Here is a 54,526-nt window from a genome sequence, read left to right as displayed (position 1 = left end):
TCGGTTGCCGGAAGGTCGGTGAAGTAGACGGCGAATTCGAACCCTATCGGTCCCGCCACCAGTGGTCCGCTTGGTATGGGCTCCGCGCTTCTAGCGTGGCAGGTGAGGGTGAGGAGCACGCACACAATCCATGTGCGCAATGTCTGCAGGCGGTGAGTCTTCGACATGATGTCTCTGGAGCGGGCGGAGCGCGCCATTTTGACCGAGCCAGCGCTCAGGCCCGTGCGCGATCGCATCAGATCGCTCACTGACTCGCAGTGATCCCCCCATCCAGGTACAGCACCTGCCCCGTCACGAACGCCGCGGCCGGTGAGCAGAAGAACATCGTCGGGCCGACCACGTCGGGCGGGTCGCCGACGCGGCCGAGCGGGATGCGCTCGGTCACCTGCTTGTAGGTCTCGGGGTTGTCCAGCCAATGGCGGGCCATCTCGCTGCGCACCACGGTCGGCGCGACGCCGTTGACGGTGATGCCGTGCTCCGACAACTCCATCGCGTGCTGCCTGACCAGCATCACGAGCGCCCCCTTGGTCGCGCAGTAGGCCGAGTAGCCGCGGCGGCGCAGGCCCAGCTGCGAGCGCACCGAGAGCATGTGCACCTGGCTGCCGGGCCGGCGGCCTGCGGTGATCGCGGCGATCTGGTGCCGTGCAGCGGCTTGCGCGAGGAACATCGCGGCCTTCAGGTTGACCTGCACCACCTCGTCGAAGGCTTCTTCGGTCACGTCGTCGAGCTTCTCTTCGCGCTGGATGCCGACGCAGTTGACCAGCAGGTCGAGCGCGCCGAAGCGCTGTGCCACAGCGTCCACCGAGCCGCGGATGTCGGCCACCGAGTGCGCGTCCATCGCGAGGCCGAAGGCGTCGAGGCCGGCATCGCGCATCAGCGCGGCGAGTGCCTCGGCCTTGTCGGCGCTGCGGCCCGAGACGGCCACGCGTGCGCCGGCCAGCGCCAGGCCCCAGGCCACCGCCTCGCCGATGCCGCCGTAGCCGCCTGGCACGTAGGCCACGCGGCCGCGCAGGTCGAACAATCCGGTGAGCGTGTGGGGAAAGGCGGCCGCGTCGTGGAGGTTCGTCATGAGGTCAGTCCATCAGCAAGCCGCCGTTGATGTCGAGGATCTCGCCGGTGATGAAGCCCGACATCGGCGACGCGAGAAAGCGCACCGTGTGGGCAAACTCCTCCGGCTCGCAGAAGCGGCCGACCGGGATCTGCTTGAGCAGCTCCTGGCGCTGCGCTTCGGTGAGCTGCTCGGTGATCATGGGCGTCTTCACGTAGGCGGGCGCGATGCCGTTGGCGGTGACGCCGAAAGGCGCCAGCTCGCGTGCGAGCGAGAAGGTCAGCGCGCTCATCGCGCCCTTCGACACGGCATAGGCGGTGCCTGCCGTCAGCCCGCCGGTCTTGGCCGCGAGCGAGCTGGTGTTGATGATGCGGCCCCAGCGCCGCGCCTTCATGCCCGGCACCACGGCCTGGGCCCAGAACATCGCGCCGTCGAGGTTGGCGCCCAGCACGCGCCGCCATTCGGCCTGGCTGGTGGCTTCGATCTTGTTGTTGGACAAGATGCCGGCGTTGTTGACCAGCACGTCGATCGGCCCGAGCTGCAGCTCGACCCGCGCTTGCGCGGCCAGCACGGCTTGCTGGTCGCTGATGTCGCAGGCGACGGCGACGACGGCGTCGCCGTACATCGCCTCCAGCGGCGCCATCGACTGCGCGTTCACGTCGATCAGGCCGACGCGGCAGCCGTCTTCGATCAGTGCCGCCACCACCGCACGGCCCATGGTGCCGCCCGCGCCGGTGACCAGCGCGATCTTGTCTTTCAGCGGAGGTGTATGAGAAGTGGAAGGAGTCATGTGTCGAGAACGCTTTTCTTGCCGAAGAGGCCACGGGAGCGGAAGGTGACCACCGCGATGAACAACAGGTACATGGACATCAGCGACCACTCCGACGCATACGCGCCGGTCAGGCCCACCACCAGGCCGACCAGCAGGCCGGCGATCACCGCGCCCCAGAGCGAGCCCACGCCGCCCAGCACGATGATCAAGAAGGCCGGCACCACCGCGTCGACACCCACGTGCGGGCGAATGCCCCAGATGGGCGCCATCACCACGCCGGCGATGGCCGCGAGCGCCACGCCAAGCGCGAACACCGCTGAGCGCAAGCGCCCGAGGTGGATGCCGAGCGCGCGCACCATCTCGCTGTCGTGTGCGCCGGCCTTGATGATGGCGCCGTACGGCGTCTTCTCGAGAAAGAGCCACAGCGCGACGATGGCCAGGATGGCGAAGCCGCTCGCGAACACGCGGTAGCGCGAGTACATCAGGTCACCCATCATGAAGGCGCCCGAGATCGTGGGCGGCAGCGCCATCTGCTGCTCGTTCGAGCCCCAGGTGACGCGGATCAGCTCTTCGATCACCAGCGCCGCGCCGAAGGTCAGCAGCAGGCCATAGAGCGGGTCCTTGCCGTAGGTGCGGCGCAGGCACAGCTCGAGCAGCAGACCGAACAGGCCTACCAGGATCGGCGCGAAGAAGAGCGCGATGGCGTAGCGCGTGCCGACCGGCAGGCTCATGTAGCCCGCCTGCAGCTCGGGAAACCAGCCAAGCTTGGGCGCCAGCAAGAAGAGCGCAGCGTACATGCCCAGCGCGAACAGCGAGCCGTGCGCAAGGTTGATGGTTTCCATCACGCCGACGATGAGCATGAAGCCGAGCGCGATCAGCGCGAACAGCAGGCCGAGCGAGATGCCGTTGACGAGGTGGGGCAAGAGGGCGAGCAGCCAGTCCATGGGGTTTGCGGTGTCAGGGTTCGTAGGAGGGCGTGGCGGCGTAGGACTCGAGCGAGCACTGTTGGGTGCTGGCGCGGTCTTCCACCTCCTGGGGTTGCAGCCGCCCGAGGATGCGGAACAGGTCGTCGCTGCGGCGCGGGCGGTCGTTGTACGCGGCCATGTAGATGGTCTGCTGCAGCTGGTGCGTCTGCGGGTTCATGTAGGCGTCGTGGTGCTGCATGCGGTCGAGCGCCGGGATGCGCAGTGTCTCCAGCTCCTTGATGAGCTTGAGGTTGTTGGTGCTGGCGGTGCGTTCGATGGCACGCAGCAGCTCGCGCGTGGCCATGTAGCCGTTGTAGAACACGTTGCCCGGCACCTTGATGCGGTAGTCGCCCTGCGTGCGCTGGTAGCGCGCCACGAACTCCGGCACGCCGGCCAGCCCGAGGCCCCAGTACCAGGTGGTGCCGAAGATGCCGAACAGCGCCTCGCGGCCGAGGCCGTACACGTCGGGCCAGTCCTGCTGGTTGTTGATCCAGCCGAAGCCGCGGTCCATGCTGTTCTCGCGCACCTGGCGGCGCAGCAGCGTGAGGTCGTCGCCGCCCACGGCGGTGGCGATCACACCCGGCTTGATGGCGCGCACCTTGTTCAGCACCGCGCTGAAGTCTTGCGTGTTCTGCGGCACCACGAGTTCTTCGACGATGCGCCCGCCGTTGCCTTCGACGATGCCGCGGATGCCGCGCGCGGTGTTGCGGCCCCAGGTGTAGTCGCTCGTGATCAGCACCCAGTCGCGGCCGAAGCCGGTCATCGCGCCCTTCACCACCGAGGTCGAGAAGTTGGTGCCGTTACCGTCCCAGACGAACTTGGTGCGATGGCAGTCCTTGCCCGCTTCGGTCGGCGAACTGGAGTTGGTATTGAAGTAGATGCAGCCGTGGGCTTGCGCCACCTTCGACATGGCGCTTGCCACGCCCGAGTGCACGCCGCCCATCAGGAAGGCCACCTCCTGCTGGCGGATCAGGCGCTCGGCCACGGGTGCCGCCACTGCCGGGTCGCCCGCGGTGTCGGCGTGCACGACCTCGAGGCGGCGCCCGAGCACGCCGCCACGCTCGTTCGCCTCGGCGATGGCCATGCGCATGCCGCGCTGCTCGTCCTGGCCGCTGGCGGCGTACTGGCCTGTGTCATCGGTGGCCAGGCCGATCAGCAAGGGCTTCTTCGCCCTGGCCTGGGCCCACGCGTGGTGAAGGCCCCAGGGGCCGGCGAACCCGGCCGCGAGCGCCGCCGTGCCACGGATCAGGCAGCGGCGCGGGAGCGATGCGCGTGGCGGGGTCATGTCATCCGGGCCTTGCATGAAGAAGGATCGAGCGGCACCGAAGGAACCGGCTTCGCTGGTCCCTGCTGCGGTCATTGCTGGTAGCTCGGCGTGGCGTCGTACGACTCCAGCTTGCAGGTCTTGGCGGCGTCCTGGTCGGCCACGTCTTTCGGGTCGGCCCAGGTGAGGATCTTGAAGATGTCGTCCTTCTCGGCCGGCTGCTCGTTGTAGCTCGCCATGTAGATGGTCTGCTGGCACTGGTGGGTGACGGGGTCGATCCAGGCGTCGTAGTGCTGCAGGCGGTCGCGTGCACTCATCTTGCGGCCTTCGAGCTTCTTGATCACCGCGATGTTTTGCGTGGTGCCCGCCTCTTCCACGCAGCGCAGCAGCTCGCGCGTGGCCATGTAGCTGTTGTGATAGACGTTGCCCGGCACCTTGATCGCCATGCCTGGGTACTGCTTCTGGTACGCGGCCACGAACTCCTTCACGCCGGGCAGATCGAGCCGGTAGTACCAGCTGGTGCCGAACACGCCGAAGATGTTCTCGGGGCCGAGGCCGTACACGTCGGGCCAGTCCTGCTGGTTGTTGATCCAGGCCATGCTCTTCTGCATGTTGAGCTGCACCACCTGCTGGCGCAGCGACTTAATGTCGTCGCCGCCGATGGCCGTGGCCACCGCATTCGGCTTCAGCTGCTGCAGCTTGAGAAGGTAAGACGAGAAATCGCGCGTGTTCTGCGGCACCAGCAATTCTTCGACGATCTTGCCGCCGTTGGCTTCGACGATGGCGCGCGTGGCGTTCGAGGTGTTGCGGCCCCATACGTAGTCGTTCGTCAGCAGCACCCAGTTCTTGCCGTTGACCTTGATCGCGTTCTTCACGATGGCGTGCGCGAAGTTCGTGCCGTTGCCGTCCCACACGAACTTGACGCGGTGGCAGTCCTTGCCGGCCTCGGTGGGCGAGCTGGAGTTGGTGTTGAGGAAGATGCAGCCGTATTTCTGCGCCACCTGCGAGATCGCGTTCGCCACGCCCGAGTGCAGCGCGCCGATCATGAAGGCCACCTCGTTGCGCGTGATCATGCGTTCGGCGATGCGCGAGCCGCTGGCCGGCGTGGTCTCGGTGTCCATGTGCAGCGCCTCGATGTGCCGCCCCATCACGCCGCCCTTGTCGTTGAACTCCTTGATGGCCATCATCGCGCCCAGGCGCTCTTCGCCACCGCTCGCGCCGTACTGGCCCGAGGCGTCCATCGTGAGGCCGACCACCAGCGGCTTGGCCGTTGCGGCCTGGGCCCACACGCGGTTGTGCGCCCAGGGGCCGAAGAAGGTGCTGGTGCCTGCCAGTGCGGCCGATGCCTTGAGCAGGCGCCGGCGCGCGGGCATGGCGATGGGGGATGCGGTTTTGTTGTCGTCGGTCATGGTTTGTCTCCTGTTGCAGGAAGGCGGCGAAGTGGTCTTCGCTCGCCGGGGGTTGTGAGGGTCAGCGGGGAATGAACTTGACGTTGTTGAGCTGCTCCTGAGCCTCCAGCAGCGAAGGGATGAAGCGCTCGCCCAGGCCCAGGTTGCTGGCTTGCACGAAGCTCTGGTGTGCGGCCTCGGCGAGGAAGGTGGCGCTGGGCAGCATCTCGGCCATGTGGGTGAAGTAGCGCAGGTCTTTCTGTGCGCTGCCGATGGCGAACTTCATGCCTTGCAGGTCACCCTTCAGCATCGGGCCGACCATCATCTGGAAGATGCCCGAGTTCACGCCGCCGACGGAGATCACCTCGAACAGCTTCTGCAGCGACAGGCCTGCCTTGGCGGCGGTGGCCACGCCCTCGGCGATCGAGGCGGCCATGGTCATCGCGAGCATGTTGCTGATGAGCTTGAGCACGTGGCCGTGCCCAGGCGGGCCCACGTGGAAGATGTTTTCGCAGAAGGCGGCGAGCACCGGGCGCACACGCTCGAAGTCGGCCGGCTCCGCGCCCACCATGGTGTTCAGGCGCCCTTCTTCGGCCTCCTTGGGCGTGCGCGACAGCGGCGCGTCGATGTAGAGCACGCCCTGGGCCTGCAGGTCTGCGCGCACCTTCGCGGCCAAGGCCGGCTCGGCCGTCGAGGTGTCGATGACGATAAGGCCCTTGCGTGCCGCGGCCAGCAGGCCGTCGGGCCCGTAGACGATCTCGTCGACCTGCGGCGAGCCGGTCACGCACAGGATGACGATGTCGGCCTGTGCCACCTCGGCGCGGGTGTCGACCTCCTTGGCGCCGGCGTCGAGCAGGTCTTGCAGGTTGCCGCGGTTGCGGTGCGCCTTGAAGCGCAGCGCGTGGCCCTTGGCCAACAGGTTCTTGGCAATGCCGTGGCCCATCATGCCGAGGCCGAGGAAGCCGATGCTGGGTTTGCTCATGGTCTCTGTCTCCATCAGTTGTTGGATGCGGTGGTGGCGATGTCGGCGACGGGCTGTGGGCTCGTCTCGCCGGCCGTGTCGCCTGCTGTCACCCACAGGTGAATGAGGCGCTGGTAGCGGGTGGCCACCTGGTCGATCACGCCGGCGTCGTCCAGCGTGCCGGCGAACCAGCCGGTGGCGGCGTCGGCAAAGATCGAGCGGCCGACCGCGAAGCCCTTGCACAGCGGCTGGCCGGCTGCCACACGAAAGCCGGCCGAGAGGTCGGCCTCGCTGGCTTCGAGCCCGAGCAGCAGCACGCCGCGGCAATGCGGGTCGTGCTGCGCGATCACCGCGGCGATGTGCTTCCACGCGGTGGCGTTGGCGGGTGCCTGCAGCTTCCACCAATCGGGCCACACGCCGGCTTCGTAGATCTGCTGCATGGCGCGCGACATCGTGTCGTCTCGCGCCGGCATCTCGCGCGGCGGAATCACTTCCACCAGCAGCTCGTGCCCGGTCGCGTTGCAGGCCTCGGCCAGCGTGACCATCGTGCGCAACTGCTCGGCCATCAGCGCGGCACCGTCGTCCGGGTGATGGGCCAGCAGGCACTTCACCACGTGCTCGGCTGGCCAGGTGCGCAATGCGAGTGCGATGTTGGTGGTGTTCTTCTCGAAGGCGAGGGGCCGCGACCCTGGCCGCTCCACCGGCCGGCCCACCCACCAGCCGGCGCCGGTGAGTTGCGGCAGCACGTCTTCACCATGGCGGCCATCGATGATCACGCCCGGCGTGGGGAAACCCGTGGCCTGGCTGGCAGCGCGAGCGGCGTCATAGCCCTTGCGCGCCGCCCGTGCCACGAGCTGCTTGAACTCGGCGATGCGCGACACCGCCGCGCCATGGCGCTGGGCCAGCTCTTCGAGCTGTGCGCGGTGGTCGAAGGCCAGCACCGCGAGCGAGCTCCATTGCCGTGTGCGTGTGGAGGCGCGGTGCAGCTGCTCCAGGCGCGCGTCTTCACGCAGGCGCTGCGTGGGCGAGCCGTGCTTCAAAAAGTGGCTGAGTTCGTCCCAGCTCGGCATGGCCGGTGCGCAGCCGTGGCGCGACACCACGATCGCGCCGCAGGCATTGGCGTAGCTCAGCGTGCGCTCGATCGGCTCGTTGCGCACCCAGCCGCGCAGCAGGCCGGCCATGAACGCATCGCCCGCGCCGAGCACGTTGAACACCTCGACCGGAAAACCCGGGCCGGCGACACCGTCTTCGATGCGCGCCGGAATGGCGCTCGGGTACGCCACGCAGCCCATCGGGCCACGCTTCATCACGATCAGCGCTGTGGGCGACACCGCGCGGATGCGCTGCAGCGCCGCCAAGCTGTCGCTCGCGCCGCCGGCGATGTGGATCTCTTCTTCGGTGCCGACGATCAGGTCGCACAAGGGCAGCACCTGCTGCAGATTCGCGCTGACCTGGGCGGAAGGGACGTAGCGCTGCTCGCCGAGCCCTGGCGACGTCAGCCCCCACAGCACCGGGCGGTAGTCGATGTCGAGCGCGACGCGGTTGCCGGCAGCACGTGCGGCCTGCATCGCACTGAGGCAGGCGTCGTAGGTCTGCGGGCTCGACAGGTGCGTGCCCGAGATCAGCAGCGTCTTGGCCGTGCCAACGAAGGCCGGGTCCACGTCAGCCGCAGAGAGGCCCATGTCGGCGCACTGCTCGCGGTAGAACACCAGCGGAAAGGTGTCGCGGTCGCGGATGCCGAGGAAGACGAGCGCTGTAAGGCGCTTCGGGTCGGTGCGCACCTGCGACACGTCCACCCCTTCGGCGGCGAGCGTCTCGCGCACGAAGCGGCCGTTGTGCTCGTCGCCGACGCGCGTGAGCATCGCCGCCTTGAGCCCCAGACGCGATGCGCCCACGGCCGTGTTGGCCGGCGAGCCGCCCAGGTACTTGGCGAACGACTGCATGTCTTCCAGGCGGCCGCCGATCTGCTCACCGTACAGGTCGACGGCAGCACGCCCCATGCAGAGCAGCTCGAGTTCCCTCATCAGTGGACTCCTTTGGCTTTGGCCGCGCCGGCCGTCTTCTTGGGGGTCGCGCGGCCGTTGGCCTTCTTCGCCGGCGCTGCTTTCGCCGCCTGCTCGGTGAGCTGGTGGCCGGTGCTCACGACCAGCGCCTGCGCCAGGCACAGCGGCGCCACCAGCGAGCGGAAGGCCTGCTTGGAGCCGACGCTCAACTCGAAGCACACGCGCGACGGCGGCTTCAGCGGCGACAGTGAGCTGTCGGTGATGGCGATCACCGGCACGCCGCGGGCATGCACGGCCAGCGTGGCGTCAATCACCTCTTGCGCATAGCTGTGGAAGCTCGCGACGATGAGCAGGTCGTCGGGGTCGATGGCGCGCAGCGAATCGGACAGCATGCCGCCCATGCCGTCGAGCCGGTAGGTCTTGAGTTCGAGCTGGCCCAGCGCGTAGGCCAGATACGCTGCCAGCGGATACGCGCGGCGCTGCCCCAGCACGTGCACGCACTTGGCGGCGCAGATGAGCTGTGCCGCAGCCGTGATGTCGGCCTCGGTGACGTTCTCTTCCAGGTGGCCCAGCTCCGACACCGCATCACCGACGAACTGGTGCAGCACACCCGACTCCGCACCGGCAGGCTTGCTGCGGCGGCGCAGCTGGTCGATGCGCTCGCGGTAGCTGGCCGAGCGCTCCACCAGGTGGTCGCGAAAGACCTGCTGCATCTCTGAGAAGCCGCCGAATTCGAGCGCGTTGGAGAAGCGGATCAGTGATGAGGGCTGCACGCCTGCTGCATCGGCCACCGAGGCCACGGTACCGAGTGCGAGTTCGTTGGGCTTGTCGAGCGCAAAACGCGCGATCAGTTGCAGCTGTTTGGGGAGCGTGGGGTAGACGCGCGAGATGGCGTCTTTCAGGTCGTCGTAGTTCAGGGCTGCCGGCATGGGGAATTCACTGATGGGGAACTTGGAAAAAGTAGAACAAACGTTCTTGTATGAACGCAGAATAGAACATACATTCCATTGTGTCCAGCGTTTGTTCGCCACCTCATGTCCACAGAAACCCGACCTGCTTCGCTTGTCACTGCCCCCATGGTGTTCACCGTCGCGCTGCTCGCCAGCACGCCGCTGTGGCTGAGCCAGGTCGGCCTCTACCAATACCTCGCGCTTGAAATCATGATCTGGATGATGTTTGCGCTGGGGCACAACCTGCTGCTCGGCTACGGCGGCCTGCCGTCGTTCGGCCACGGCGCGTACTTCGGTGTGGGCGCCTATGCGTTCGGCCTGTTGCAGCAGCGTGCGGATGCGGGTCTCGGGCTCGGCCTCATCGGGGCGGTGCTGATCTCGGCGCTGTTCGGCATGCTGGTGGGCGCCTTCATCTCGCACAAGCGCGGCATCTACTACGCGCTGCTCACCATCGCGTTCGGGCAGGTTTTCTGGTTCGCCGCGGTCAAGTTGCACGACATCACGGGGGGTGAAGATGGCCTGCTCAACATCAAGCGGCCCGACTTGTCGCTGGGCTTGGCCGACATCTCGCTGAAGAGCAACGAAGCCTTCTTCTACTTCGCGCTGGTGCTGTTCGCGCTGGTGCTGGTGGCCTTGTGGCGGCTGATCCATTCGCCCTTCGGCCGCGTGCTGCGCGCCATCAAGCAGAACGAGATGCGCGCTGCCTTCGTGGGTCACAACGTGTGGCTCTACAAGTGGCTCGCGTTCACCTTGTCGGCCAGCGTGGCGGGCCTGGCGGGTGCCCTGTTCGCGATGGCGCAGCAGTCGGCCTACCCCAACGTGATGAGCCTGCACAACTCGGGCTTCGTCGTGATGATGGTGTTGATCGGCGGCGGCCTCGTGAGCTTCTGGGGGCCGGTGATCGGCGCGCTGTTCTTCATCCTCGCGCGGGACCTCCTGGGCGCCTACACAGAGACCTGGCTGCTCTGGTACGGCCTGGTGTTCATGGCGATGGTGCTGTTCCAGCCCGACGGCGTGGCCGGCGCGTGGCAGAAGGCGCGGGCGCGCTGGGCGCGGCGAAGCTCGAGCCCGCCGGCTCCTGCGACACCGATGAACCCCGTGGCCAAGGAGGCATGAGCATGGCCCTCTTCGAAGCCACCCAACTGCACAAGCGATTCGGCGACAACGTGGTGCTCGAAAGCATCTCGCTCTCGTTCGAGGAAGGCCAGCTCGCCGGCATCATGGGGCCCAACGGCGCCGGCAAGACGACCTGCTTCAACGTGCTCACCGGCCGCTACAAGCCCGACCGCGGCACGGTGAAGTTTGCGGGTGAAGACATCACCGGCTTGTCGCCGCGGCAGATCGCCTGCAAGGGCGTGTCGCGTTCGTTCCAGATCATGAATCTGTTCGATGACGACACCGCGCTCGACAACATCCTGATCGCCCTGCCCTCGGTGCGTGCGCAGGGCTTCTCGATGGTTCGCGACCTGGGCCGTAACACGGCGGCGCACGATGAGGCCGCGGCCATCCTGGCGCGGGTCGGCCTGGCCGGCAAGGAGCGCGTGGTGGCCGAAAGCCTGTCGTACGGCGAGCGGCGTGCGCTGGAGATCGGCGTGGCGCTGGCGGCACGGCCGCGGCTGCTGTTTCTCGACGAACCCACGGCGGGGCTGGGCAGCGAAGGCACGGCGCGCCTGGCCGAGCTGATCGCCGAACTGAAACGCCAGCTCACCATCGTCATCATCGAACACGACATGCACTTTCTGTTCAGCCTGGCCGACCGCATCTCGGTCATTCACTGGGGGCAGGTCATCGCCCAGGGCAAGCCCGACGCCTTGCGCGAGAACCCGTGGGTGCAGCGCTCCAACCTGGGCCTGTTGTCATGAGCGCGGTGTTGAAGCCGAGTGCGAGCGAGAGCATGCTCGCCATCGACGGCATCGAGACCTTTTACGGTGAGACGCAGGCGCTGTTCGGCGTGTCGCTCACCGTGGCGCCGGGAGAGGTGGTCGCGCTGCTCGGCCCCAATGGCGCCGGCAAGACGACGACGCTGCGTTCCATCCTCGGCCTCACGCCGCCGCGCAGCGGGCGCATCGCGTTCGACGGCGCGGACGTGACACGCCGCCCCACGCACGAGATCGCCGGCATGGGCATTGGCTGGGTGCCGGACGATCGGCGCATCTTCCCGACGCTCACCGTGGCGCGCAACCTCGCCATCGCGCGCAAGAAAACGCGCTTTCGCGCGTGGACCGAGAAAGAGTGCTTCGAAATCTTCTCGGCGCTCGAGTACCTGATGGCGCGCGAGTGCGAGAACCTCTCCGGCGGCGAGATGCAGATGGTCGCGATCTCGCGCGCGCTGCTCGGCGCGCCTGGGCTGGTGCTGTTCGACGAACCCAGCCAGGGCCTCGCGCCCAAGGTCGTGCAAGACGTGATGTCGACCGTGCTGCGCCTCAAGCGCGAAGGCGTCTCGGTGCTGCTGGTGGAACAGAACGTGGAGAGCGCGCTGGCCGTGGCCGACCGCGTCTACGTGATGCGGCAGGGCCGCGTCGTCCACGAAGGGCCGGCCGAGGCCATGCGCCGCGACGCCGGCCTGCAACGCCGTCTGCTGGGGATCTGAGATGAGTTCAATCGCAACCGCAACCACCACCGCGACCGGCAAAGCGCCGCTACTGCGCGTCGAAGGCCTCAGCAAGCGTTACCAGCGTGGCTGGCCGCAACGCCAGACCACCTTTTCGCTGGAGGCCGACTTCGAGATCGACGGCCCGGGCATCGTCGGCGTGATGGGTGCCAACGGCGCCGGCAAGACCACGCTGTTCGAGCTGATCACCGGCAGCAACCTGCCCACCGCCGGCCGCGTGATGGTGGCCGGGCAAGACATCCACCGTGTGCGCTACCGCGAGCGCGATCGGCTGGCCTTGCACTACCACCAGAGCTACCAGGTGCGCTCGTTCACACGCACGCACCCGGCCTTCATGCTCGACCACGCGGAGAGTGCCCGGGCGCAGGTGCACCTGTTCGACGAGCCGCAGTTCAACACGCAAGACGGCTACATCGGCTTCATGCTCGACTTCTTCAAGCGCCTGCGCGATGACGGCAAGCTCGTGTTCCTGTGCCTGCACCCGAACGAGCCGGTGCACATGGACATCCTGGCCGAGGTCTGCGGGCGCTTCATCTTCGTCCACAAGGACGAGAGCCGCGTGAGTCGGCTGATGCAGGCCGATTCGCTGAAGGAACTGGCGCGCGACCCGCGCGTGCGCCACTACCTGGGGAAGCTGGCGCCGGAGCTTTGAGCCCTCACGGGCGGGCTGTCGAACTCAGCCCGGGTTTGCAATTGCAAGCTCAGTCGAGCGCCAGGTTGGCGCGCTTGAGCAGGCTGGCGCGCACCGAGGCGGGCATGTCGTCGAGGAACTCGGCGGCCACGTTGGCGTAGTAGAGACGGGCGCCAAAGATGGCAACGAGGGCGAGGAAAGCGAAAAAGTCGGTCACAACGGTTCTCCAAGGGTATACCCGTAATTTTAGGGTAAACCCTAGTCTTCGCTTTGCGACGGAATCGCTCAGTTCATGAACTTGTCGGCAGATGCGGTGCTTGCAGCCGCTGGCGAGGGCTGCTCAGCCGATGCCGCGCTCAGGCCGGGCGGGTCAGCAGAATGGCGATGAGAAGCGCGGCAGCCAGCCACAGTGTCTCGACGAGCAGCAGCGCGAAAGGCCGCCAGCCGGTGTCGAACAACATCTGGAACGAGGTCTTCACGCCGAGAGCCGCAATCGCCACGATCAGGCAGCCGCGCGACACGTCACCGATCAGCGGCTGGGCGATCTCCGGGATGCCGTGCAGCGAATGCAGCATCACCAGCGCGAGGAACACCCACAGGAACCAGGGCACGAGCGCGGCTCGGCGTGCGGGGCCTGCAATGGCGGTGTCGGTGGGTCGCGCACCGCGGTAGGCCGCAGACACCACGATCACCACCAGCGCCAGCATCGAGACCCGAAACAGCTTGACGATGGTGGCCGCATCGCCGGTCTCCTGGCCCATCAGGTAGCCCGCGCCGACCACCTGCGCCACGTCGTGGATCGATCCGCCGAGGAACAGGCCGGCCAGCGCCGGCGGCAGATGCAGCGCGTGCACGAGCAGCGGGTACAAGAGCATCGCAAGCGTCGACAGCGAGGTGACGGACACGACCACCAGCAAGGTGAAGCGCTCCTGCTCGCGGCTGCGCGGCAGCACCGCCGAGATCGCGAGCGCCGCCGAGGCGCCGCAGATGGCCGTGGCCCCGCCCGACAGCAGCCCCTGTGTGGTACTAAGCCCGAGGCGCCGGGCCAGCCAGATGCCGCCGAAGATGGTGCTGAGCACGCAGCCGACCACGATCAGTGCGGTGCTCCACCCCAGCGCCGCAATCTGCGAGACCGTGATGCGGGCCCCGAGCAGTGCCACGCCCAGGCGCAACACGAGGCCGGTGCAGAACTCGATGCCGGGGCGGATCTTCGTGTCCTCCAGCAGGAAGTGGAACGACACACCGAAGAGCAGCGCATACAGCAGCTGCGGCCCGCCATGCAACCGAGACACGAAGCTGGCCGCCATGGCGATCACCGCGCAGAGCAGAGCGCCGGGCCAACGCGCCTGCAATGCGACGGCCAGCGGGTGGCGCGGTGTGCCGCCACCGTTCGCGGGGCGCCGCCACCCGTGCGGCGCGGGGTCGTCCGCGGAACTCTCGGTGGCCATGGGCACGTGCTACTTCTCGACGAACGCGCGCTCGATCACGTAGTCGCCCTGCTCGCCTTGGCGCGGGCTGACGTGGAAGCCGCGCGCATCGAGCAGCTTGCAGCTGTCGGCGAGCATCGCGGCGCTGCCGCAGATCATGGCGCGGTCGACCGCGGCATCGAGCGGCGGCAGGCCGAGGTCGCTGAACAGCTTGCCCGACTCGATGACCTCGGTGAGCCGGCCCTGGTTGCGGAACGGCTCGCGCGTGACCGTCGGGTAGTACAGCAGCTTGTCGCGAACCAGCTCGCCGAGGTAGTCGTGGCTCGGCAGTTCTTCGATGAACGTGGCGTACGCGAGCTCGCTGACCTGCCGTACGCCGTGGATCAGCACCACCTTCTCGAAGCGCTCGTAGGTGTCGGGGTCCTGGATGATGCTGATGAACGGAGCGAGGCCCGTGCCGGTGGACAGCAGGTACAGGTGCCGGCCGGGCCGCAGGTCGTCGAGCACGAGGCTGCCGACGGGCTTGCGTCCGACGATCACCTCGTCGCCCGGCTGCAGGTGTTGCAGGCGCGAGGTCAGCGGGCCATCCGGCACCTTGATGCTGAAGAACTCGAGGTGCTCTTCATGGTTGGCGCTTGCGACGCTGTAGGCGCGCATCAGCGGCTTGCCCTCGACCGGCAGCCCGAGCATCACGAAGTGGCCGTTGCGAAAGCGCAGGCCCGGGTCGCGCGTGGTTCGAAAGGAGAACAGCGTGTCGTTCCAGTGGTGGACCTGCAGGACACGTTCGGTGGCGAGTTTTGACATGGTCTGTGGAGGTGTTCAGGAAGAAATTGACTGGCCGAGCTCGTGCAGGTAGGCCCACGGAAAGATGCCGCGCCCGTGTCCGTCGGAGAACACCAGGTTCAGCCCCTTGTCGGCGATCGGGTGGATGGCATCGAGGCGGATCGCTTCAACAGGCTCCGGCCGCGTGCCCTGTGTGCGAAAGGCGTGCTCGCAGCCCGCGCACCGGCAACGCGAGCGCAGCAGCCCGTGCGGCAGGCGGCTCTCGCTGCCGTCCTGCCAGCGCAGCTCGAGCACGCCGCTGCCCTGGTGGTTGACGATGGCCTGCGGAAACAGCTGCGCGTCGAGCGCGTTGGCTTCGGCGCTCATATCAGCGCGTTCATGCCGTCGTGGCTGAACTGGTGGTCGATGCCCTGCAGCCCGCCGCTGTGCAGCTCGCCGCCCATCGCGGCCAGGCTCTCTTCGCGGATCAGCGCCTTGAGCTGGCGCACCAGCGCCTGGAAGGTCGGCGATGCCGTCATCTCCGGTGTGCGCGGCCGCGGCAGCGGGATCGGAATCTCAGCCTTGATGCGGCCCGGGCGCGCGGTCATCACGTAGACCTTCTCCGACAGGAAGATCGCTTCTTCGATGTCGTGGGTGATGAACAGCACCGACAGCTGCAGCTGCTGCCACATGTTGGTGAGGATCTCCTGCATCACGGTGCGCGTCTGCGAATCGAGCGCGCCGAAGGGCTCGTCCATCAGCATCACCTGCGGACTGGTGGCGAGCGCACGCACGATGCCGACGCGCTGCTTCATGCCGCCTGACAGTTGATCGGGGTAGTGGTTCTCGAATGCCAGCAAGCCGGCCATGCCGAGCAGCGAACGCGCGGCAGTCTCGCGCTGGCTCTGCCCAATGCCTTTCATCTTCAGGCCGAACTCGACGTTCTTGCGCACCGTCATCCACGGGAACAGCGAGTACTGCTGGAACACCACGCCGCGGTCGGCACCCGGGCCACCGATGGGCTGACCATCGAGCAGCGCCTCGCCCTCGCTGGGCTTGATGAAGCCGGCAACGATGTTGAGCAGCGTCGACTTGCCGCAACCCGACGGGCCGATGATGCTGACGAACTCGCCGGGCTTCACCTCCAGCGACACGCGGCTGGCCGCCTCGGTCATGCGCCCCTTGCTGCCGAAGCGCACCGAGACGTCCTTGATCTGCACATGGCCCTTGCGCGCCCCAGTGCCCTCGTTGGCGACGGCGCTCATCGCACGCTCCCGGCGCGCGAACCGTAGGCCAGCCACGGCATCACCGCCTTGCCGACGAAGCGGATCAGCCCGCTGCACATCAGGCCGAGGATGCCGATCGTGATCATGCCAAGCACGATCTCGGGGTACGAGATCAGCGAGTAGGCCTCCCAGGTGAAGTAGCCGATGCCGAACTGCCCCGAGATCATCTCGGCCGCGATCAGCGAGACCCAGGCCACGCCCATGCCGACGGCCAGGCCGGTGAAGATCTGCGGCGCCGCGCCGGGCAGCACCACGTACCACATGATCTGGCGCTCGCGTGCGCCGAGGCATTGGCTGGCGCGCAGCAACACGTCGTCGACGGCCTGCACGCCGCTGATGGTGTTCAGCAGGATGGGAAAGAACGCACCGATGAAGGTGATGAAGACGATGCTGACCTCGTTGTCGGGCCACAGCATGATCGAGATCGGCACCCACGCGATCGCCGGGATCGGGCGGAAGACCTCCATCGCCGGGAACAGCAGGTTGCGCGTCAGCCGGTAGCGGCCGATCAACATGCCGAGCGCGACGCCGAGCACGGTGGCGATCGCAAAGCCGATGAAGATGCGCCGCAAACTCATGCCGACGTTCTTGATGAACTTCGGCGACGCGTTCACCTCGACGATCTTCGACAGCACCTCGGCCGGCGTCGGGATGTTGGTGAAGCGGATGTAGAAGTCGAGCTTGTACGTCGTCGCGAGATGCCAGAACAACACGATGCCGAGCAGCGACGCGAGTGCCATCAGCTGCGCGGGTGCCCGCTCGCGCAGCCCCTGCCACACCCGCTCGGCGAAGCGCGGCGCCATCGGTGTGCCGGTAGGAGCCGGCAGTGGCGGGCGCAGCGTGTCTTCGGGCCGCGCTAATCCGCGCGCGGGCGCGGCGTCGGTGCGCGCGCCTGGCGGCGGCAGGTCGTGGAACAGGCGTTGCGTGACAGGCGGCATGGTGTGTTCCTCGGTGTCAGAGGCGATATCAGAGGCGGCGTTAGAGGCCGGCAGCGGCGGCGAGCGCTTCGGGGTAGGTCGCGAGGCGGCCGCCGGTGGCCATGGCCTCGGCTTGCGCGTCCTTCCTCAGCAGAAAGGGTGCGATCTGCGGCTTCTTCGGGTCGCTGCTGTTCACCGCATAGAAGGCCTTGTCGGCGAAGAGCTTGATGCCCAGCGTCTTGTCGGTGAGGTAGGCCACCTTGACCTTCTTGCCTTCGCTCTGCGCCTTGTTGATCGCCGCGAGCGTGCAGACCGGCGAGGCGTAGGCAGCGATCGGCGCGCCGTCGAGCCACACTTCGCCGGCGTCCTTCGGCCGCGTGATCGGTGTCTTGCACAACGGGTCGGTGCCGCTGATGTCGTAGTTCGCGAGGGTGTGCTTCTGCGCGTCGTAGTCGAGCTTGAGTTCCTTGAAGGCCTGGCGCACATAGGTCTCGTTGACCCAGGCGTTGATGTCCAGCGGCTTCACGCGGTTCAGGCGTGTGAGCACCTCGTGGCCGGTCTTGATGGTGTCGAGCCAGCGCGGCTTGATGGTCGGGTCGAGCGTGTGGATGCCGCCCGGGCCGAGGTAGAGGTAGGCCACCTCCTTCTCGATCTTGGTCCACTCCTCGATCTTGGCTGCCGCCGCGGTCGGGTTGCTGCGCACCCAGGCATCGGCCTCCATCAGCGCCTTGATGTAGGCGACGACGACCTCGGGGTACTCGGTCGCGAAGTCCTTGCGGACGACGACGCCGTGGAAGGTCGGCACCTTGGTCTCGGCACCATCGAAGATCTTGCGCGCGAAGCCGCGGTACGGCAGCAGGTCGGCAAAGGGCACGAAGTCGGCGTGCGCGTCGATCTTCTTTTCCTGCAGGTTGGTCGTGCCGACTTCGGGGCTCTGGCTGACGAGGTCCCAGTAGTCGTCCTTCCAGCCGCGGCTCTGCATCGCCTGCAGCAGCATGCCGTGCGCGGCCGAGCCGAAGGGCACCGAGATCAGCTTGCCTTTGAGGTCGGCGAGCTCGTAGTACGGCGAGTCCTTGTGCACCACCACGCCGTTGCCCGAACCGAAGGCGCTGTAGGCAATGATGGCCACGAGCAGCGTCTCGTTGCCCGGCTGCGCCTGGCCGGTGGCGCCGTTCACCAGCAGCGGGTAGTCACCCATCATGCCGATGTGCAGCTTCTTGGCCATCATGCCGTTCGTGATCGGCGGGCCGGAGGTGAAGTTCTGCCAGTCCAGCTTGAAGTCGATGTCCTTGTACTTGCCGGTCTTGGGCAGGTACTTCTCGATCAGCTTCATCTCCTTGAGCACCACGCCGCCGGTGACGGTGTTGGTGGTGGTGTTCTGGGTGCCGATGCCGATGACCACGTCCTGCCGCGCGAGGGCCGGCAGCTCGAGGCAGAGAGACAGCGCCAGGGCCGCGCAGACTCGCAAGACGATGTGCTTCATGAACAGGTTCTCCAAGGAGTGGATGGACGGTTCGTCTCCTCCGATTGCAAGACAGGTGCCACTGCGGGTGGTCGCTGGTGCGCTCGGGGCGCGGCTGTCTTGTCGGGCATGGCGGTTCATTCCGATGCGCGTGCTGGGGGTGGCTAGGCGTGCTCGACCAGCTGCACGCGCTTGTCGACCACCGAGGCCCACGCCTCGGCATCGGGCAGCGGTTCGCGGGTCTGGCTGATGACTGGCCATTGCGCGGCGAGGCGGGCGTTCAGCTCGATGTAGCTGCGCTGCTCCGCCGGCACGTCGGTGTCGGCGACGATGGCGCCCACCGGGCATTCGGGCACGCAGACCGCGCAGTCGATGCACACCTCGGGGTTGATCGCGAGGAAGTTCGGTCCCTCGTGAAAGCAGTCGACCGGGCAGACCGCGACACAGTCGGTGTACTTGCAGCGGATGCAGGCTTCGGTGACGACGAAGGTCATGCCGTGCCCCCTTCGACACGCGCCTTCTGCGCCAGCCCGATCGAAGTGAGCGCGAGCCGCGCGAGCTTGCGCACATCGGGGTCGGGGTCGGCGAGTGCCGCCTCGAGCGGCGCGATCGCGCGCGTGTCGCCGATCTCGCCGAGCGCGATCACGGCTTCCTTGCGCAGGTTGCTGATGGTGTGGGTCAGCGAAGCCACGAGCGAGGGCAGCCCGGCCTCGGCCTTCAGCAGCCCGAGGCTGCGTGCGGCCTTCACGCGCACCTGCCAGTAGTCGTCCTGCATGGCATGCACGAGGTCGGGGATGGCCAGCGACAGCCGCAGCTTGCCGATGGTCTGTGCGGCCTCGTCGCGCACCATCCAGCCGCTATCTGCGAGTGCGCGGGTCAGCGCCGGCAGCACGCTCACGCTGCTCGAATAGCCCAGCGCACCGATCGCGATGCGGCGCACTTCGACGTCCGGGTCGTTCGCTGCCACCTCAGCCAGCTCGCCGATCGCAGCCGGGTCTTTCAGGTAACCGAGCACGCCGACCGCTTCGCGGCGCACCGCCGCATCGGGGTCGCGCAGCGATTGCATCGCCGGCGCAAAGGCCTGCGGCGAACGCAACGCCCGCACCGCGTGGAACGCGAGCGCGCGCACCTCGGCCGGGCCGCCTTGCAGCATCGGCAGCAGCGGTGCGGCCGATGCTGCTTCCTTCAATTCGGACAGCACCTCGCCGGCCGACTTGCGCACGTCGGCGTTCGGGTCGAGCAGCATGGCCGCCAGCGCTTGCACCACCTCGGGCTCTTCGAAGCCTTCGAGGGCGCGGATGGCTTCGGTGCGGACTTGCGCGTCGGTGTCGGCCAGGCGCGGCAACAAGAGCGGCACGATGTCGTCTTCGTCGCTGTACGGCAGGTCGATCACTGCCAGGCGGCGCACGGTGGCGTCGGCGTCGGCCAAGCGCTCGGCGAGGGTCGGGATTCCGGTGTCCATCGCGGCTCCTCAGCGCAGCAGGTAGGGGATGTCGACCGTGACGGCGCCGGTCGGGCAGTCCTGCTCGCAGGGGAGGCAGTACCAGCACTCGTCGAATTTCATGTAGGCCTTCTTGGTCAGCATGTCGATGGCCAGCACGTCGAGCGGGCAGACGTCGACACAGACGGTGCAGCCCTTCTCGGCGATGCACTTCGACTCGTCCACGCGGACGGGCACTTGGGTGATGGTGGCGGCGAGGGTCATGGCGGGCTCCTTGGAGAAAACGTCAGGCGGCTTCGGCGCTGGAGGCGACGCGCAGGCGTTGGTAGGCGGTTCGTTCTTCGTCGTCGATCGGCACGATGTAGGGCTCGATCGCTTTCTTGCGCATGGCCATCTGGCCTTGCGCGTCGCGGCTCAGCAGCGAATGGCAGAACCAGTTCGCGTCGTCGCGCTCGGGGTGGTCGACGTAGTGGTGGTACAGGCCCCAGCGGCTCTCGGTGCGAAACATCGAGGCACGCGCCGCCATCTCGGCGCAGTCGAGGATCGAGTGCGCTTCCATCGCGCGCATCAGCTCGTGCGCGTTGCCGGCCGACATCGAGGCGGTGTCTTCACGGATCTCGGCAAAGCGGCGCAAGCCGATCTCGTACTTGCTCGTGATCTTGGGTGGCTGCAGGTAGTCGTTGACGAGGCGGCGCGTCTTGTATTCGATCTGGTACGGGGTGAGGCCGCCCTCGCGCTGTAGCGGCGCGAGGATGCGCGCACTCTCGGCCGCTTGCGCATCGGCATCGACCGCCGTGTGGCCCACTTCGGCGCAATACGCCGCGGCGTTCTCGCCGCACAGCTTGCCGTAGACGAAGGCGCCGAGCATGTAGTTGTGCGGCACGCTGGCGCAATCACCGGCGGCATAGAGGCCTTTCACCGAGGTCTCGCCGCGCGCGTTGATGTGGATGCCCGAGGCGCTGTGGCCGCTGCAGAAGCCGATCTCCGAGATGTGCATCTCGACCATCTGTTTACGGTAGTCGTTGCCGCGCTTGTCGTGGAAGCGGCCACGGCTCGGCCGTTCGTTGCTGTGCAGGATGGTCTCGATCTCCTGGATCGTTTCTTCGGCCAGGTGGTCGAGCTTGAGGAACACCGGGCCGTTGCCGCTGAGCAGTTCGTTGTAGAACTCCTGCATCATCTGGCCGCTCCAGTAGTCGCATTCGATGAAGCGCTCGCCCTTGCTGTTGGCGGTGTAGCCGCCGAGCGGGCCGGTCACGTACGCGCAGGCCGGGCCGTTGTAGTCCTTGATCAGCGGGTTGATCTGGAAGCACTCGAGGTTCGCGAGATCAGCCCCGGCGTGGTACGCCATCGAGTGGCCGTCGCCGCAGTTGGTCGGGTTCTCGTAGGTGCCCATCAGGTAGCCCGACGCGGGCAGGCCGAGGCGGCCTGCGGCGCCGGTGCAGATCACCGCGGCCTTGGTGCGGATCACGTACAGCTCAGCGGTGCGGCAGTCGAAGCCCATCACTGCGGTGACGGCGCCGTCGGGCCCCGTCAGCACGCGTGTGACGACGACGCGGTTGGTGATCTCCACGCGAGCCCGCTTCAGCTGCCGGTACAGGATGCGCTTCATGTGGTGCCCCTCGGGCATCGGCAGCACGTAGGCGCCGAGGTGATGCACCTTGCGCACCGAGTAGTCGCCGGTCTCGTCCTTCTCGAACTTCACGCCCCAGCGGTCGAGCTCCTGGATCATGTCGAAGCTGCCGGCGGCGTAGGCCATCACCGCTTCCTGATCGACGATGCCGTCGTTCGCGACGGTGATCTCCTTGACGTACTGCTCCGGTGTCGCGTGGCCGGGGATGACGGCGTTGTTCAGGCCGTCCATGCCCATCGAGATCGCGCCGCTGCGCTTCACGTTGGCCTTGTCGATCAGCAGCACACGCAGCTTGGGGTTGCGCTCCTTGGCCTTGACCGCGGCCATCGGGCCGCCAGTGCCGCCGCCGATCACGACGAGGTCGAATTCGAGTTCGATGGTGTTCATGTGGTGTGCTCCGTGACTGTTGGGTTTCGGGCAGGGGTGTTGGTTTGCCAGCAGGTGCGCTGTTGATGGATCAGCAGCGGTCGATGCGCAGGCGGTACTGGAAGGCATCGCCGCGGTAGTACAGAAATTCGAAATCGATGGGCTTGTCGTCGGCATAGGTGAGCCGCTCGATGCGCAGCAACGGCGAGGCCTCGGCGATGCGCAGCTGGCGCGCGAGGAATTCGTCGGCCGAGATCGCTTCGATCTGCACGTCGGCATGCGTGAGGTGGAGGCCGAAGTCGTTCTCGAGGATCACGAAGATGTCGCGCGTCGGCAGGTCTTCTTGCGCCAGGCGCTCGCCGAGCGCGAGCGGGAAGTAGCTCTGGTCAACCGAGATCGGTTCGCGGTTCAGGTAGCGCAGGCGCTGGATCTCATAGACCGCGTCGCCGAGGCCGAGCTGCAGGCGGCGCGCCACCACGTCGCTGGCCGGCACCTGCCGCATGCTCAGCACCTGCGAGAAGGTCTCGTAGCCCGACGGGCCCATCGCCTCGCCGAAGCCCTGCAGGCGCGACAGGTTCTGGAAGGCCTTGGGCTTGGCGACGAAGCTGCCCTTGCCCGGCACCTTGAAGATCAAGCCTTCCTTCTGCAGATCGCCGAGTGCCTGGCGGATCGTGATGCGGCTGACCGAGAACGACTCCATCATCTGGCTCTCCGAGGGCATCTGCGAGTGCGGCGCATAAGTGCCGTCGAGTACGCGCCGGCGCACGATCTCGCGGATCTGCGTGTGCATCGGCACCGACGACATCGGCACCACCTGCACCTCGGCGCTCTCGGGTTGGGTGGGCTTGCGGGCTGAATTCATCGCGGCGGACCTGACCTGTTATGACAGGTCATGCTTAGCAGGTCGCGTGCCAACGCGTGAAGCTCCAAATGCTGCTGTTGAACGGGCCGCACGGGGCGTGGAACCCCAAAGTCGCCCGTTCTTCGTGCAAACAGAGCGCACCGCCAAGAGGCCCCGCACTGATTTGCATCGTTACGAAAAATCCGCTTGACGCCATACCGATCGGTCGGTATTGTTCACGTACCGACTAATCGGTATGGAGTGTGGAAATGATCGAACTCACCGAAGGCCCGAAGAGAAAGCTGCTTGACGCTGCGCTGCGCGTGATCCGCGTGCAAGGGTATGCGGGCAGTTCGGTCGACGACATCTGCCGCGAGGCCGGCGTCACCAAGGGCAGCTTCTTCCACCACTTCAAGGGCAAGGACGAACTGGCCATCGCCGCCACCGAGCACTGGACCGGCGTCACCGGCAACATGTTCGAGAGCGCGCCGTTCCACAGCCTGGCCGACCCGCGTGAACGCGTGCTGGCCTACATCGATCTCCGCGCTTCGCTGATCCAGGGCGAGCTGGCCGACTTCAGCTGCTTGCTGGGCACCATGGTGCAAGAGACCTACAGCACGCACCCCGACATCCGCGATGCCTGCAACCGGGCCATCCTCTTCCACGCCCGCACCGTCGAGGCCGACCTGATCGAGGCCAAGCGCTTGTATGCCCCGAAGGCCACGTGGGAGCCGCTCGATGTTGCGCTCTTTGCGCAGGCCGCCATCCAGGGTGCTTTCATTCTTGCCAAGGCCCAGCACGATGCCGCTGCGGCCACGCGAACCATCGCGCACCTGCGCGAGTACGTGGCGTCGCTGCTTCCAGCGCCGGTTGCCAAAGCCACCCCCCGTTCCCGCCCCTCCGCCGCGGCCGCGCGGCGGTCTCCCACCTGAACGTCACCACCCCAGGAGATCACCATGCAAAAGCTCACCCCCTGCCTCTGGTTCAACTTCAACGCCGACGAGGCCGTCGAACACTATCTCGGCATCTTCAAGAACGGCAAGGTGCTCGAAGTCACGCACTACGGCGACGCCGTGCCCTCGCTCAAGGGCAAGGTGCTGACCATGCGCTTCGTCATCGAAGGGCAGGAGTTCCTGGCCCTCAATGGCGGCCCGCAATTTCCGTTCACCGAAGCGATCTCGATCGCGGTCGACTGTGCCGACCAGGCCGAGGTCGACCGCCTGTGGGCCCGCCTGAGCGAAGGCGGCTCCACCGGCCAATGCGGTTGGCTGAAGGACAAGTTCGGCCTGTCGTGGCAGATCGTGCCGCGCGCCATGATGGACATGCTCAAGAGCCCCGACACCGCCAAGGCCCAGCGCGCGATGGGCGCGATGATGCAGATGACCAAGCTCGACATCGCGGCGCTGCAAGCCGCATTCGACGGCAAGTGAGGCAGCCATGAACCTCCGGACGACCTTCGTATTGATCGTGATGGCCCTGGCCGTGCTCTCGGCGTGGTTCACGGCCCCGCCCGACGAGACGGTGCTCATGGCCTCCACGCAAGACGAATCGTCCGGTGCGGCCACGGCACGCACCGGCTGGCGCTGAGCGGTCGCGCGTGACGTGACATGAACACCGCCACCCTTTACCGCCAGTACATCGCCTGCCTGAACGCCCGAGACCTGGACCGGCTTGGTGACTTCGTCGACGAAGAGGTGGACTACAACGGCCGCCGCATCGGCTTGTCTGGCTACCGGGCGATGTTGGAAGGCAACTACCGCGATATCCCGGACCTGCGTTTCTTCATTCAGCTGATGGTGACCGACGCGACTTCCGTCGCGGCGCGCCTCAATTTCGATTGCACACCGACAGGCCGCTTTCTCGATCTGGACATCGGTGGCCGGCGTGTCTCGTTCAGCGAGAACGTCTTCTATCAGTACGTGGACGGAAGAATCCGATCCGTGTGGTCAGTCATCGACAAGGCCGCGATCGAAGCCCAGCTTTAACGCGTCGGCGGTGGCCGGAGATTCACGGGCGCCGTCAATCACTCCTCGTCACGCAGTTTGTACTGGTTCGCAAGCGCCGCCTGCTGGTTCGGTGGCACTGGGTCGTAGTGGCTCAGCTGCAGCGTGTAGCGGCCTTCGCCGCCGGTCAGGCCGTTGAGCTGGGTCTGGTAGGTCACCAGTTCGGCCAGCGGCGCTTCGCCGTTCACGATGATGCTGCCGTCGATCAGCGCCTGCGTGCCGCTGATCTGGCCACGCCTTGATGCGAGGTCGCCGGTGATGTCGCCCAGGCTCGGCTCCTGCGCCGTGATCTCTACCTTGACGATCGGCTCCAGCACGATGGGCCGTGCCTTCAGCACTGCATCGATGCAGGCCTTGCGCCCGGCGACGATGAAGGCGATCTCCTTGGAGTCGACGCTGTGGTGCTTGCCGTCGTGCACCGTGACGCGCAGGTCGTGCACAGGGTAGCCTGCGAGCACGCCGGCCTCCAGCGCCTGCCGCACGCCCTTCTCGACCGCGGGGATGAACTGCCCGGGGATGGTGCCGCCCTTCACCGCGTCGACGAACTGGAAGCCCTGGCCGCGCTCCAACGGCTCGACACGCAGGAACACCTCGCCGAACTGCCCCGCCCCACCCGATTGCTTCTTGTGCCGGTGGTGGCCTTCCGCCGGCGCGGTGACCGTCTCGCGGTAGGCGATGCGCGGCGGGCGGGTGACGACGTCGCAGTGGTGCACGTCCTTCATCCGCTCGACCAGCGTGCGCAGGTGCAGCTCGCCCAGGCCGTAGACGATGGTCTCGTTGGTGGTGACCACATGCTCCAGGCGCAGGCAGGGGTCTTCGTCGACCAGCTTCTGCAGGATCTCCCACACCCGCTGCTCGTCGCCGCGCCGCTTGGGCTCGATCGCCAGGCCGTGCACCGGCACTGGAAACGGCAGCGGCTTGAGGTGCAGGTGGTCGTCTTCGGCGGCGTCGTGCAGCACCGCGTCGAAGTGCATCTCGTCGACCTTAGCCACCGCGCACAGGTCGCCCGGCACGCCGCGCTGCACCTCCACATGCTCCTTGCCCTGCAGCATGAAGAGGTGGCCCACCTTGAACGGCTTGCGCCCGTCGCCGATGTAGAGCTGGCTGTCGCGCGTGACCGTGCCCTGGTGGATGCGGAACACGCCCATCTTGCCGACGTAGGGGTCGTTGGTGACCTTGAACACATGCGCGATCACATGCTGCGCCGGGTCGGGCACGGCCTGCATCGGCTGTGCCGCGTCACCTTCGCCTTTGAAGAACTGCGGCGGGTTGCCTTCCATCGGGTTGGGCAGCAGCCGCTCGATCACGTCGAGCAGCTCGCCGACACCCGCGCCCGTGCGCGTCGACACGAAGCAGATCGGCACCAGGTGCCCTTCACGCAGCGCCTGCTCCAGTGGTGCATGCAGCTCGCGCGGGTCGACGTCACCATCGTTCAGGTAGCGGTCGACGAATTCGGCGTCCACCTCGACCACCTGCTCCACCAGCGCGCGGTGCGCCTGCTCCACCGACGAGAACTGCGTCGGCCGCGAGGGGTGGTCGCTGGTATTGAAGAAGCAGTCGATGACCGACGTACCGTTGGGCGTCGGCAGATTGATCGGCAGGCACACCTTGCCGAAAGCCGCCTGCAGCTGCTGCACCAGCGCACCGCAATCGACGTCTTGCGCATCGATCTTGTTGACGACGATCAGGCGGCACAGCCCGCGCTGCGTGGCCCAGTCCATCATGCGCAGCACCATCTGCTCGATGCCCGCCTGCGCGTTGACGACGATCGCCGCCGTGTCCACCGCCTCGAGCGCCGACAGCGCGTGGCCGGCAAAGTCGGCGTAGCCCGGTGTGTCGATCAGGTGGATGAACGCCTCGCCGTGGCTGAAGTGCGTGAGCGAGGCCTGCAGCGAATGCAGCAATCGCCGTTCCATCGGGTCGTAGTCGGAGACGGTGGTACCGCGCTCGACCGACCCTGGCGCACAGATGGTGCCCGAGCGCACGAGCAGGGCCTCGACCAGGCTGGTCTTGCCTGCCGTCGTCTGGCCGACAAAGGCCAGCGTGCGGATGCGGGCCATGCCCGGATGGTTGGAACTCGACATGCCGACACCCCCGTGCGCGATGCGCCACAGAACAGGAAGGATCCGGATCGAGTCCTCGCGCGGCGCGCGCGCCACGGCGGGGGCTACTGGCGCCTAGCGTACGAGATCAGCGGCTGTGAGGCAATGCAAGGGCTTGCAGGGCGGTGTGCTTCAGGGCAGCGCTGAGGGCTCTGCCGGCCCTTCAGCACCGCGAGGCCTCAAGCGGCCTGCAACTTGAATCTCGACACCGCTTCGACCAGTTTGCGGGCCTGTTGATCCAGGCTTTCCGCCGCAGCGGCCGACTCTTCCACCAGCGCCGCGTTCTGCTGGGTCGCGGTGTCGAGTTCGGTCACGGCCTCGTTGATCTGGCCGATGCCTTCGGACTGTTCGTGCGATGCATTGCCGATGTGGCTGACGAGGTCGGTCACCTGCTTGACCCGGGCGACGATGTCACCCATGGTGCGGCCGGCCTGCTCCACCAGCTCGGCGCCGTTCTGTACCGTCTCGGTGCTGGCGCCGATCAAGGTCTTGATCTCGCGAGCGGCTTGGGCCGAGCGCTGGGCCAGTGCACGCACTTCTGCGGCCACCACGGCAAAGCCGCGGCCTTGCTCGCCGGCACGGGCCGCTTCCACAGCAGCGTTCAGCGCGAGGATGTTGGTCTGGAACGCGATGCCATCGATCACGCCGATGATGTCGGCAATGCGGCCTGACTTGGCGTTGATCTCGGTCATCGTCTGCACGACCTGGCTGACGACCGCGCCGCCCTGGCTGGCAGCGGTCGAGGCCTCGTGAGCCAAGCGGGTGGCTTCCTGCGCGGTGTGGGCGTTGCTCTTCACCGTGCTGGACAGCTGGTGCATCGACGCGGCGGTCTGCTGCAGGTTGGACGCCTGCTCTTCGGTGCGCTGCGACAGGTCGGCGTTGCCGGTGGCAATCTGGCCCGAGCCGGTGGCAATGCTCTCGGAGGTCTGGCGCACCGTTCCCACGAGTGCGGCCAGGCTTTCGGTCATGATCTTCATGGCACCCAGCAATTCGGCGGCTTCGTCGCGGCCCTGGGGGTGGATCGGGGTCGTCAGGTCACCTTGTGACACAGCGCGCGCCACTTCCACGGCATTGCTCAGCGGCCGAGTGATGGACGCAGTCAGCAAGCCGGCCAGCACCAGCCCGCACAGCGTGGACAACGCGGCGATGCCCAGCATCAGCGAGCTGGCCCGGCTGGTCGTCTCATTGATCGTGGTCGCGGTCTTCTGCATCAGCGCCAGCTGCGTGTCCTTGAAGGCGTCGAGCGTCTTGAAATAGGCGTCCTGGATCGGGCGGGTTTCCTGCAGGTTGATGCGTGCAGCTTCTTCCTGCTGGCCCGCAGCGGCGGCGGTGAGCACCTTGTCCATCGACTTGGTATAAGCCCCGCGCTGCGTTGCCATCTGCTGGAGCGCATCCTTTTCAGCGTCGGTGACGGCGCCTTTTTGCAGGGCCTCCAGCAGCTTGGGGTTGCGGGCGCGCATTTCTTCACGCCGCTTCTTCTCGCGGTCGACCACGGCGGTGTCCTTGCCCGCCAGCACGATGTCGCGGGCGCTGAGGGCTGCCAGGTTGACGTTGTCCTTCAACTCGCTGATGTTCAGCACCATCTGCATGCGCTGGTCCGCCAGGGAATTGACCATCTGGTCGACGCCTGCCAGCTGGCGCCAGCCCAGCAGTGCGACGGCCAGGCCGAAAAGGATGACAAGCACGAAGCCCGCTACGAGGCGCGTACCAATCTTGACGTTGTTGAGGATCAGCACACGAGCTCCCGCTTCGATTGTTGAATGTGGGCGGTATATCGGCGGCCCTCGGGGTAACTTGATGGCGCGTGGGCGTTCGGGGGAAACGAGGACGTGATCTCGGAGATTCAGCGAAAAAAGACCTGCTCAAGGTGTCGATTTCAGCCCTTCCCGGACGTCGAGTAGATAAGTAGCTGTCAGGCACTCAACGAAACACCTCCCGAGGAGACATCACCATGACCCTTCCGACCACCCCGACGATCACGGTCTTTGAACGGTCTCCTGATCGCGGCAAAGGGTTGGCGCGTGACATGCGCGTTCGTTGGGCGCTCGAGGAAGTGGGCCAGCCTTACGAGGTTCGCCTGGTTTCCTTCGCTGCGATGAAGGAGCCCGCGCACCTCGCGCTTCATCCTTTCGGGCAGATTCCGACCTACGAAGAAGGCGATCTGGTCCTGTTCGAGTCGGGTTCCATCGTGTTCCATCTCGCAGAGCGCCACACCGGGCTGCTGCCTGCCGATGCGAATGCCCGGGCACGGGCGATTACGTGGATGTTTGCCGCCGTCAACACGGTCGAGCCGCCGATCCTCGATCTTCAAACAGCCAAGTTCCAGGAAGGCGACAAGCCCTGGGCCGAACAGCGCCTGCCGCTCGTCAGGGACCGCATCCGCGTCCGGCTGGGCGAACTCTCCACCCGCCTGGCGCGTGCCGACTGGCTCGACGGTGTGTTCAGCGCGGGCGACTTGATGATGGTGTCCGTCCTGCTCCGGTTGAAGCCGTCGGGCCTGGTCGACGAATACCCGAACCTGGCCGCCTATGTCGCCCGCGGCGAAGCGCGGCCCGCTTACCAGCGAGCGTTCGCAGCCCAGCTGGCGGTGTTCACCGGCAATGCGCCGGCGGGTGCCTGACCGGGCGCCCTGATGGTCGCTCTAAGGCGAGCGATCAGGCGAAATCCAGCGCGACAGCGTGGCGAACATCTCGGCCACCTTGATCGGCTTGCCGATGTGGTCGTCCATGCCGGCGGCGAGGGCCTTGTCGCGGTCGCCGACCATCGCGTTCGCGGTCATCGCGATGATCGGCAGCCCGCGCAGCGCAGGCTCGCGCCGCAAGATGGCCGTCGCTTCATAGCCGTCGAGGACGGGCATCTGGCAGTCCATCAGCACGCCGTCGAACGATTGCGTGCCGAGGATGTCGATCGCCTGCTGGCCGTCTTCGGCGATCGTGACGACGATGCCGACGCGAGACAGCAGATCGCGCGCCAGCTCCTGGTTGATCGGGTTGTCTTCGACCAGCAGGATGCGGGCGCCGCGCAGCCCCGCCTGTTGCAACTGCAGGGCGTCCGGCGGGCGGCGGTGGCCGGTTTCGACGGCGCCCGCCCGTGCGGGCTGCAGGCCCAGCCTCGCGGTGAAGCTGAAGCGGCTTCCCACCCCGGGCTGGCTGTCGACGTGGATGTCCCCGTCCATCAGCGCCACCAGGCGGCGGCAGATCGCGAGGCCCAGCCCCGTGCCGCCGTAGCGGCGGCTGGTCGACGCATCGGCTTGGGTGAAGGGCTGGAAGAGCTGCCTCTGCTGCTCCATCGTCATGCCGATGCCCGAGTCGCGTACCTCGAAACGAAGCAGTGCCGAGGTCTCGTCCCGTTCGGCCAGGTCGATGCCGACGACGATCTCTCCGCGTTCGGTGAACTTGACGGCGTTGCCGCCGAGATTGAGCAGGATCTGTCCGAGCCGAGTCGGGTCGCCTATCAGATGGGTCGGCACCGTCGGCGAAGGAAGGAAGAGCAGCTTCAGGCCCTTGTCCTGCGCCTGCATGCCGATCAGGCTGGCGATGTGGTCTATCACGTCGGACAGGTCGAAGTCGATGCGCTCCATGTCGAGTTTGCCGGCTTCGACCTTCGAGAAGTCGAGGATGTCGTTGATGATCGCCAGCAGCGACTCGGCCGAGCGGTGCACCGTCTCGACGTACCGGTGCTGCTGAGGGTCCAGCGGGCCCTGCAGCGCGAGGTACGACATGCCGAGGATCGCGTTCATCGGCGTACGGATCTCATGGCTCATGCTCGCGAGGAACTCGCCTTTCGCGCGCGAGGCAGCTTCCGCCGTCTCGCGGGCCTGGCGGTCGAGGTCTGCACGCTTGCGCTCCGTCAGGTCCAGCACGTACGCCACGCCGGACTCGTGTTGCCCATCGAGGAACGCGGCACCGACGAGCACGGGGATACGGTGGCCGTCGCGATGCAGGTATTCCTTCTCGTGAGCGCGGCTGCCACCGGTGCGCTGCATCTCTTCGGCACTTCGCGCATCCGCCGCTTCGTGACCCGGCGGCGTGATGTTGTCCCAGCGAAGGCGACCCGACCGCAGGTCATCACGCGACCAGCCCAGCAGGCCCAGGAACGAATCGTTGGCGTCGACGATGCGCCCGTCCGCGTGCCAGAACACCACGCCGATGATGTTCGACTCCACCATGCGATGGATGCGGTCCTGGTAGGCGCGAAGCTCGCTGATGTCGCGGCCCACCATCAGCACGCTCGTCACCGCTTGTTCGGCGCCGAACTCCGGAGTCAAGTTGACGAGGCTGCAGACGGGTTGGACCCGCGAATCGGTCCAGTTCATCTCGAAGGCGAAGGCCCGGCCGTTCTGCACGACGTCGGCCAGGCGCTCCCGCAATTGGCGGCCGGCCTCGTCACCGAGCATCCGTGCCGCATCGAGCCCGACCAGCGCCGCCGGTGCCGAGTGGGTGTGGGCGGCCAGGGCCGGGTTGGCATACAGGCACGCGAGCGAGCGGTCGAACCGGGCGATCACGTCGGGGGAGTTTTCGACCAGGGTGCGGAACTGCCGCTCCTGCTGCTCCAGCGCAGCCTGCAGCTCGAGACGCGCGGTCACGTCGCGCGAGACGGTGATCACGTGCGCAGGCTGGCCCTCGCCCATCGGCATCTTCGAGATCGACAGCTCAAACCAGTGGCGGCCCACCGGCGTGTCGACCGCGATGACCTTGCCGAGCGACAGCCCGGTCTCGTCCGCCTCGCGCAGAGCGGCCTTCGCGATGGCGGCGCTCTCGGGCGGCAGCACCTCGTCCACCGTGCGCCCGATCAGGTTCTCGCGCGATGCCGCGAGGAGCTCGGGGTTCTTGGTCCAGGTGTTCAGGTAGCGCCCGTCGACAGTACCCTCGAACAGAAAGTCCGGAAACGCGTCGATGATGCCTTGCACGAATGCCAGAGTTCGCTTGAGCTCCTGCTCGGACGCCTTGCGAGACGTGATGTCGCGCGCGTAGCGGATGGTCAGGCTTTCCTGGCTCTTCACGGGGAGCGGCGCGCTCCAGGTTTCAATCCAGCGTGTGTCACCGCGGGGGTCGAGGTAGTGCAGCTCTGACAGCCCAGCCGTGTCGGTGGCGTTCGCCGCGCTGTCGCGCGCGAAGCGAAGGTCGCTCGGTGTGCCGTCGGGCGACTGCGGCGCATCGTCGCGAAGCCATCGGTTGAAGGGCTCGTTGCCGAGCACCAACCGGCCTTGTTCGTCTTCGAGCCAGACCAGGAAGGGCAGGCTGTCGACCAGCGCACGCAGGAACGGCATGGACTCTTCACCAGGCATCGAGGCGCCCCGGCGGAGTTGCGGCTTTGTCGGAAGGAGGCATGCGTCACCTGGACAAGTCTGGCGGCTTGCGCACTGTGCGCAGGCCGCTTCAGACCAGTATCACCGAAGGTGACGTCAGGGCCGGCTTTCCCGCCTTGTTCAGCGTCGCCCTAAGCCCCGGTGTCCAGCGGATACCCCGCCTCGCGCCATGCCTTCATCCCGCCATCGAGCGCAATCGCACGGCGGAACCCCATCTCGTGCAGCGTGGCCGCAGCGAGCGTGGAGATGCGGCCGAATTCGCAGACGGCGAGCACGCGCTGCGTGGGGTCGGGCAGTTCTTCGTTGACGCGCAGTTCGAGCTGGCCGCGTGGCAGCAGGCGGGCCCCGTGCACGTGGCCGGCCACATAGGCCTCGCGTTCGCGTACGTCGAGGATCACCAGGTCGCCCGGCTGTTCCTCCACCTGGCGGCGCAGTTCTTCTAGCGACATGAACGACACCGACGCCGCGGCTTCGGCCAGCATCTCGGCCACGGTGCGCCCGCCGTTCATGTTCGTGCGCAGCGCTTCAGTCAGGTGGGTGGGCATGCCGAGATTGAGCTCACGCATCATCGTGACGAAGGCTTCGCGCTCGCGTTTCTGCAGACGCGGGTTGTCGGCGATCTCGGTGCCCAGGGTCGAGTGGCTGCGGCCTTTGTAGTCGTGGGCGGGGTAGACCTTGAGCGCCGGATCGAGCTTCAGCAGGCGGTTGAACAGGCTGTCGTGCAGGGCCTCGGGATCACCGCTGGGCAGGTCGGTGCGGCCGGTGCCGCCGATCAGCAGGGTGTCGCCGGTGAACACGCGGTCTTCGACGATCAGGCACATCGAATCGCTGGTGTGGCCGGGCGTGTAGAGCACGCGCAGGCGCAGTTCGCCCACGGCGATCAGCTCGCCGTCGTCGACGCGCAGGTCCACGCCGGGGTAGGCGCTGCGGCGGTGCATCACCGTCTTCGCGCCGAGCTGCTCCGCCAGCCGGCGCGTGGCCGAGAAGTGGTCGGCATGGGTGTGGGTGTCGATCGCGTAGCGGATGCGCAGGCCGTGCTGCGAGGCCAGGGCCTGGTAGCGATCGATCTGGCTGTTCTCGGGGTCGATCAGCGCGGCAACACAGGTCTTGGCGCATCCCACCAGGTAGGACTGGCAGCCGCCGGTGGCGATCTGTTCGAAGAGCATGGTGCCTCCGGCGGGTTGTGTGGTCGCCGACAAGCCGCGGCTCCCGGCAGAGAGCTGGTCAGACCGGCTGCTTGACGATCCGCAGGTAAGGCTTGGGTGCCTTCCAGCCCTCGGGGTAGAGCTTCTTCGCGTCGTCGTCGGACACCGAGCCGGCAATGATCACGTCGTCGCCCGGCTTCCAGTTCACCGGCGTGGCGACCTTGTGCTTGGCGGTGAGCTGCATCGAGTCGAGCACACGCAGGATCTCGTCGAAGTTGCGGCCCGTGGTCATCGGGTAGGTCATCATCAGCTTGATCTTCTTGTCGGGGCCGATGACGAAGACCGAGCGCACCGTGGCATTGGTGGCGGCGGTGCGGCCGTCGGAGGTGCCGGGCTCTTCGGCCGGCAGCATGTTGTAGAGCTTGGCCACCGCCAGATCGGTGTCGCCGATCATCGGGTAGTTGACGGCGTGGCCCTGGGTTTCCTGGATGTCGGCGGCCCACTTCGAGTGGTTCTCGACCGGGTCGACGCTCAGGCCGATGAGCTTGGTGTTGCGCTCCTTGAAGTGCTTCTCGATGCCGGCCATGTAGCCCAGCTCGGTGGTGCACACCGGCGTGAAGTCTTTCGGGTGCGAGAACAGGATGGCCCAGCTGTCGCCGATCCACTCATGAAAGCGGATCGGGCCTTGCGTGGTCTGGGCCGTGAAATCGGGTGCGGTGTCGTTGATGCGCAGAGACATGGTGAACCTCCTGGGTGGATGGGCCGAACATGCGGTCGGCGTGCTCAAGGCGTCGACCAATATAACGACCGGCTGAGGCGGTCGCAAGCCAACTGCCTCAGTGCGAATGTCTCATTGGTTGTGCCACTGGAACACGAGCTTCGCCCGCGGCCGGGTCGCGGCGATCAGGCGTGCATTCGGCTCGTCCGTCTGCGCCACCCAGGCGGTTGCCTCCTGCGGGCTGCGTCCGAACTGCTCGTGGCGTTGCGTGAGGCGCGAGGTGCGAAGCCCATCGTCGACCTCGACGTACCAGACGTCGTCGAGCAGCGCGCCCACCTCGGCCCAGGGCCCCTGGTCGAGCAGCAGGTAGTTGCCTTCGGTGATTACGAGCTGCGTCTGCGGCAGCACGGCAATGGCGCCGGCGATCGGTTCTTCGATCTCGCGGCGGAACTCGGGGGCGTAGACGATCTCGTCGGGTCGCTGCGCGCGCAGGCGCCGCAGCAGTGCCGCGTAGCCTGCGGCATCGAAGGTGTCCGGCGCGCCCTTGCGGCCGGATCGGCCGAGCCGCTGCAGCTCGACGTTGGCGAGGTGAAAGCCGTCCATCGGCACCACCTGCGACACGTCGGCGAAAGCTTGCTGCAGCGCCTGGGCGAGGGTCGACTTGCCAGCACCCGGCGGGCCGACGAGGCCGAGCAACTTGCGCTGCCCGTCTTGAAGCAGACCGCGGATGCGGTGCACGAAGTTCTCGGGAACGACAGGGAGTTCTGGTGAAGGCATGGGTCGATCGTAGTCCACGTGTTTCAGCGCGCAGGCGCCCCTAAACTCGGCGCCCATGTCCTCTTACATCGCCCTCCTGCGCGCCGTCAACGTCGGTGGCACCGGCAAGCTGCCGATGACCGAACTGAAGGCCATGTGCGAGGCAGCAGGCTTCCAGAAGGTCGCCACCTACATCGCCAGCGGCAACGTGGTGTTCACCAGCAAGCTGGCCGAAGCCAAGGTCAAGGCCGCATTGGAGAAGGCGATGCAGGCCTACGCCGGCAAGCCCGTCGGTGTGATGGTGCGCACGGCGGCCGAGATGGCGGCGGCGCTGCAGCAGAACCCGTTTCCCGAAGCGCCCGGCAACCGCGCCGTGGCGATCTTCCTGGACGAACCGCCGCCGCGCGATGCGCTGAAGGCGGCGACCGGCCAGGCGGAAGAACAGATGGCCTTGGGCACGCGTGAGATCTACGTGTTCTACGGTGACGGCATGGCCGACTCCAAGCTCAAGATCCCGGCGGCCAAGAACGGCACGGCGCGCAACATGAACACCGTGGCCAAGCTGGCGGCGATGGCCGCGGCGCTCTAAGGCCGCGCCGTCGCCCAGGCGGCCGACAGGCTGTCGAGCAAGGTCTCGGCCGATGCGGGCGGGCCGCCCGGATCGAAGCTGTCTTCGAACTCGGCAATCTCCAGGCCGACGATGCCGTTCACGGCCAGCACGGCAAAGGCCTCGCGCACGTCTTGCCAGCCCAGGCCACCCGGCACGTGGTACTCGGTGGGCACCAGGCCGGGCTCGAGCACGTCGCAATCGAAATGCACGTAGGCGGGGCGGCCTTGCAACGCGCTCGCAAGCCGCATGGCCAAATTCGAGCCGGGGCCGACGAGGGTGATGCCGGCTGAAGCGATGAGGCGCGCCTCGGGCGGGTCGATGTCGCGCGAGCCGACGAGCACCAGGCGCTTCAGGTCCAGCCCCGCGCCCAGGCCGCTGTCCCACAGTCCCGCGGTGCCGCTGAGCACCAAGCCGCCGAGGTAGCCGCTGGTCGAGCTTTGCGGTGTGTTGCAGTCGGCATGCGCGTCGAACCACACCACGCAGGCCTCGGGGTGGTGACGCACTGCCACCGGCAGCGTGGCCAGGGCCGTGGCGCAGCGGCCCATCACGGTGAGCGGCACGGCACCCGCCGACAGCACGGCGTCGCAGCGTGCAGCCAGGGCCGACAACCCGGCGCGTGCCGCAGGCAGCTCCACCTCCCAACTGCCGGCCAGCGGGGGCTGCGGCTCACCCACGCGCACAGGCGTCAAGCCGGTGCGCGCGGCCCATGCCGCCCCGAGCCTCGGCGCCGCCCGCATGGCAAGCGGGTTGCGGTCACCGGCGCGGCCCTGGAAGACCGTCAGCGCGAAGGACGTGGCGGGTGCCTTCATGGGCTGCGCAGCGCGGCGGACGCAATCGACAGAGGCCGCTGCACATCACCATAGCTGCGCAGCACCTGCGAGATGACGACCTGGTAGCCGTCGAGCCAATTCGATTGCGCGGCCTTGGCCTGCAGGTGAGCCGGGTGCTGCATCAGGGCCTGCAAGGCCTCCAGCGATTCCCAGAAGTAGACGTTGGAGACCAGGCCGGCGCAGTCGCCGCTGCCTTCCCAGGCCTCTTCGCCGAGGTAGCCCGGCAGGCTGCGCGCGACTTCGGCGATGGTGGCGTCGAGACGGTGGAACTCGTCGTCGAACTGCTTCTTCGCAAAGGTGAAGGTGGCGGAATACATGGGCAGCCCCAGGTGCTTGGCAACAGGGCCGCGAGTCTAGAGCTTGCGTGTGTCCCCGTGAAGATGTCAGCCCGATGAGGGTGAGGCCAAGTCGAAGATGCGCGCCGCCTCGACCCACTTCTGCCCCTCGGGTGTCCACGGCGTGGGCGCCTGGTAGTGCCACATCAGCGTCTCCCAGGCCTTGAGCCGCGGATCGTTCGCCTCGCGCTCGGCCTTGCGCGCGGCGTCGAAGCGGGCGTCATCGGTCTCCATGAACATGCACAGCCGCGTGCCGAGGCGGTAGATCTCCATGCCGGTGATGCCGGCGTCGCGCAGGTGCTGTGCGACCTCAGGCCACACGGCGCGGTGGTGCGCCTCGTATCCGGTGATGAGCGCGGGGTCGTCCTTCAGGTCGAGCATCAGGCAATGGCGCATCGGGTCTCCTAGAGAGCGCGGTCGAGGTGAACGTAGCCGCCGTCCGGGTGCAGCCACTGGCCGGTGGTGTGGGACGAACGGTCGGACAACAGGAACACCACCATGTCGGCGATTTCTTCTGCCGTGGTCATGCGGTGGCCGAGCGGGATGCGCGAGTTGATCTTCTGCAGCGAGGCGGCCGGGTCGGGATGGGTGGCGAGCCAGCGCTCGTACATCGGCGTCATCACCTCGGCCACCACCACCGCATTCACGCGCACGCCAAAGGGTGCGAGCGATGCCGCCCATTCGCGCGTGAGCCCCAGCATCCCGGCCTTCGCGGCCACGTAGCCGCTGGTGCCGCCCTGGCCGGTGAGAGCAGTTTTGGAGGCGATGTTGACGATGGCGCCGCGCCGGGCCTTCAGCTGTACCTCGCACAGGTGAGCCAGGAGGTAGGTGTGGACTAAGTTGGCTTCGAGCGAGCGCATGAAGGCCGCGCGCCCGGCGCTCAGCGACACGCCGTCGTTGATGCCGGCGTTGTTCACCAGGCCATCGATGCCGCCATAGGTGGCGAGCGTGGCGTCCACAGCGTCGCGGCAGGCGGCTTCGTCGGTCAGGTCGAGCTGGCTTGCGCTCGCACGCGGTGACGTCGCCCGCCACTTCGCGAGCAGCTCGGTCGCGACCGGGCTGCGGTCGAACACCACCGGCACCGCGCCTTCTTGCGCGAGCTGTGAACAGATGGCGGCGCCGATGCCGCTGGCGCCGCCGGTGACGATGACGATCTTGTCTTGGAGGTGCAGGTCCATGGGTGCTGAGGTGGCCCTTCGACAGGCTCAGGGCGAACGGGGCTTGGACTCGGCCGAACGGAAGTGGGGCTCGGCAGCGAGGCCATAGCAGCGCTGCGCGTTGCCGCCCCACAGCGCATCGCGCTCGCTGGGTGACAGGCGCAGCGTCGACCAGTCGTCGACGAGCGCGACCACTTCGGCATGCGACGCGGCCAGCTGGCACACCGGCCAGTCGCTGCCGAACATCAGGCGCTCGGGGCCGAAGAGCTCGAGCGCCACGTCGAGGTAAGGGTGGAAGTCGGCCCGTGCATGGCCCTCGAGCCGGCCATCGCGCCAGTTCGCTTCGGTGACAAAACCAGAGAGCTTGCAGCTCACATGTGGCAGCGCAGCCACCGGCCGCAGCGCCTCGCGCCAGGCCTGCAGCACCGCAGGGTCGCGCTTGCGGATAGCAGGCTTGCCCAGGTGGTCGAGCACCAGCGCATGGCCATCGAGCGTGGCGCAGAAGTCGGCCAGGCCGGCGAACTGGTGGTCGTAGACCAACAGCTCGTAGACCAGGCCTTGCGCCTGCACTGCAGCCACGTTGCGGCGGAACACGGGGCTGTCGATCACCGCGCGCACGTCCGCTTCGCCTTGCAGCACGTGGCGCATGCCCTTCAGCGCAGGCTGCTCGCTCCAGCGTGCGAGGCGCGAGGCGGCATCACCTTCGCGCAGCTCCATCCAGCCCACCACGCCGGCGATCCACGGGTGTTGCGCGGCCAGGCCGAGCAGGAAGTCGGTCTCGCCCTCTTCGGTGCGCGCCTGCACGGCGATGCAACGATCGATGCCGCTGGCCTGCAGATGCGGAAGCAGGTCGTCGGGCAGCCAGTCGCGCGCAATGCGTTCCATGCCGGGGCCGATCCAGTCGTACTGAACCGGGTCGTAGCGCCAGAAATGCTGGTGGCTGTCCGTGCGCAGCATGGCGGTCAGCCTGTGTAGGTGTACTGCGCCAGCGACTCGGGCTTCATCTCGATGGAATAGCCCGGGCGCTTGGGCGGCATGTAGGCCGCGTTGCGCACCACGCACGGGTCGACGAAGTGCTCGTGCAGGTGGTCCACGTACTCGATCACGCGGCCTTCTTTGGTACCGGCGATGCAGAGGTAATCGATCATCGACAGGTGCTGCACGTACTCGCACAGGCCCACGCCGCCGGCATGCGGGCAGACCTTCAGGCCGTACTTGGCCGCCATCAGCATCACCGCGAGCACCTCGTTGACGCCGCCGAGCCGGCATGCGTCGATCTGTACCACGTCGATCGCGCCGCGCATGATGAGCTGCTTGAAGACGATGCGGTTCTGGCACATCTCGCCGGTGGCGACCTGCATCTGGCCTTTCATCGCCTCGCGGATGCGGCGGTGGCCTTCGATGTCGTCGGGGCTTGTCGGCTCTTCGATGAACCAGGGCTTGGCGAAGGCCAGGTGCGGCAGCCATTCGATGGCCTGGTCGACATCCCACACCTGGTTGGCGTCGATCATCAGCGTGAGTTCGGGGCCGGCCACCTGGCGTGCGATGCGTAGGCGGCGGATGTCGTCTTGCAGGTCGCGGCCGACCTTCATCTTGATGTGCGAGAAGCCGGCATCCTTGGCCTCTTGCACCAGGCGGCGCAGCTTGTCGTCGGGGTAGCCGAGCCAGCCTGCGCTGGTGGTGTAGCTCGGGTAGCCGTTGGCTTCGAGGTCGGCGCGGCGCTCGGCCTTGCCGACGCCGCGCTCGCGCAGAAGCGCCAGCGCTTCGGCCGGCGTGATGCAGTCGGTGATGTAGCGGAAGTCGATCAGCTTCACGATCTCTTCCGGCGACATGTCGGCCACCAGCGCCCACACCGGCTTGCCTTCGGACTTGGCCCACAGGTCCCACGCGGCGCTGACGATCGCACCGGTGGCCAGGTGGATGGCGCCCTTGTCCGGGCCGATCCAGCGCAGCTGGCTGTCCGAGGTCATGTGCCGCCAGAAGCGGCCCATGTCTTCGGCGATCCAGGCCAGGCTCTTGCCGACGATCAGGTGCTGCATCGCGCGGATGGCGGCGCAGCAGATGTCGTTGCCGCGGCCGATGGTGAAAGTGAGCCCATGGCCCGCCAACCCCGGCGTGTCGGTCTCCAGCACCACGTAGGCGGCCGAGTAGTCGGGGTCGGGGTTCATCGCGTCCGACCCGTCGAGCAGCTTCGAGGTCGGGAAGCGCACGTCGATCACGCGCATCGAGCGGATGGTGGTCATGGGCAGTCTTTCAGCACATCGTTCCGGGTGTCAGTCGCACAGCTCGGTCGTACCAATCAGTCGTACAGAACGGCTGCGATCTTCGGGTCGGTGATGTTGGTCTTGTCATACCAGTAGAAGCCGGTGTCGATGATCTTCGGCAGCTTCTCACCCTTCAGCGCCTTCACCGCCGCCTCGACGGTCTTGTAGCCAATGCCCACCGGGTTTTGCGTGATCGCGCCGGCCATTTCGCCGCTGGTGATCGCCGCCTTCTGCTGCTTCCCCGAGTCGTAGCCGATGATGACGATCTTGCGTTTCATCTCCTTGGCGCCGTTCAGCACGCCGATGGCCGAACCCTCGTTGGCGCCGAAGATGCCCTTCACATTAGGGTTGCCTTGCAGGATGGACTTGGTGATCTCGGTCGACTTGAGCTGGTCACCGCCGCCGTATTGCACCGAGACGATCTTGACCTTCGGGTAGGCCGACTTCATGCGGTTGAGAAAGCCGTCGCGCCGGTCGATGCCGGTGCGGCTGGTCTGGTCGTGCACGACGAGTGCGACCTCGCCTTCCTTGCCGATCAGCTCGGCCATCTTGTCGGCAGCCAGGCCGGCGGCGGCCGCGTTGTCGGTGGTGGCGGTGGTGACGGGGATGTCGCTGTCCACACCCGAGTCGAATGCCACCACCGGAATCTTCGCGGCCTGCGCCTTCTTCAGCAGCGGCGTCGCGGCCTTGCTGTCGAGCGCAGCGAAGCCAATGGCCTTCGGGTTCTTGGCCAAGGCGGCCGAGAGCATGTCGATCTGCTTGTCGACCATGGCTTCGGTCTCGGGGCCTTCGAAGGTGACGCGCACCTTGTAGTCTTTCGCTGCCTGTTCGGCGCCCGACTTCACCGCCTGCCAGAACTGGTGCTGGAAGCCCTTGGAGACCAGCGGGATGTAGATCTCTTGCGCGAGGGCCTGGCCGCTCAGGCCGAGGGTGGCGCTCAGGCCGAGGGCAATGCCCAGTGCTCTTCTCTTGATCATGCGTTTGTCTCCTGTTGTGAGTGAGTCCGGATGCCGCCCGGATGCGGATCGATGCACACGATGCTCAATGGGGCACCCTACGCACTTCGTGCGGTCCCGCCAAGCGGGAATGAGCACCTTCGGGCGGCCGGGTGGTACTCATGCCTTGCCGCGGCGAAGGATGTCGGTGTAGACGGCCAAAATGATGATCACGCCGGTGACCACCGTCTGCCATTCCTGGGCGACCGACATGATGCGCAGGCCGTTGATCAGCACGCTCATGATGAACGCGCCGATGATGGTGCCGAGGATGGTGCCGGTGCCGCCTGAAAGCGAGGTGCCGCCGATCACCACCGCGGCAATCGCGTCCAGCTCGTAGCCCTGCCCCAGCGCGGGCTGCGCCGAGTTCAGGCGCGAGGCGATCAACAGGCCGGCGATGCCGCAGATGGCGCCGCTGATCGAATACACCACGATCTTCCAGAACGAGGTGTTCACGCCCGACAAGCGCACCGCTTCTTCGTTGCTGCCTAGCGCAAAGGTGTAGCGGCCGACCAGTGTCTTGTTGAGCACGATGCTCGCGCCCACCGCCACGAGAAAGAGGATCAGCACCGCATTCGGAATCGGCAATGAAGGCAGCAGGTCGCCGATCAGCGAGTCTTGCGAGATGGCAGTGAAACCCGGCGTGTCGTTGAAGTAGATCGGCTTGGTGCCTGAGATCACCAGCGACAGGCCCTTCAGCAACATCATCATGCCCAGCGTGGCGATGAAGGGCGGAATCTTCAGCTTGGCGATCAGCACACCCGAGGTGAAGCCGCACAGCGCGCCGAACAAGATGGCCGCGAGGATGCCCAGCGGCAGCGGCATGCCCCAGTAGGTGAGCACCACGCCGGCCATCACCGCGCAGAAGGTCATCATCGTGCCGACCGACAAGTCGATGCCGGCGGTGATGATGACGAAGGTGCAGGCGATCGCGAGCACGCCGTTGACGGCGGTGGATTGCAGGATGCTGACCAGGTTGTCGGTGGTCAGGAAGTTGGATGACGCCGCGGTGAAGAACGCCATCAGCACGATCAGGCTCGCGAAGGCGAGCAGCTTCTGACGCGTGGCGGGGTTGAAGAGCGCGGTCTTCACACTGCTGAAGGCGCTGGGGCGCGGGATCGAAAGTTCCTGGGTCATGGGGTGTGTCCTCAGGCCGCCTGGGCCAAGGTCGGGTTGGGTGCAAGCGCTTCGCGCTGGGTGGCGAGCTGCATGATGGCTTCCTGCGTGGCACCGTGCCCGCTCAGCTCGCCGGTGATGCGGCCTTCGCACATCACCAAAATGCGGTGGCTCATGCGCAGCACCTCGGGCAGCTCTGACGAGATCATCACGATGGCCTTGCCTTGCGCGGCCAGCTCGCGGATGAGCCGGTAGATCTCGCTCTTGGCGCCGACGTCGATGCCGCGGGTGGGTTCATCGAAGAAGAGGATGTCGCAGTTGCGCAGCAACCATTTCGCGATCACCACCTTCTGCTGGTTGCCCCCTGACAGCAGCCGCACCGGTTGCGCGACCGACGGTGTCTTGATCTGCAGCTGACGCACATAGTCCTGCGCGATGCGCCGGGTGGACGCGGTGTCGATGAAGCCGGCCTTGAGGAAGCGGCGCATGCTCGAGAGGGCGATGTTGGTTTCCACATCCAGCCCGATGGCGAGGCCGAAGTGCTTGCGGTCTTCCGACAGGTAGCCGATGCCGTGGCGCACCGCGTCTTCGGGCGAAGCGATCTTCACCAGCTTGCCGTGCACGCGCACCTCGCCGGCGTCCAGCGGGTCGGCACCGAAGATGGCGCGGGCCACCTCGGTGCGGCCGGCGCCCATCAGCCCGGCAAAGCCGAGAATCTCGCCACGGCGCAGCGTGAAGCTCACGTCGCGCACTGCGCGGCCGCGGTTCAGGTGCCGCACGTCGAGCGCGACCTCGGCCTTCGAGGTGTCGGGGATCTCGGCGTGTTCGCCGCTGGCCAGCTCGCGCCCGACCATCATCGCGATGATGCGGTCGACCGGCGTGCTCGCCATCGCCACGGTGGCGACGGTCTGGCCGTCGCGCATCACCGTCACGCGGTCGGCGATGCGCTGCAGCTCGTCCATCTTGTGCGAGATGTAGACGATGCCCACGCCGCGCGCCTTCAGCTGTGCGATCACGCGGAAGAGGTCGGTGACCTCGGCGTCGTTCAACGCGGCGGTGGGCTCGTCCATGATCAGCACGCGAGAGTCGAACGACAGCGCCTTGGCGATCTCCACCATCTGCTGCCGCGCCACGGTGAGCGAGCCCACCACGGTGCGTGGGTCGAGCTGCAAGTGCAGCGTGTCGAAGATCTCGCGTGCGCGTGCGTTGAGCGCGTCTTCGTCGAGGAACAGGCCGAAGCGGCGCGGCTCGCGGCCGATGAACAGGTTCTGTGCCGCCGTCAGGTGGTTCATCAGGTTGAGTTCCTGATGGATGATGCCAATGCCCAGCTGCTGCGCAGCGCGCGGGCTGTCCACCTCGACCGGCTTGCCATCGAGCAGCATCTCGCCGCCGTCCCGCGTGTAGACGCCGGCCAGGATCTTCATCAGCGTGCTCTTGCCCGCGCCGTTCTCGCCCATCAGCGCATGCACCTCGCCGGGCAGCAGCTCGAGGTTCACCTGGTCGAGCACGCGCACGCCGGCAAACGACTTCGACACCTGCGTGAGGCTGACGAGCGGAGCGGTCATGCGGCGCTCAGTGCAGGGCCAGGGCAGCCCCGGGCGTGTCGTTCAACGGGCGGTTCATCGGCGATGTCTCGGGACGTGTTCTGGTTTTCACCATCAGTTCATATACGAACATGATGTTCATGGGTGAATGTTGTAGAGTCCAGGCGCATCTGCACAGCCCGAGGTAACCCTCACTCGATTCAGCCGAGCTGAGCGACGCATTGCCCTTGACCCATTGCAACCCTTATCCAAAATGCACAGTGAGCACTGACAACGAAGCGCCTGATCGCTACCGTGCGCCTGCCCTCGACAAGGGCCTGGACATCCTGGAGCTCCTGGCCGAGCAGCCCCATGGGTTGACGCGCGCCGAGATCGTCAAGGCCATGGGCCGCAGCCAGAGCGAGATCTACCGGATGCTCGAGCGCTTGGTGGCACGCCACTACGTGACCCGCTCGCCGGAGGGCGACCGCTACGCGCTGGGGCTGAAGCTCTTCGTGCTCGCCCACCGCCACCCGCCCTACGACCGGTTGGTCGCGCGCGCGCTGCCGGTGATGGACGCCTTTGCGAAGGCCGCCGAGCAGTCGTGCCACCTGGTGGTCTACGAACACGGCAACCTGACGGTGGTGGCTCACGTGGCCAGCCCCAACAACTGGGGCCTGTCGCTGCGGCTTGGGGTGCGCGTGAACCTGGTCGACACCGCTTCGGGCCACGCGATGCTGGCCTTCCAGAGCCCGCAGCGGCAGGCCGAGATGCTGGCCGATCACGAGGTGCTGGAAGGCGAGGTACCGATGTCGGCTGCCGATCTGCAGGCCTTGCTGGAGCGCGTGCGCGCGCAGGGCCACTGGGAAGGCGAGAGCCAGCAGGTGTTCGGCGTCACCGACATCTCGATCCCGCTGCGCGACCCCTATGGCAACGCCTACGCGGTGCTCACCTGCCCGTTCATCCGCCGCATCGACCAGCACGTGGGTCCGGACATCGCCAGCGCGCGAAGCCTGCTCGCGCAAGCCGCACAGGGCCTGTCGATCGGCGCTTGACCACAGCGGTAGCTGCCTCCTGAGGTCGCCACCATGTCGTCGGAGAAAAGCCGGACGCGTTTCAGCGGTGCGGGCTGCGTCGACCCCCATCACGCCGGCAATGTCCGGATGGAGCGCACTTTCTCGTAAGGCTGAACAAGACCCCGTGGTCGGAGCCTTCAGCCGAGCGAACAACTCGTCAAAGACCTTCGGATTTCCACTTCATAGGAGACTTGATGAGCATCACCGTTGGCGTCGATCCCGTGACCTTCTTCGTGGCCCGCGTTCTCACCTCGGCTGTGTTTGTGGGCATCGGAGGGCTCGTCGCCTTGCTGGCGGGCGAGAAGGTCAAGATCCCGAAACGGCCGCTCTGGGTTCTCGTTGCCTTGGTGGGGCTGGGTGCCGGGCTCGGTTCGTTCTGGGCCGGGTGGGCGTCGGTCAAGCTCAGCCTCTGCATTGGCCTCGGCGTGATGATCTTCGGCGCTTCGGTGGCGCTCGAGAAAGGCGCTGCGAGCAAAGGCGCGGCACGGCTTTCGGGAGCCATCGCCTTGCTTGCATTGGGCGCAGCCTGGGTGGGGTGGAACGGCTACCTGATGTTCAGGTAGAGCCCCCGGCGACGGCTGGGAGCCTGCTGCCCCCAGGCGCTCAGTGCAGCACCGCCACCGGCGGCTTCCAGTCGCGACCGGTAGTGGTTCGCCATGCTTGTACCGCGGCAGCACGCTCGGTCTGCGCCTGAGCTGTGAGGCCGGCGCGCTCATGCAACTCGGCGCCCAGCAGTGCGAGTTCGGCGTGTGCCATGTGATGCGCCGGTTGCGTGGCGGCGTAGGCCTTCGCGGCCAATTCGAATGCTGCCCCACGCGCGGGGTCGGCGGGCCGCTCCAGGGCCTCGAACCACGCCACAAGCGCAGCGCAACGCAAGGTGTCGGTGTCGTTGGGGCCGTGTGGCCGGAAGATCGCCAAGGCCTGTGCCATGTCGCTGCTTGCCCCAGCGACGCCGAGATCGTGCTTGCTCAGCGCCAGCCAAGTCAACAGCGTGGCATGGCGCTTGGTCGTCTCGTAACCTGCCAGCGCGCGGCTTCGCTCCAGCGCATGACTCAGGGTGCGCAACCCTGCCGCGGGGTTCCCCGTTGCGCGCTGCAGCTCGCCCAGCACGCCCCGCAAGTTTTCCATTTGCTCGCTGGGGTCCGGCGATTCGGCGTCCATGGCGGCCAGTTCTTGACTCGCGAGACGCACACCCTCTTCGTAGTGAGCCGCTGCTCGCAGGAGAAAGACGAGCATGCGCTGCCGCTTTCCATGCGCCGGAACGTCCGACGACGAATCCGCCCCCCGCGCCTTGGCCACGACCTCTCGTTGCAGTTTCAGTCCCTCGTCGTATTGGCCCAGCGATACCAGCGACTTCGCCCAGAGGGTGCGCGCGTCGAGCGTATTCGGTGCTGCCGGCCCGACATACTTCTCGAACTCGGCGATGAGCTCGGGCATATCGCGGGCCACGAGCTCGTTCTCTCCGACGTAGAGACGCGCGTTCTGAAGGTTCAGGCGTTCGATCAGGAGCCCGCCAATCTCGGTGTTCGGCACCAGGCGCCATTCGGCGATCGCGAGTGTGTAGGCATCACGTGCTTGCGCATACGCTTCGCTCGACATGTGGGCGTGTCCGAGGGCTGACAAGGCGTTGGCCGTATCGTCGCTGGGTGCGTACCCGGCGCGTCGATGCTCGGCCAAGGCCAGCTCGATCTCGGAGACCGCCCCCTTCGTGTCGCCCTGTCTTGAGCGCAGTACGGCGAACCCTGCCCGCGCCCGCAGCAACCAAGGCGGCGACGACCCGAAGCGATGCCTCGCAATCTCGATGCATTGCCGAGCAAGCGCTTCGGCAGCGGGGAACTGCGCTTCGTTGTAGAGCACGTCGGAAAGCGACAAGCGAGCAGTGACGGCGAGGTCGGTGTCACCCAGGCCCGAATGTTCGTACAGCGCGATGGCCTTCTCGAAATGCGCCTGCGCTTCGGTGTTTTCTCCGCGCGTCGAGAGAATGTCGCCGATCTCGTGCTCCAGCTCGGCCCGCACATCCGGCTGATCCTTGAAGTCCGTCTCCAGGCGCGCGGCGCCGCGTCGCAACAACTCCCGCGCACCGATGTCCTGACCCTTGGCCACCTCGGGCTCACTGGCGCTGAACACCTGCTTCATGAAATCCTGCACCGCGACAGCCCGCCGCGCCTGCGCACGCGCCGCTTGCGCCTGCCACAACGCCACCGACAACGCGGCGATCAGCGACAGAGCTACCGCCGTGGCTGCAGCCATCGGTCGCATGTTTCGGCGAAAGAACTTGCGGGCCCGGTAGCTCAGCGAGTCGGGCTGCGCGGACACCGGCAGATCGGCAAGGTGACGCTCGATGTCTTGCGCCAGGGCGTCGACCGTCGGGTAGCGTTCGGCCACATCCTTCTTCAGCGCCTTGTTCAAGATGGCGTCGAGGTCGCCCTTGAGTGCGCGGCGATCGCCTGGGTTGGACGCTGYGGCGCTGGCCAGCCGCACGTCCAATGAGGTAATGGCTTCTTCCAACGCGGCCGCGCTCTGGCGCTTGAGCTGATACGGCTTGACCTGTGCGAGCAACTCGTAGGCCACCACGCCGAGGCTGTAGACATCGCTGGCGGTGCCCAGCGGCTCGCCGCGAATCTGCTCGGGGCTCGCGTAGTCGAGCGTCATCGCGCGGCCGCCTTGCTGTGTGAGCTGGGTCTCTTGCGTGAGCTCGCCTTCCATCAGCTTGGCGATGCCGAAATCGAGCAGCCGCACCTCGCCCGCTTCGGTGACGAGGATGTTGGCGGGCTTGAGATCGCGGTGCACCACCAGCCGCGCGTGCGCGTGGGCCACCGCACGGGCCACTTGCAGCAGCAGCCGCAGGCGGTCTTTCAGCGGCAGCGCGTGGTGCTCGCAATACGCATCGATGGCCTCGCCTTCGACGTACTCGAGCGCCAGATAGGGCCGGCCGTGCGCGTCGACACCGGCGTCATAAAGGCGCGCGATGTGGGGGTGATCCAGGCTGGCCAAGATGTCGCGCTCGCGGGTCATGCGCTCGGCCAGCCCACGCGACCAGCTCAATCGCGGCAGCTTGAGCGCCACCGGCCGCTTCAGCCCACCATCCACGCGTTCGGCCAGCCACACCAGCCCCATGCCGCCGACGCCGAGTTCCCGTACGAGCCGATAGGGGCCGACCGCGGCGCCTGCTGCGAGCTCGGTTTCGCCGGAGGCGGCCGGGCCGATCGTGAAGCGCGGCAGCGTGAGCAGCACCTCGTCGGTCTCGACGCCCGGGGCCCCGCGCAGCAGCTGGCGCAGCTTGTGTTTGACGGAATCGGTCTCGGCCAGCGAGTCGAGCCAAGCCTCGCGCTCGGTGGGGTCGACCGCCAAGGCCTCGTCCAGGCGCTGGCTGATGGCCGGCCATTCTTCTGCGAGAAACCTGAGATTCGCCATGCCGCGCTCCGTGGGGTGGCCAGGCGCTCAGCGCAAGGCTTCGGCCAGCAGCACGCGTGCCTTCTGCCAGTCGCGTCGCACGGTGCGGTCGGTGATGTCCAGCGCAGAGGCGATCTCCGGGTCGCTCATGCCGCCGAAGTAGCGCATCTCGACCAGCTTGGCCAGGCGGGTGTCGAACTCGCCGATTTCTTCGAGCGCCTCATGCACGCGGATGATCTGCGCCTCGGCCACCGGGTCGCTGCCGAGGAACTCTTCGTCGAGCGTCATGTGCGGTGCGTTGGCGCCGCGCCGCTCGGAGGCCTTGGCACGCGCAATGTCGACGATGATCGAGCGCATCGCTGTCGCCGTGTACGCCAGGAAGTGAGCCTGGTCGTTGGCATCCAGGCGTTGCGCGTCGCGCAGCTTCAGGTAGCACTCGTTGACCAGGGCCGTCGTGCCCAGGTCGGGGTCTGGCAAGCCGCGCCGCAGGCGCAGGTGAGCGATGCGGCGCAGCTCGGGGTAGAGCTGCTGGAACAAGTCGTCCAGCGCCCCGCTGTCACCCGCGCGAGCCCGTTGAATCAGCAGCGTGATGTCGCCCATCGGTTCAGTTCGCCTCCGCCGTTGGTGGTGGGCATGCTAACCCGCGGCTCCAGGTTTATTTGGGCGCCGATGTCCGCATTGCCCAACCGGGCCCGTGATGCTGAATGGGAGCGGTGCGCGAACCGTGTCCCACGCACACGGGAGCACAAGATGAACGAAACAGGGTGGCGCCGACTCGGCGGCTGGAGCGCGGCACTGGCGGCGGTGTGTCTGATGGTCGCTGCCTGCGGCGGTGGTGGTGGCGGAGGAGGAGGTGGTGGTGGTGCAGCGGTACCGCCCACCTTCACGCTGCAACCTGCCTCGGTGAGCGTGACTGAAGGCCAGAGTGCGAGCTTCACCGTCGCCGCGACAGGCACGGCCCCGCTCGCCTACCAATGGCAGCGCAACGGCACCGACATCGCTGGCGCCACGGCGGCCACATTCGCACTGGGCGCCACCACGCTGGCTGACAGTGGGGCAGCCTTTCGTGCCGTCGTCAGCAACGCGGCGGGCACGGCGACGAGCAGTGCCGCCACACTCACGGTCTTCATGAGTGCGCCGGTGTTGACGGTCACGCTGCAGCCCGTCGCCACCACGGTCGTGGCCGGCACGCCGGCGAGCTTCAACGTGGCAGCGACCTGCAGCGTAGGCACGCTGGGCATTCAATGGCAACGCGGCCAGACATCGGGCGGCGTGCTCAGCTGGAGCGACATCCCTTCAGCCACCGCTGTCGCCTACAGCTTCTCGCCCTTGATCATCGACAACGCACTGCAGTTCCGCGCACAGCTCGACTGCGGTGGCCTGAGCATCACCACCAGCCAGGTCGCGCTGCTGACCGTCACGCCGCCGCCCGCGGTCACGATGAGCGCACTGCCGATCGTGGGCTTGCGCCCGCAGGCCGAGCTGTACGGGTTGATTGACATCGACCAGGAGGCCTCCGGCAGCTTTGCCTTCATCAGTGGCAACCGCATCAAGCGGCTGAGTGCAGACCTGTCCACGATCACGCCGGTGGCGGGCGCCACTGCCAACGGCTCTGCCGACGGGCCTGGCGAAGCGGCGCTGTTCAAGCGCCCTCTGGGGCTCACCCATGACGCGGCCGGCAACCTCTACGTGGCCGACGCAGACAACTACACCATCCGGCGCATCGCCCCCGACGGCACGGTCAGCACCCTGGCCGGCTCACCCGGCATGGCGGGGGTGGCCGATGGCACGGGGACCGCCGCGCGCTTTAAGCGGCTCTTTGCCATCGCCATGGGCCCCGACGGTGACCTCTACGTGGCCGACGGCGACAACGGCCGCGTGCGCCGTGTCACGACCACCGGCGTCGTGACCACGTATGCAGGCAGCACCCCTGCCTTCGATGACGGTCCGATCTCATCGGCGCACCTGCTGGGCCCCACTGCGCTGGCGGTGGCCGCCAATGGCGACGTGCTGGTGGCTGATGGCGGGCGCATCCGACGCATTGTGCGCAGCGGCAACTCGGCCGCTTCAGTGGAAACGCTGGCCGGCAACTCGATCAACGACCCCACCGCGCCAGACGGCATCGGCCAGGCAGCCGTCGTGGGGCCCACCGCAATGGTGGTGCGCGGCAACACGCTCACCTTCCGCGACAGCGTCGGCTTGTTGCGCCAGCTCGACCTGACGAGCCTTGCTGTCACCACGCTGGCCGGCTCGCGTGCCCTCGGCGCGGGCTTCGTTGATGGTGTCGCGCCGACGGCACAGCTGCTGGGCAGGGGCGGCATCACGCTCGCGCCCAATGGCGGCTTCATGCTCGTGGACGACAGAGAGATCAGGCAGGCCAGCGCCACCGGTTTGCTGCACACGATCGCCTCGGGTTTCGCTCAGGGCATCACGCCCACCGGCGTGGGCACGCTGGCGCAGATGCCTTTTGCCAACTTCGCCAGCAGTGGTGGCCTGCAAGCGGTGGCCGTCGACCCGGCGGGCAACGTCGTGGTGTTCGAGACGCAGACGCGCTTGGTCAGACGCATCAGCCCGGCCGGCGTGGTCACGCTCGCCGCTGGGCTCCCCACCGGGGCGGTCGCCAGCGGCGTGATCGACGGAGTGGGCAGTGCGGCGCATTTCAACAGCAGCTTTGCGGCCATGGCCAGCGATAGCGCCGGCGTGCTCTACCTCGGTGATGATTTCGGCGTGCGGCGGATCGCGCTCGACAACAACACGACCCTGCTCGCAGGTTCACGAACCGATATGGGCGCGGTCGACGGCAACGCCAGCACGGCCAGATTCCGCTTGATCCGCGGCCTCGCCGTGAAGCCGGGCGGCGACGTGTTCGTGGCCGACAGCGGCAACGCCATCCGGCGGGTGGATGCCGCCGGCACCGTCAGCACCTATGCCGGCGTGATGGGGCAAAGCGGCAGCACCGACGGGCCGGTTGCGACGGCGCGTTTCACCCTCCCGGGCCCGATGGCGTTTGCACCCGATGGTTCCTTGTACGTGGTCGACGACACCGGTGACGGCGGCGTGGTTCGCAGGATCGCAAGCGACGGGGCGAGTGTGAGCACGGTGCCCATTCCGCCCAACAGCCATGTCACCGCCATCGCGATCGGCGCAGACGGCACCCTCTATTACGCCGGCTACTTCGGACTGATGAGGCTGCCACCCGGCGGTACACCCGTTCTGCTGGTGCCACGCGGCGGAAGCATCGTGCTCGGCGCCACCCCCGTGGTGTCGGACATCGACAGCATCGCCGTGCTCGGGCCCGGGCAACTGGTCGTGATGAGCACCGGTCAGATGCTGAGGGTGACGCTGCCATGACCATGTTTCCTGTGGTCGTGGCTGCACCGCCGAACTGAGGGCGCGCAGCGCGCCGACTCAAAGAGCCGCGTCTACAGCGGCAACTCGGTGAAGTAGCGCCCGCCGTGGAAGATCAGCGGCGAGGCGCCTTCGCGGCGCTCGCAGTGCTCGACCTCGCCGACGAAGATGATGTGGTCGCCTTCTTCGTACTGGCTGCGGTTGAAGCACTCGAACACGGCCGCGCTGCCCTCGAGCACCGGCGCGCCGCCGGCACCGATGCGAAACGGCACGCCGGCGAAGCGGTCGACGTCTTTCGAGGCGAAGCGTTCGGCTAGCGTGTGCTGCTCAGCGGCCAGGATGTTGATGGCGTAGTGCGAGCCGCTGCTGAAGGCCGGCATCGAGCCCGCGCGCCGCGACAGGCTCCACAGCACCAGCGGGGGTGAGAGCGACACCGAGTTGAACGAATTGGCCGTGAGGCCGATCGGCTGGCGGTTGACGTCGAGTGCGGTCACGATGGTCACGCCCGTGGCGAAGCTGCCCAGCGCAGCGCGGAATTCATCTGACGAAAAACTGGGTGCGCCGGGGCGCAGCAACGCGTTCATGGGTCCATTGTGGCGGAGTCGGCCGCCCTGCGCTGACCCGGCTTTTTGCCTACGCCGAGCGTTGACCCGGCCTCGGGGCAGGCCGACACTGCCACCATGCAGCTGATCACCCGCCACCTCATCGCCGCGGCATTCAACAACGCCTGGGCCAACCACCGCCTGCTCGGTGCCTGCGCGCAGCTCACGCAGGAAGACTTTGCCGCCACCCGTGTCAGCTTCTTCCCGTCGATCAAGGCGACTCTGAATCACAACCTCACCGTCGACGCGTATTACCTCGAGGCCATGCAGCGCAGCCTACGCGGTGACCCGCCTCACCCCGATTCGCGCTCGTTCTTCGACCCCGAAGAACCGTACGAGCGCTGTGCGGAACTGAGCGAGGCGCAGCGAGCGCTCGACCGCGCGCTGATCGCGCTGTGCCAGTCGCTGGCGCAAGACGAAAGCCGGCTCGAGCTCATCGTGGCCGTGCCGCGCACCGGCAAGATCGACCGCGAACCGATGCACCGACTGCTGGCGCATCTGTTCGAGCACCAGATCCACCACCGCGGCCAGGCGCACGCCATGCTGGCGGGCACGACGGTGCCGCCCCCGCAGCTCGACGAGTTCTATTGCGTCAACGATGCCCCGCGGCGTGCGGAAGATTTCCGGGTTCTCGGCTTTTCCGAGGCGTGCATCTGGCAAGCCGAAGCGACGCGGGAATAGACGGGCCCGTAGGCGCGTAAACCTGTGGTGCAAGCCCCCACCTCCTTTCGCCAGCAGCTGCTGGGCGCGATCCCGCGCTTGCGCCGCTATGCGCATTCGCTGGTGATGGATTCGAGCGCGGCCGACGACCTGGTGCAAACCACGCTGGAGCGCGCTCTCTCGCACTGGCACCAGTTCGACCAGCAGCGCGACATCGTGGTGTGGATGCTGAGCATCGCCCACAACGCGCACCGCGACACCCAGCGGCGCAACATGCGCCTGCTCATCGTCGACCCGCAGGCGCTGCAGGTCGAGCAGGATCTGCAGCGCAGCGACCCGGGTGCCGACGTCGGCCTGCGCATGGACCTGCTGGCCGCCCTGCAGCACCTGTCGCCCGAGCAGCGCGAACCTCTGCTGCTGGTGTCGGTCGAAGACCTGTCCTACGCCGAATGCGCCGAGGTGCTTCGCATCCCCATCGGCACCGTGATGTCGCGCATCTCGCGGGCCCGCGCTGCCCTGCGAGTGCTGCTCGACGGCAAACCCGCCGCCACCGTGCGTGCGCTGCACCGCGTGGTCTGAATCACCATGAACACGACACCCCACCTTCCCCCTTCCGACGAGCGCCTGAGCGCCTGGCTCGATGGCGAGCTGCCACCTGCGCAGGCCGACGAAGTCGACGCCTGGCTGGCTGCTCACCCTGAAGACGCCGCGCGCGTGCGCCTGTGGGCCGCCGACCGCGATGCCTTGCGCGCGCGCCTGGGGCCGATGGCCGCCGAGCCGGTGCCCGAGGCGCTGGCCGACGTGGTGTGGCGCTCATCGCCGAACCACGCCGCGTGGTGGCGCTGGGCCGCGGCGATTGCCGTGTTCGGCCTGGGCGGCGTGGTCGGTGCCGCAGCTGTGTGGCAGCTGCGCAGCGACCGCGCGGCCGTGACGGCCAGTGCGCCCAGCGGCTGGGTGCAGCGCGCAGCCGTGGCGCACGCGGTGTACGTGCCCGAGCAGCGCCACCCGGTCGAGGTGCCGGTGACCGGTGCCTCGGCCGAAGAAAACCACGCGCAGGAAGAACACCTGGCGCGCTGGCTGACAAAGCGGCTGGGCTTTGCCGTCAAGCTCTACGACCTGCGCGACAAGGGCTTCGAGCTCGTCGGCGGGCGACTGTTGCCCGACGCGGCCGGACCGAGCGCGCAGTTGATGTACCAGGCCCGCCAACCCGGCGCCGATGGTGCGCCGCCCGCGCGCGTCACCGTCTACCTGCGCAAGCCCGAGGGCGGCACCGACTTCGCGTTCCGCTACGAGCGCCAGGGCGACCTGGGAGTTTTCTACTGCGTGGAAGACGGCGTGGGCTATGCGCTCGCCGGCAGCCTGCCGCGCGAGCAGCTGCTCGCGCTTGCCGAGAGCATCTACCACCAGCAGCCCGGCACGAAGTAGCCGTTCTTGGTGTGCGCCTCACGGCCTCAGCTGAGCGCCGTCACCGGCAGTGCGGCGCCGTGGATGGCGCGTGCGCCGTCCGATGCGAGGAAGGCAACCACGCTGGCAAGGTCTTCCGGGGCAACCCAGCGCGAAGGGTCCGCCTCGGGCATGGCCGCGCGGTTCTCCGGCGTGTCGATGATGGTCGGCAACACGCAGTTCACATTGATGTTCTTCTCACGCAGCTCGGCAGCCATGGCCTCCGTCAGGCGGACCACCGTGGCTTTGGCAGCGGTGTAGGCGCCCATCTGGCCCAGGCCCTTCTGGGCCGAGAACGCGCCGACGTTGACGATCTTGCCGCCGCCCTGCTCGAGCATGTGCGGCACGACGGCACGCGCCGCATGCAGCAGGGTCCGACTGTTGACGTCGAACAGGAAGTTCCAGTTCTTGTCGGTC

Annotated in this window: 56 protein-coding genes (2 of these 56 cut by a window edge); 16 read left to right on the top strand and 40 right to left on the bottom strand. The window is 67.0% G+C overall.

Annotation, left to right across the window (positions count from 1 at the left end):
• From AC1DYS_RS03210 to AC1DYS_RS03170, 9 genes are all read right to left on the bottom strand, one after another.
• On the bottom strand, positions 1–236 hold the beginning of the coding sequence (locus tag AC1DYS_RS03210) for a DUF2314 domain-containing protein (RefSeq protein WP_477895984.1). The gene continues 1,198 nt to the left of window position 1, outside the view; only the first 236 of its 1,434 coding nucleotides appear in the window; it begins with the start codon at positions 234–236; its stop codon lies off the left edge, out of view.
• 8 nt (positions 237–244) lie between these two features.
• Positions 245–1,069, bottom strand: a complete 825-nt coding sequence (locus AC1DYS_RS03205) for an SDR family NAD(P)-dependent oxidoreductase (protein ID WP_477895982.1) — start codon at positions 1,067–1,069, stop codon at positions 245–247.
• Between the two features lie 4 nt (positions 1,070–1,073).
• Positions 1,074–1,838, bottom strand: coding sequence for an SDR family NAD(P)-dependent oxidoreductase (locus AC1DYS_RS03200; protein ID WP_477895980.1), 765 nt, complete (start codon positions 1,836–1,838; stop codon positions 1,074–1,076).
• Positions 1,835–2,764, bottom strand: a complete 930-nt coding sequence (locus tag AC1DYS_RS03195; protein WP_477895978.1) for a branched-chain amino acid ABC transporter permease — start codon at positions 2,762–2,764, stop codon at positions 1,835–1,837. The genes AC1DYS_RS03200 and AC1DYS_RS03195 overlap by 4 nt, the downstream gene beginning before the upstream one ends.
• A gap of 13 nt (positions 2,765–2,777) precedes the next feature.
• Positions 2,778–4,070, bottom strand: a complete 1,293-nt coding sequence (locus tag AC1DYS_RS03190) for an ABC transporter substrate-binding protein (RefSeq protein WP_477895976.1) — start codon at positions 4,068–4,070, stop codon at positions 2,778–2,780.
• 71 nt (positions 4,071–4,141) lie between these two features.
• On the bottom strand, positions 4,142–5,458 hold the full coding sequence (locus AC1DYS_RS03185) for an ABC transporter substrate-binding protein (protein WP_477895974.1): 1,317 nt from the start codon (positions 5,456–5,458) through the stop codon (positions 4,142–4,144).
• 61 nt (positions 5,459–5,519) lie between these two features.
• The gene (locus AC1DYS_RS03180; protein ID WP_477895972.1) at positions 5,520–6,419 is read right to left on the bottom strand and encodes an NAD(P)-dependent oxidoreductase; all 900 of its coding nucleotides are present in this window, start codon (positions 6,417–6,419) and stop codon (positions 5,520–5,522) included.
• A gap of 14 nt (positions 6,420–6,433) precedes the next feature.
• Positions 6,434–8,422, bottom strand: coding sequence for a bifunctional 5-dehydro-2-deoxygluconokinase/5-dehydro-2-deoxyphosphogluconate aldolase (locus tag AC1DYS_RS03175; protein ID WP_477895970.1), 1,989 nt, complete (start codon positions 8,420–8,422; stop codon positions 6,434–6,436).
• The gene (locus tag AC1DYS_RS03170; protein WP_477895968.1) at positions 8,422–9,330 is read right to left on the bottom strand and encodes a MurR/RpiR family transcriptional regulator; all 909 of its coding nucleotides are present in this window, start codon (positions 9,328–9,330) and stop codon (positions 8,422–8,424) included. Before AC1DYS_RS03170 ends, AC1DYS_RS03175 begins: the two co-directional genes overlap by 1 nt.
• A gap of 147 nt (positions 9,331–9,477) precedes the next feature.
• On the opposite strand from AC1DYS_RS03170, the gene AC1DYS_RS03165 reads away from it, so the two are divergent.
• The 4 genes from AC1DYS_RS03165 to AC1DYS_RS03150 are packed head-to-tail and all read left to right on the top strand — an operon-like array spanning position 9,478 to position 12,614.
• Positions 9,478–10,467 carry a branched-chain amino acid ABC transporter permease gene (locus tag AC1DYS_RS03165; RefSeq protein ID WP_477895966.1) on the top strand — a complete coding sequence of 330 codons (990 nt, stop codon included), beginning with the start codon at positions 9,478–9,480 and terminating at the stop codon, positions 10,465–10,467.
• A gap of 2 nt (positions 10,468–10,469) precedes the next feature.
• Positions 10,470–11,213, top strand: coding sequence for an ABC transporter ATP-binding protein (locus tag AC1DYS_RS03160; RefSeq protein ID WP_477895964.1), 744 nt, complete (start codon positions 10,470–10,472; stop codon positions 11,211–11,213).
• Positions 11,210–11,941 (top strand): ABC transporter ATP-binding protein, encoded by a 732-nt coding sequence (locus AC1DYS_RS03155; protein ID WP_477895962.1) that lies wholly within the window; start codon positions 11,210–11,212, stop codon positions 11,939–11,941. Before AC1DYS_RS03160 ends, AC1DYS_RS03155 begins: the two co-directional genes overlap by 4 nt.
• A 1-nt stretch (position 11,942) precedes the next feature.
• Positions 11,943–12,614 carry an ATP-binding cassette domain-containing protein gene (locus tag AC1DYS_RS03150; protein ID WP_477895960.1) on the top strand — a complete coding sequence of 224 codons (672 nt, stop codon included), beginning with the start codon at positions 11,943–11,945 and terminating at the stop codon, positions 12,612–12,614.
• A gap of 49 nt (positions 12,615–12,663) precedes the next feature.
• On the opposite strand, the gene AC1DYS_RS03145 is transcribed toward AC1DYS_RS03150, so the two are convergent.
• From AC1DYS_RS03145 to AC1DYS_RS03090, 12 genes are all read right to left on the bottom strand, one after another.
• Entirely contained in the window at positions 12,664–12,810 is a 147-nt protein-coding gene (locus tag AC1DYS_RS03145; protein ID WP_477895958.1) for a hypothetical protein, read from the bottom strand.
• A gap of 139 nt (positions 12,811–12,949) precedes the next feature.
• Positions 12,950–14,041: a YeiH family protein gene (locus AC1DYS_RS03140; RefSeq protein WP_477895956.1), complete on the bottom strand. Its 1,092-nt coding sequence runs from the start codon at positions 14,039–14,041 to the stop codon at positions 12,950–12,952.
• A gap of 9 nt (positions 14,042–14,050) precedes the next feature.
• Positions 14,051–14,824 (bottom strand): ferredoxin--NADP reductase, encoded by a 774-nt coding sequence (locus AC1DYS_RS03135; RefSeq protein WP_477895954.1) that lies wholly within the window; start codon positions 14,822–14,824, stop codon positions 14,051–14,053.
• 15 nt (positions 14,825–14,839) lie between these two features.
• Positions 14,840–15,169, bottom strand: coding sequence for a DUF971 domain-containing protein (locus AC1DYS_RS03130; protein ID WP_477895952.1), 330 nt, complete (start codon positions 15,167–15,169; stop codon positions 14,840–14,842).
• Positions 15,166–16,047 (bottom strand): ABC transporter ATP-binding protein, encoded by an 882-nt coding sequence (locus tag AC1DYS_RS03125; RefSeq protein ID WP_477895950.1) that lies wholly within the window; start codon positions 16,045–16,047, stop codon positions 15,166–15,168. The genes AC1DYS_RS03130 and AC1DYS_RS03125 overlap by 4 nt, the downstream gene beginning before the upstream one ends.
• Complete coding sequence (locus AC1DYS_RS03120; RefSeq protein ID WP_477895948.1) at positions 16,044–17,006, bottom strand: ABC transporter permease; 963 nt, start codon at positions 17,004–17,006, stop codon at positions 16,044–16,046. Before AC1DYS_RS03120 ends, AC1DYS_RS03125 begins: the two co-directional genes overlap by 4 nt.
• A 40-nt stretch (positions 17,007–17,046) precedes the next feature.
• Complete coding sequence (locus AC1DYS_RS03115) at positions 17,047–18,468, bottom strand: ABC transporter substrate-binding protein (RefSeq protein WP_477895946.1); 1,422 nt, start codon at positions 18,466–18,468, stop codon at positions 17,047–17,049.
• A 143-nt stretch (positions 18,469–18,611) separates the two neighbouring features.
• The gene (gene fdxA, locus AC1DYS_RS03110; protein WP_477895944.1) at positions 18,612–18,941 is read right to left on the bottom strand and encodes a ferredoxin FdxA; all 330 of its coding nucleotides are present in this window, start codon (positions 18,939–18,941) and stop codon (positions 18,612–18,614) included.
• Positions 18,938–19,909, bottom strand: a complete 972-nt coding sequence (locus tag AC1DYS_RS03105; protein ID WP_477895942.1) for a HEAT repeat domain-containing protein — start codon at positions 19,907–19,909, stop codon at positions 18,938–18,940. The genes fdxA and AC1DYS_RS03105 overlap by 4 nt, the downstream gene beginning before the upstream one ends.
• A 9-nt stretch (positions 19,910–19,918) precedes the next feature.
• Entirely contained in the window at positions 19,919–20,152 is a 234-nt protein-coding gene (locus AC1DYS_RS03100; protein ID WP_477895940.1) for a 4Fe-4S dicluster domain-containing protein, read from the bottom strand.
• Positions 20,153–20,174: 22 nt separating this feature from the next.
• Entirely contained in the window at positions 20,175–21,905 is a 1,731-nt protein-coding gene (locus AC1DYS_RS03095; protein WP_477895938.1) for a fumarate reductase/succinate dehydrogenase flavoprotein subunit, read from the bottom strand.
• Positions 21,906–21,975: 70 nt separating this feature from the next.
• Positions 21,976–22,746, bottom strand: a complete 771-nt coding sequence (locus tag AC1DYS_RS03090; protein ID WP_477895936.1) for a GntR family transcriptional regulator — start codon at positions 22,744–22,746, stop codon at positions 21,976–21,978.
• 248 nt (positions 22,747–22,994) lie between these two features.
• Between AC1DYS_RS03090 and AC1DYS_RS03085 the strand changes: the two genes are divergently transcribed.
• Genes AC1DYS_RS03085 through AC1DYS_RS03070 form a run of 4 tightly spaced genes read left to right on the top strand, consistent with a single transcriptional unit; the run spans position 22,995 to position 24,710 of the window.
• A complete protein-coding gene (locus tag AC1DYS_RS03085) occupies positions 22,995–23,657 on the top strand; it encodes a TetR/AcrR family transcriptional regulator (protein ID WP_477895934.1) in 663 nt (220 codons plus the stop codon).
• Between the two features lie 24 nt (positions 23,658–23,681).
• Positions 23,682–24,155: a VOC family protein gene (locus AC1DYS_RS03080; RefSeq protein WP_477895932.1), complete on the top strand. Its 474-nt coding sequence runs from the start codon at positions 23,682–23,684 to the stop codon at positions 24,153–24,155.
• Positions 24,156–24,162: 7 nt separating this feature from the next.
• Entirely contained in the window at positions 24,163–24,312 is a 150-nt protein-coding gene (locus tag AC1DYS_RS03075) for a hypothetical protein (RefSeq protein WP_477895930.1), read from the top strand.
• A 20-nt stretch (positions 24,313–24,332) separates the two neighbouring features.
• Positions 24,333–24,710 carry an ester cyclase gene (locus AC1DYS_RS03070; protein ID WP_477895928.1) on the top strand — a complete coding sequence of 126 codons (378 nt, stop codon included), beginning with the start codon at positions 24,333–24,335 and terminating at the stop codon, positions 24,708–24,710.
• 38 nt (positions 24,711–24,748) lie between these two features.
• Here the strand turns inward: AC1DYS_RS03070 and fusA are convergent, their stop codons facing one another.
• Positions 24,749–26,812, bottom strand: a complete 2,064-nt coding sequence (gene fusA, locus AC1DYS_RS03065; RefSeq protein WP_477895926.1) for an elongation factor G — start codon at positions 26,810–26,812, stop codon at positions 24,749–24,751.
• A gap of 197 nt (positions 26,813–27,009) precedes the next feature.
• Positions 27,010–28,566 (bottom strand): methyl-accepting chemotaxis protein, encoded by a 1,557-nt coding sequence (locus AC1DYS_RS03060; RefSeq protein ID WP_477895924.1) that lies wholly within the window; start codon positions 28,564–28,566, stop codon positions 27,010–27,012.
• A 215-nt stretch (positions 28,567–28,781) separates the two neighbouring features.
• Between AC1DYS_RS03060 and AC1DYS_RS03055 the strand changes: the two genes are divergently transcribed.
• Positions 28,782–29,450 (top strand): glutathione S-transferase family protein, encoded by a 669-nt coding sequence (locus AC1DYS_RS03055; protein WP_477895922.1) that lies wholly within the window; start codon positions 28,782–28,784, stop codon positions 29,448–29,450.
• Between the two features lie 21 nt (positions 29,451–29,471).
• Here the strand turns inward: AC1DYS_RS03055 and AC1DYS_RS03050 are convergent, their stop codons facing one another.
• From AC1DYS_RS03050 to AC1DYS_RS03035, 4 genes are all read right to left on the bottom strand, one after another.
• The gene (locus tag AC1DYS_RS03050) at positions 29,472–32,099 is read right to left on the bottom strand and encodes a PAS domain-containing hybrid sensor histidine kinase/response regulator (RefSeq protein ID WP_477895920.1); all 2,628 of its coding nucleotides are present in this window, start codon (positions 32,097–32,099) and stop codon (positions 29,472–29,474) included.
• A 170-nt stretch (positions 32,100–32,269) separates the two neighbouring features.
• Positions 32,270–33,304 (bottom strand): MBL fold metallo-hydrolase, encoded by a 1,035-nt coding sequence (locus AC1DYS_RS03045; protein WP_477895918.1) that lies wholly within the window; start codon positions 33,302–33,304, stop codon positions 32,270–32,272.
• A gap of 58 nt (positions 33,305–33,362) precedes the next feature.
• Positions 33,363–34,022, bottom strand: coding sequence for a peroxiredoxin (locus AC1DYS_RS03040; RefSeq protein ID WP_477895916.1), 660 nt, complete (start codon positions 34,020–34,022; stop codon positions 33,363–33,365).
• Positions 34,023–34,133: 111 nt separating this feature from the next.
• Positions 34,134–34,778: a nucleoside/nucleotide kinase family protein gene (locus AC1DYS_RS03035; RefSeq protein WP_477895914.1), complete on the bottom strand. Its 645-nt coding sequence runs from the start codon at positions 34,776–34,778 to the stop codon at positions 34,134–34,136.
• A gap of 55 nt (positions 34,779–34,833) precedes the next feature.
• On the opposite strand from AC1DYS_RS03035, the gene AC1DYS_RS03030 reads away from it, so the two are divergent.
• Positions 34,834–35,346 (top strand): DUF1697 domain-containing protein, encoded by a 513-nt coding sequence (locus tag AC1DYS_RS03030; RefSeq protein ID WP_477895912.1) that lies wholly within the window; start codon positions 34,834–34,836, stop codon positions 35,344–35,346.
• On the opposite strand, the gene AC1DYS_RS03025 is transcribed toward AC1DYS_RS03030, so the two are convergent.
• The 9 genes from AC1DYS_RS03025 to AC1DYS_RS02985 form a co-directional block, all read right to left on the bottom strand.
• Positions 35,343–36,176 (bottom strand): arginase family protein, encoded by an 834-nt coding sequence (locus AC1DYS_RS03025; RefSeq protein ID WP_477895910.1) that lies wholly within the window; start codon positions 36,174–36,176, stop codon positions 35,343–35,345. The two genes, AC1DYS_RS03030 and AC1DYS_RS03025, sit on opposite strands and share 4 nt — an antisense overlap.
• Positions 36,173–36,514, bottom strand: a complete 342-nt coding sequence (locus tag AC1DYS_RS03020; protein ID WP_047486580.1) for an antibiotic biosynthesis monooxygenase family protein — start codon at positions 36,512–36,514, stop codon at positions 36,173–36,175. Before AC1DYS_RS03020 ends, AC1DYS_RS03025 begins: the two co-directional genes overlap by 4 nt.
• 66 nt (positions 36,515–36,580) lie before the next feature.
• Positions 36,581–36,928 (bottom strand): L-rhamnose mutarotase, encoded by a 348-nt coding sequence (locus tag AC1DYS_RS03015; RefSeq protein ID WP_477895908.1) that lies wholly within the window; start codon positions 36,926–36,928, stop codon positions 36,581–36,583.
• An 8-nt stretch (positions 36,929–36,936) separates the two neighbouring features.
• Positions 36,937–37,710, bottom strand: coding sequence for an L-fucose dehydrogenase (locus AC1DYS_RS03010; protein ID WP_477895906.1), 774 nt, complete (start codon positions 37,708–37,710; stop codon positions 36,937–36,939).
• A 27-nt stretch (positions 37,711–37,737) separates the two neighbouring features.
• Positions 37,738–38,646 carry an L-fucono-1,5-lactonase gene (locus tag AC1DYS_RS03005; RefSeq protein WP_477895904.1) on the bottom strand — a complete coding sequence of 303 codons (909 nt, stop codon included), beginning with the start codon at positions 38,644–38,646 and terminating at the stop codon, positions 37,738–37,740.
• Positions 38,647–38,651: 5 nt separating this feature from the next.
• Positions 38,652–39,932, bottom strand: a complete 1,281-nt coding sequence (locus tag AC1DYS_RS03000) for an L-fuconate dehydratase (RefSeq protein WP_477895902.1) — start codon at positions 39,930–39,932, stop codon at positions 38,652–38,654.
• A 56-nt stretch (positions 39,933–39,988) separates the two neighbouring features.
• Positions 39,989–40,930, bottom strand: coding sequence for an ABC transporter substrate-binding protein (locus AC1DYS_RS02995; RefSeq protein WP_477895901.1), 942 nt, complete (start codon positions 40,928–40,930; stop codon positions 39,989–39,991).
• Between the two features lie 138 nt (positions 40,931–41,068).
• The gene (locus AC1DYS_RS02990) at positions 41,069–42,085 is read right to left on the bottom strand and encodes an ABC transporter permease (protein ID WP_477895899.1); all 1,017 of its coding nucleotides are present in this window, start codon (positions 42,083–42,085) and stop codon (positions 41,069–41,071) included.
• Positions 42,086–42,096: 11 nt separating this feature from the next.
• A complete protein-coding gene (locus tag AC1DYS_RS02985) occupies positions 42,097–43,629 on the bottom strand; it encodes a sugar ABC transporter ATP-binding protein (RefSeq protein ID WP_477895897.1) in 1,533 nt (510 codons plus the stop codon).
• Between the two features lie 239 nt (positions 43,630–43,868).
• Between AC1DYS_RS02985 and AC1DYS_RS02980 the strand changes: the two genes are divergently transcribed.
• Positions 43,869–44,642: an IclR family transcriptional regulator gene (locus AC1DYS_RS02980; protein ID WP_477895895.1), complete on the top strand. Its 774-nt coding sequence runs from the start codon at positions 43,869–43,871 to the stop codon at positions 44,640–44,642.
• A gap of 215 nt (positions 44,643–44,857) precedes the next feature.
• On the top strand, positions 44,858–45,226 hold the full coding sequence (locus tag AC1DYS_RS02975) for a hypothetical protein (RefSeq protein WP_477895893.1): 369 nt from the start codon (positions 44,858–44,860) through the stop codon (positions 45,224–45,226).
• A gap of 40 nt (positions 45,227–45,266) precedes the next feature.
• Here AC1DYS_RS02975 and AC1DYS_RS02970 read toward each other — a convergent pair whose 3' ends face one another.
• Entirely contained in the window at positions 45,267–48,077 is a 2,811-nt protein-coding gene (locus AC1DYS_RS02970; RefSeq protein ID WP_477895891.1) for a serine/threonine-protein kinase, read from the bottom strand.
• 27 nt (positions 48,078–48,104) lie between these two features.
• Positions 48,105–48,656, bottom strand: coding sequence for an ECF-type sigma factor (locus AC1DYS_RS02965; protein WP_477895889.1), 552 nt, complete (start codon positions 48,654–48,656; stop codon positions 48,105–48,107).
• A 150-nt stretch (positions 48,657–48,806) separates the two neighbouring features.
• Between AC1DYS_RS02965 and AC1DYS_RS02960 the strand changes: the two genes are divergently transcribed.
• A complete protein-coding gene (locus tag AC1DYS_RS02960; RefSeq protein WP_477895887.1) occupies positions 48,807–51,407 on the top strand; it encodes a hypothetical protein in 2,601 nt (866 codons plus the stop codon).
• A gap of 71 nt (positions 51,408–51,478) precedes the next feature.
• On the opposite strand, the gene AC1DYS_RS02955 is transcribed toward AC1DYS_RS02960, so the two are convergent.
• A complete protein-coding gene (locus AC1DYS_RS02955; RefSeq protein ID WP_477895885.1) occupies positions 51,479–51,988 on the bottom strand; it encodes a flavin reductase family protein in 510 nt (169 codons plus the stop codon).
• Between the two features lie 96 nt (positions 51,989–52,084).
• Between AC1DYS_RS02955 and AC1DYS_RS02950 the strand changes: the two genes are divergently transcribed.
• The 3 genes from AC1DYS_RS02950 to AC1DYS_RS02940 are packed head-to-tail and all read left to right on the top strand — an operon-like array spanning position 52,085 to position 54,091.
• Positions 52,085–52,687, top strand: a complete 603-nt coding sequence (locus AC1DYS_RS02950; RefSeq protein WP_477895883.1) for a DinB family protein — start codon at positions 52,085–52,087, stop codon at positions 52,685–52,687.
• Positions 52,688–52,714: 27 nt separating this feature from the next.
• The gene (locus AC1DYS_RS02945) at positions 52,715–53,245 is read left to right on the top strand and encodes a sigma-70 family RNA polymerase sigma factor (protein ID WP_477895881.1); all 531 of its coding nucleotides are present in this window, start codon (positions 52,715–52,717) and stop codon (positions 53,243–53,245) included.
• A 6-nt stretch (positions 53,246–53,251) separates the two neighbouring features.
• A complete protein-coding gene (locus tag AC1DYS_RS02940) occupies positions 53,252–54,091 on the top strand; it encodes an anti-sigma factor family protein (RefSeq protein ID WP_477895879.1) in 840 nt (279 codons plus the stop codon).
• A 26-nt stretch (positions 54,092–54,117) separates the two neighbouring features.
• On the opposite strand, the gene AC1DYS_RS02935 is transcribed toward AC1DYS_RS02940, so the two are convergent.
• Positions 54,118–54,526 carry the 3' portion of an SDR family oxidoreductase gene (locus AC1DYS_RS02935; RefSeq protein ID WP_477895877.1) on the bottom strand. It continues 296 nt past the right edge of the window, so 409 of the gene's 705 nt are visible here — the last part of the coding sequence; its start codon lies beyond the right edge, outside the window — the gene reads right to left on this strand; its stop codon occupies positions 54,118–54,120.

The organism is Rhizobacter sp. P2_G4 (genome assembly GCF_056403575.1).
The sequence above is the reverse complement of the archived record's forward strand: the minus strand, read 5'-3'. Positions and strand labels throughout refer to the sequence as shown.

What these genes read in the sequence shown, in the direction of transcription:
- AC1DYS_RS03125 (WP_477895950.1), bottom strand. Translation starts at nt 16,047, where the DNA reads ATGAGCGCCGTCGCCAACGAGGGCACTGGGGCGCGCAAGGGCCATGTG.
- AC1DYS_RS03025 (WP_477895910.1), bottom strand. Translation starts at nt 36,176, where the DNA reads ATGAAGGCACCCGCCACGTCCTTCGCGCTGACGGTCTTCCAGGGCCGC.
- AC1DYS_RS03080 (WP_477895932.1), top strand. Translation starts at nt 23,682, where the DNA reads ATGCAAAAGCTCACCCCCTGCCTCTGGTTCAACTTCAACGCCGACGAG.
- AC1DYS_RS03180 (WP_477895972.1), bottom strand. Translation starts at nt 6,419, where the DNA reads ATGAGCAAACCCAGCATCGGCTTCCTCGGCCTCGGCATGATGGGCCAC.
- AC1DYS_RS03075 (WP_477895930.1), top strand. Translation starts at nt 24,163, where the DNA reads ATGAACCTCCGGACGACCTTCGTATTGATCGTGATGGCCCTGGCCGTG.
- AC1DYS_RS03170 (WP_477895968.1), bottom strand. Translation starts at nt 9,330, where the DNA reads ATGCCGGCAGCCCTGAACTACGACGACCTGAAAGACGCCATCTCGCGC.
- AC1DYS_RS03115 (WP_477895946.1), bottom strand. Translation starts at nt 18,468, where the DNA reads ATGAAGCACATCGTCTTGCGAGTCTGCGCGGCCCTGGCGCTGTCTCTC.
- AC1DYS_RS03120 (WP_477895948.1), bottom strand. Translation starts at nt 17,006, where the DNA reads ATGCCGCCTGTCACGCAACGCCTGTTCCACGACCTGCCGCCGCCAGGC.
- AC1DYS_RS02955 (WP_477895885.1), bottom strand. Translation starts at nt 51,988, where the DNA reads ATGAACGCGTTGCTGCGCCCCGGCGCACCCAGTTTTTCGTCAGATGAA.
- AC1DYS_RS03200 (WP_477895980.1), bottom strand. Translation starts at nt 1,838, where the DNA reads ATGACTCCTTCCACTTCTCATACACCTCCGCTGAAAGACAAGATCGCG.
- AC1DYS_RS03165 (WP_477895966.1), top strand. Translation starts at nt 9,478, where the DNA reads ATGGTGTTCACCGTCGCGCTGCTCGCCAGCACGCCGCTGTGGCTGAGC.
- AC1DYS_RS03040 (WP_477895916.1), bottom strand. Translation starts at nt 34,022, where the DNA reads ATGTCTCTGCGCATCAACGACACCGCACCCGATTTCACGGCCCAGACC.
- AC1DYS_RS03160 (WP_477895964.1), top strand. Translation starts at nt 10,470, where the DNA reads ATGGCCCTCTTCGAAGCCACCCAACTGCACAAGCGATTCGGCGACAAC.
- AC1DYS_RS03045 (WP_477895918.1), bottom strand. Translation starts at nt 33,304, where the DNA reads ATGCTCTTCGAACAGATCGCCACCGGCGGCTGCCAGTCCTACCTGGTG.
- AC1DYS_RS03100 (WP_477895940.1), bottom strand. Translation starts at nt 20,152, where the DNA reads ATGACCCTCGCCGCCACCATCACCCAAGTGCCCGTCCGCGTGGACGAG.
- AC1DYS_RS02940 (WP_477895879.1), top strand. Translation starts at nt 53,252, where the DNA reads ATGAACACGACACCCCACCTTCCCCCTTCCGACGAGCGCCTGAGCGCC.
- AC1DYS_RS03175 (WP_477895970.1), bottom strand. Translation starts at nt 8,422, where the DNA reads ATGAGGGAACTCGAGCTGCTCTGCATGGGGCGTGCTGCCGTCGACCTG.
- AC1DYS_RS02960 (WP_477895887.1), top strand. Translation starts at nt 48,807, where the DNA reads ATGAACGAAACAGGGTGGCGCCGACTCGGCGGCTGGAGCGCGGCACTG.
- AC1DYS_RS03190 (WP_477895976.1), bottom strand. Translation starts at nt 4,070, where the DNA reads ATGACCCCGCCACGCGCATCGCTCCCGCGCCGCTGCCTGATCCGTGGC.
- AC1DYS_RS03155 (WP_477895962.1), top strand. Translation starts at nt 11,210, where the DNA reads ATGAGCGCGGTGTTGAAGCCGAGTGCGAGCGAGAGCATGCTCGCCATC.
- fdxA (WP_477895944.1), bottom strand. Translation starts at nt 18,941, where the DNA reads ATGACCTTCGTCGTCACCGAAGCCTGCATCCGCTGCAAGTACACCGAC.
- AC1DYS_RS03105 (WP_477895942.1), bottom strand. Translation starts at nt 19,909, where the DNA reads ATGGACACCGGAATCCCGACCCTCGCCGAGCGCTTGGCCGACGCCGAC.
- AC1DYS_RS03030 (WP_477895912.1), top strand. Translation starts at nt 34,834, where the DNA reads ATGTCCTCTTACATCGCCCTCCTGCGCGCCGTCAACGTCGGTGGCACC.
- fusA (WP_477895926.1), bottom strand. Translation starts at nt 26,812, where the DNA reads ATGTCGAGTTCCAACCATCCGGGCATGGCCCGCATCCGCACGCTGGCC.
- AC1DYS_RS03205 (WP_477895982.1), bottom strand. Translation starts at nt 1,069, where the DNA reads ATGACGAACCTCCACGACGCGGCCGCCTTTCCCCACACGCTCACCGGA.
- AC1DYS_RS03090 (WP_477895936.1), bottom strand. Translation starts at nt 22,746, where the DNA reads ATGAATTCAGCCCGCAAGCCCACCCAACCCGAGAGCGCCGAGGTGCAG.
- AC1DYS_RS02950 (WP_477895883.1), top strand. Translation starts at nt 52,085, where the DNA reads ATGCAGCTGATCACCCGCCACCTCATCGCCGCGGCATTCAACAACGCC.
- AC1DYS_RS03095 (WP_477895938.1), bottom strand. Translation starts at nt 21,905, where the DNA reads ATGAACACCATCGAACTCGAATTCGACCTCGTCGTGATCGGCGGCGGC.
- AC1DYS_RS03085 (WP_477895934.1), top strand. Translation starts at nt 22,995, where the DNA reads ATGATCGAACTCACCGAAGGCCCGAAGAGAAAGCTGCTTGACGCTGCG.
- AC1DYS_RS03135 (WP_477895954.1), bottom strand. Translation starts at nt 14,824, where the DNA reads ATGTCAAAACTCGCCACCGAACGTGTCCTGCAGGTCCACCACTGGAAC.
- AC1DYS_RS03000 (WP_477895902.1), bottom strand. Translation starts at nt 39,932, where the DNA reads ATGACCACCATCCGCTCGATGCGCGTGATCGACGTGCGCTTCCCGACC.
- AC1DYS_RS03130 (WP_477895952.1), bottom strand. Translation starts at nt 15,169, where the DNA reads ATGAGCGCCGAAGCCAACGCGCTCGACGCGCAGCTGTTTCCGCAGGCC.
- AC1DYS_RS03035 (WP_477895914.1), bottom strand. Translation starts at nt 34,778, where the DNA reads ATGCCTTCACCAGAACTCCCTGTCGTTCCCGAGAACTTCGTGCACCGC.
- AC1DYS_RS03020 (WP_047486580.1), bottom strand. Translation starts at nt 36,514, where the DNA reads ATGTATTCCGCCACCTTCACCTTTGCGAAGAAGCAGTTCGACGACGAG.
- AC1DYS_RS03010 (WP_477895906.1), bottom strand. Translation starts at nt 37,710, where the DNA reads ATGGACCTGCACCTCCAAGACAAGATCGTCATCGTCACCGGCGGCGCC.
- AC1DYS_RS03185 (WP_477895974.1), bottom strand. Translation starts at nt 5,458, where the DNA reads ATGACCGACGACAACAAAACCGCATCCCCCATCGCCATGCCCGCGCGC.
- AC1DYS_RS03195 (WP_477895978.1), bottom strand. Translation starts at nt 2,764, where the DNA reads ATGGACTGGCTGCTCGCCCTCTTGCCCCACCTCGTCAACGGCATCTCG.
- AC1DYS_RS03055 (WP_477895922.1), top strand. Translation starts at nt 28,782, where the DNA reads ATGACCCTTCCGACCACCCCGACGATCACGGTCTTTGAACGGTCTCCT.
- AC1DYS_RS03050 (WP_477895920.1), bottom strand. Translation starts at nt 32,099, where the DNA reads ATGCCGTTCCTGCGTGCGCTGGTCGACAGCCTGCCCTTCCTGGTCTGG.
- AC1DYS_RS03005 (WP_477895904.1), bottom strand. Translation starts at nt 38,646, where the DNA reads ATGCTGCGCACGGACAGCCACCAGCATTTCTGGCGCTACGACCCGGTT.
- AC1DYS_RS02975 (WP_477895893.1), top strand. Translation starts at nt 44,858, where the DNA reads ATGAGCATCACCGTTGGCGTCGATCCCGTGACCTTCTTCGTGGCCCGC.
- AC1DYS_RS03150 (WP_477895960.1), top strand. Translation starts at nt 11,943, where the DNA reads ATGAGTTCAATCGCAACCGCAACCACCACCGCGACCGGCAAAGCGCCG.
- AC1DYS_RS03140 (WP_477895956.1), bottom strand. Translation starts at nt 14,041, where the DNA reads ATGGCCACCGAGAGTTCCGCGGACGACCCCGCGCCGCACGGGTGGCGG.
- AC1DYS_RS02985 (WP_477895897.1), bottom strand. Translation starts at nt 43,629, where the DNA reads ATGACCGCTCCGCTCGTCAGCCTCACGCAGGTGTCGAAGTCGTTTGCC.
- AC1DYS_RS03070 (WP_477895928.1), top strand. Translation starts at nt 24,333, where the DNA reads ATGAACACCGCCACCCTTTACCGCCAGTACATCGCCTGCCTGAACGCC.
- AC1DYS_RS02965 (WP_477895889.1), bottom strand. Translation starts at nt 48,656, where the DNA reads ATGGGCGACATCACGCTGCTGATTCAACGGGCTCGCGCGGGTGACAGC.
- AC1DYS_RS02990 (WP_477895899.1), bottom strand. Translation starts at nt 42,085, where the DNA reads ATGACCCAGGAACTTTCGATCCCGCGCCCCAGCGCCTTCAGCAGTGTG.
- AC1DYS_RS03015 (WP_477895908.1), bottom strand. Translation starts at nt 36,928, where the DNA reads ATGCGCCATTGCCTGATGCTCGACCTGAAGGACGACCCCGCGCTCATC.
- AC1DYS_RS02995 (WP_477895901.1), bottom strand. Translation starts at nt 40,930, where the DNA reads ATGATCAAGAGAAGAGCACTGGGCATTGCCCTCGGCCTGAGCGCCACC.